This window comes from Collimonas antrihumi (genome assembly GCF_018304965.1).
In the GTDB taxonomy this organism is placed as follows: Bacteria; Pseudomonadota; Gammaproteobacteria; order Burkholderiales; family Burkholderiaceae_D; genus Collimonas; species Collimonas antrihumi.
In genome coordinates this window covers 56256-113926 of record NZ_JAGQED010000010.1, presented here as the reverse complement: position 1 = coordinate 113926, position 57671 = coordinate 56256, and the positions used below count along the sequence as shown (strand labels likewise).

54 protein-coding genes, 1 tRNA gene and 1 pseudogene (2 of these 56 cut by a window edge) are annotated in these 57671 nt (G+C 56.4%); 16 read left to right on the top strand and 40 right to left on the bottom strand.

Going from position 1 to position 57671, the window contains the following annotated elements:
* From pal to KHU29_RS11315, 3 genes are all read left to right on the top strand, one after another.
* Positions 1–246, top strand: partial view of a peptidoglycan-associated lipoprotein Pal gene (gene pal, locus KHU29_RS11325; RefSeq protein ID WP_211452903.1) — the final stretch only. It extends 270 nt beyond the left edge of the window; the window shows 246 of its 516 coding nt (coding positions 271–516); its start codon lies beyond the left edge, outside the window; the stop codon is at positions 244–246.
* Between the two features lie 2 nt (positions 247–248).
* Positions 249–995: a tol-pal system protein YbgF gene (gene ybgF, locus KHU29_RS11320; protein ID WP_425514470.1), complete on the top strand. Its 747-nt coding sequence runs from the start codon at positions 249–251 to the stop codon at positions 993–995.
* Positions 996–1085: 90 nt separating this feature from the next.
* A tRNA-Lys gene (locus KHU29_RS11315) sits at positions 1086–1161 on the top strand.
* 178 nt (positions 1162–1339) lie between these two features.
* Here KHU29_RS11315 and KHU29_RS22525 read toward each other — a convergent pair.
* The gene (locus KHU29_RS22525) at positions 1340–1666 is read right to left on the bottom strand and encodes a type II toxin-antitoxin system RelE/ParE family toxin (protein WP_211452901.1); all 327 of its coding nucleotides are present in this window, start codon (positions 1664–1666) and stop codon (positions 1340–1342) included.
* Positions 1623–1868, bottom strand: a complete 246-nt coding sequence (locus KHU29_RS11305; protein ID WP_211452900.1) for a type II toxin-antitoxin system ParD family antitoxin — start codon at positions 1866–1868, stop codon at positions 1623–1625. The genes KHU29_RS22525 and KHU29_RS11305 overlap by 44 nt, the downstream gene beginning before the upstream one ends.
* 427 nt (positions 1869–2295) lie before the next feature.
* Between KHU29_RS11305 and KHU29_RS11300 the strand changes: the two genes are divergently transcribed.
* On the top strand, positions 2296–2997 hold the full coding sequence (locus tag KHU29_RS11300) for a pirin family protein (protein WP_211452899.1): 702 nt from the start codon (positions 2296–2298) through the stop codon (positions 2995–2997).
* A 77-nt stretch (positions 2998–3074) separates the two neighbouring features.
* Here KHU29_RS11300 and KHU29_RS11295 read toward each other — a convergent pair whose 3' ends face one another.
* From KHU29_RS11295 to KHU29_RS11280, 4 genes and pseudogenes are all read right to left on the bottom strand, one after another.
* Positions 3075–3998: a LysR substrate-binding domain-containing protein gene (locus tag KHU29_RS11295; RefSeq protein WP_211452898.1), complete on the bottom strand. Its 924-nt coding sequence runs from the start codon at positions 3996–3998 to the stop codon at positions 3075–3077.
* A 71-nt stretch (positions 3999–4069) separates the two neighbouring features.
* On the bottom strand, positions 4070–4993 hold the full coding sequence (locus KHU29_RS11290; protein WP_211452897.1) for a DedA family protein/thiosulfate sulfurtransferase GlpE: 924 nt from the start codon (positions 4991–4993) through the stop codon (positions 4070–4072).
* A 208-nt stretch (positions 4994–5201) separates the two neighbouring features.
* Positions 5202–5420: pseudogene (locus KHU29_RS22190) on the bottom strand (DUF1275 family protein); the annotation flags it as partial.
* A 234-nt stretch (positions 5421–5654) separates the two neighbouring features.
* Entirely contained in the window at positions 5655–7109 is a 1455-nt protein-coding gene (locus tag KHU29_RS11280; RefSeq protein ID WP_211452896.1) for a GGDEF domain-containing protein, read from the bottom strand.
* Between the two features lie 180 nt (positions 7110–7289).
* Here KHU29_RS11280 and KHU29_RS11275 point away from each other — a divergent pair, with 180 nt between their 5' ends.
* Positions 7290–8270, top strand: a complete 981-nt coding sequence (locus KHU29_RS11275) for an NAD(P)H-quinone oxidoreductase (protein ID WP_211452895.1) — start codon at positions 7290–7292, stop codon at positions 8268–8270.
* Positions 8271–8331: 61 nt separating this feature from the next.
* On the opposite strand, the gene KHU29_RS11270 is transcribed toward KHU29_RS11275, so the two are convergent.
* The 5 genes from KHU29_RS11270 to KHU29_RS11250 all read right to left on the bottom strand — a co-directional run bounded on the left by KHU29_RS11270 (position 8332) and on the right by KHU29_RS11250 (position 12840).
* Positions 8332–9627, bottom strand: a complete 1296-nt coding sequence (locus tag KHU29_RS11270; RefSeq protein WP_211452894.1) for a c-type cytochrome — start codon at positions 9625–9627, stop codon at positions 8332–8334.
* A gap of 16 nt (positions 9628–9643) precedes the next feature.
* Positions 9644–10393 (bottom strand): c-type cytochrome, encoded by a 750-nt coding sequence (locus tag KHU29_RS11265; RefSeq protein WP_211452893.1) that lies wholly within the window; start codon positions 10391–10393, stop codon positions 9644–9646.
* Between the two features lie 190 nt (positions 10394–10583).
* Positions 10584–10787 (bottom strand): hypothetical protein, encoded by a 204-nt coding sequence (locus KHU29_RS11260; RefSeq protein ID WP_211452892.1) that lies wholly within the window; start codon positions 10785–10787, stop codon positions 10584–10586.
* A 167-nt stretch (positions 10788–10954) separates the two neighbouring features.
* A complete protein-coding gene (locus KHU29_RS11255; protein ID WP_211452891.1) occupies positions 10955–11383 on the bottom strand; it encodes a glycine zipper domain-containing protein in 429 nt (142 codons plus the stop codon).
* Between the two features lie 158 nt (positions 11384–11541).
* Positions 11542–12840, bottom strand: coding sequence for an NAD(P)/FAD-dependent oxidoreductase (locus KHU29_RS11250; RefSeq protein ID WP_211452890.1), 1299 nt, complete (start codon positions 12838–12840; stop codon positions 11542–11544).
* A gap of 366 nt (positions 12841–13206) precedes the next feature.
* Between KHU29_RS11250 and KHU29_RS11245 the strand changes: the two genes are divergently transcribed.
* Positions 13207–13656 (top strand): universal stress protein, encoded by a 450-nt coding sequence (locus tag KHU29_RS11245; RefSeq protein WP_092416952.1) that lies wholly within the window; start codon positions 13207–13209, stop codon positions 13654–13656.
* A gap of 39 nt (positions 13657–13695) precedes the next feature.
* Here KHU29_RS11245 and KHU29_RS11240 read toward each other — a convergent pair whose 3' ends face one another.
* From KHU29_RS11240 to KHU29_RS11220, 5 genes are all read right to left on the bottom strand, one after another.
* On the bottom strand, positions 13696–15807 hold the full coding sequence (locus KHU29_RS11240; protein ID WP_246541852.1) for a PAS domain-containing sensor histidine kinase: 2112 nt from the start codon (positions 15805–15807) through the stop codon (positions 13696–13698).
* A 25-nt stretch (positions 15808–15832) separates the two neighbouring features.
* Positions 15833–16261 (bottom strand): response regulator, encoded by a 429-nt coding sequence (locus tag KHU29_RS11235; RefSeq protein ID WP_211452889.1) that lies wholly within the window; start codon positions 16259–16261, stop codon positions 15833–15835.
* A gap of 28 nt (positions 16262–16289) precedes the next feature.
* Complete coding sequence (locus tag KHU29_RS11230) at positions 16290–16922, bottom strand: response regulator (protein WP_211452888.1); 633 nt, start codon at positions 16920–16922, stop codon at positions 16290–16292.
* A gap of 120 nt (positions 16923–17042) precedes the next feature.
* Positions 17043–17603, bottom strand: a complete 561-nt coding sequence (locus KHU29_RS11225) for a hypothetical protein (RefSeq protein WP_211452887.1) — start codon at positions 17601–17603, stop codon at positions 17043–17045.
* Between the two features lie 58 nt (positions 17604–17661).
* Positions 17662–17874, bottom strand: a complete 213-nt coding sequence (locus KHU29_RS11220; protein WP_211452886.1) for a CsbD family protein — start codon at positions 17872–17874, stop codon at positions 17662–17664.
* A gap of 264 nt (positions 17875–18138) precedes the next feature.
* On the opposite strand from KHU29_RS11220, the gene KHU29_RS11215 reads away from it, so the two are divergent.
* On the top strand, positions 18139–19752 hold the full coding sequence (locus KHU29_RS11215; RefSeq protein WP_211452885.1) for an FMN-binding glutamate synthase family protein: 1614 nt from the start codon (positions 18139–18141) through the stop codon (positions 19750–19752).
* A gap of 66 nt (positions 19753–19818) precedes the next feature.
* On the opposite strand, the gene maiA is transcribed toward KHU29_RS11215, so the two are convergent.
* The 18 genes from maiA to uraH all read right to left on the bottom strand — a co-directional run bounded on the left by maiA (position 19819) and on the right by uraH (position 40079).
* On the bottom strand, positions 19819–20481 hold the full coding sequence (gene maiA, locus KHU29_RS11210; RefSeq protein WP_211452884.1) for a maleylacetoacetate isomerase: 663 nt from the start codon (positions 20479–20481) through the stop codon (positions 19819–19821).
* Positions 20482–20521: 40 nt separating this feature from the next.
* Complete coding sequence (locus tag KHU29_RS11205; RefSeq protein ID WP_211452883.1) at positions 20522–21217, bottom strand: fumarylacetoacetate hydrolase family protein; 696 nt, start codon at positions 21215–21217, stop codon at positions 20522–20524.
* An 89-nt stretch (positions 21218–21306) separates the two neighbouring features.
* Entirely contained in the window at positions 21307–22500 is a 1194-nt protein-coding gene (locus KHU29_RS11200; RefSeq protein WP_211452882.1) for a pyridoxal phosphate-dependent aminotransferase, read from the bottom strand.
* Positions 22501–22625: 125 nt separating this feature from the next.
* Entirely contained in the window at positions 22626–23096 is a 471-nt protein-coding gene (nusB, locus tag KHU29_RS11195; protein WP_092416960.1) for a transcription antitermination factor NusB, read from the bottom strand.
* Between the two features lie 79 nt (positions 23097–23175).
* On the bottom strand, positions 23176–23661 hold the full coding sequence (gene ribH, locus KHU29_RS11190; protein ID WP_211452881.1) for a 6,7-dimethyl-8-ribityllumazine synthase: 486 nt from the start codon (positions 23659–23661) through the stop codon (positions 23176–23178).
* A 119-nt stretch (positions 23662–23780) separates the two neighbouring features.
* The gene (gene ribBA, locus KHU29_RS11185) at positions 23781–24893 is read right to left on the bottom strand and encodes a bifunctional 3,4-dihydroxy-2-butanone-4-phosphate synthase/GTP cyclohydrolase II (RefSeq protein WP_211452880.1); all 1113 of its coding nucleotides are present in this window, start codon (positions 24891–24893) and stop codon (positions 23781–23783) included.
* Between the two features lie 240 nt (positions 24894–25133).
* A complete protein-coding gene (gene dusA, locus KHU29_RS11180; protein ID WP_211452879.1) occupies positions 25134–26144 on the bottom strand; it encodes a tRNA dihydrouridine(20/20a) synthase DusA in 1011 nt (336 codons plus the stop codon).
* A gap of 88 nt (positions 26145–26232) precedes the next feature.
* Positions 26233–26622 carry a type II toxin-antitoxin system death-on-curing family toxin gene (locus KHU29_RS11175; protein ID WP_211452878.1) on the bottom strand — a complete coding sequence of 130 codons (390 nt, stop codon included), beginning with the start codon at positions 26620–26622 and terminating at the stop codon, positions 26233–26235.
* Positions 26619–26846, bottom strand: coding sequence for an AbrB/MazE/SpoVT family DNA-binding domain-containing protein (locus tag KHU29_RS11170; RefSeq protein ID WP_092436247.1), 228 nt, complete (start codon positions 26844–26846; stop codon positions 26619–26621). Before KHU29_RS11170 ends, KHU29_RS11175 begins: the two co-directional genes overlap by 4 nt.
* Before the next feature lie 177 nt (positions 26847–27023).
* Positions 27024–28859, bottom strand: coding sequence for a translational GTPase TypA (gene typA, locus KHU29_RS11165; protein ID WP_211452877.1), 1836 nt, complete (start codon positions 28857–28859; stop codon positions 27024–27026).
* 262 nt (positions 28860–29121) lie between these two features.
* Positions 29122–30075, bottom strand: a complete 954-nt coding sequence (gene truB / locus KHU29_RS11160) for a tRNA pseudouridine(55) synthase TruB (RefSeq protein WP_211452876.1) — start codon at positions 30073–30075, stop codon at positions 29122–29124.
* Positions 30076–30171: 96 nt separating this feature from the next.
* A complete protein-coding gene (gene rbfA / locus KHU29_RS11155; RefSeq protein WP_211452875.1) occupies positions 30172–30561 on the bottom strand; it encodes a 30S ribosome-binding factor RbfA in 390 nt (129 codons plus the stop codon).
* Positions 30562–30783: 222 nt separating this feature from the next.
* Positions 30784–33639 carry a translation initiation factor IF-2 gene (gene infB, locus KHU29_RS11150; protein WP_211452874.1) on the bottom strand — a complete coding sequence of 952 codons (2856 nt, stop codon included), beginning with the start codon at positions 33637–33639 and terminating at the stop codon, positions 30784–30786.
* A gap of 58 nt (positions 33640–33697) precedes the next feature.
* Entirely contained in the window at positions 33698–35257 is a 1560-nt protein-coding gene (nusA, locus tag KHU29_RS11145; RefSeq protein WP_211452873.1) for a transcription termination factor NusA, read from the bottom strand.
* Positions 35254–35739, bottom strand: a complete 486-nt coding sequence (rimP, locus tag KHU29_RS11140; RefSeq protein ID WP_211452872.1) for a ribosome maturation factor RimP — start codon at positions 35737–35739, stop codon at positions 35254–35256. Before rimP ends, nusA begins: the two co-directional genes overlap by 4 nt.
* Positions 35740–36152: 413 nt before the next feature.
* Positions 36153–38228, bottom strand: a complete 2076-nt coding sequence (gene rluB, locus KHU29_RS11135) for a 23S rRNA pseudouridine(2605) synthase RluB (RefSeq protein ID WP_211452871.1) — start codon at positions 38226–38228, stop codon at positions 36153–36155.
* Entirely contained in the window at positions 38215–39231 is a 1017-nt protein-coding gene (gene scpB / locus KHU29_RS11130; RefSeq protein ID WP_211452870.1) for an SMC-Scp complex subunit ScpB, read from the bottom strand. Before scpB ends, rluB begins: the two co-directional genes overlap by 14 nt.
* A 494-nt stretch (positions 39232–39725) precedes the next feature.
* Positions 39726–40079: a hydroxyisourate hydrolase gene (gene uraH, locus KHU29_RS11125; RefSeq protein ID WP_211452869.1), complete on the bottom strand. Its 354-nt coding sequence runs from the start codon at positions 40077–40079 to the stop codon at positions 39726–39728.
* A gap of 145 nt (positions 40080–40224) precedes the next feature.
* Between uraH and puuE the strand changes: the two genes are divergently transcribed.
* The 4 genes from puuE to KHU29_RS11105 all read left to right on the top strand — a co-directional run bounded on the left by puuE (position 40225) and on the right by KHU29_RS11105 (position 43251).
* Positions 40225–41184, top strand: coding sequence for an allantoinase PuuE (puuE, locus tag KHU29_RS11120; protein ID WP_211452868.1), 960 nt, complete (start codon positions 40225–40227; stop codon positions 41182–41184).
* A gap of 173 nt (positions 41185–41357) precedes the next feature.
* Positions 41358–42158, top strand: a complete 801-nt coding sequence (locus tag KHU29_RS11115) for an outer envelope protein (protein WP_246541855.1) — start codon at positions 41358–41360, stop codon at positions 42156–42158.
* Between the two features lie 108 nt (positions 42159–42266).
* Positions 42267–43028 (top strand): class II aldolase/adducin family protein, encoded by a 762-nt coding sequence (locus tag KHU29_RS11110; protein WP_211452867.1) that lies wholly within the window; start codon positions 42267–42269, stop codon positions 43026–43028.
* A gap of 40 nt (positions 43029–43068) precedes the next feature.
* Complete coding sequence (locus KHU29_RS11105; protein ID WP_092416972.1) at positions 43069–43251, top strand: 4-oxalocrotonate tautomerase; 183 nt, start codon at positions 43069–43071, stop codon at positions 43249–43251.
* 176 nt (positions 43252–43427) lie between these two features.
* Here KHU29_RS11105 and KHU29_RS11100 read toward each other — a convergent pair whose 3' ends face one another.
* Entirely contained in the window at positions 43428–45056 is a 1629-nt protein-coding gene (locus KHU29_RS11100; RefSeq protein WP_211452866.1) for an HAL/PAL/TAL family ammonia-lyase, read from the bottom strand.
* A 100-nt stretch (positions 45057–45156) separates the two neighbouring features.
* Positions 45157–46431 carry a urate hydroxylase PuuD gene (locus tag KHU29_RS11095; RefSeq protein WP_211452865.1) on the bottom strand — a complete coding sequence of 425 codons (1275 nt, stop codon included), beginning with the start codon at positions 46429–46431 and terminating at the stop codon, positions 45157–45159.
* Positions 46432–46764: 333 nt separating this feature from the next.
* On the opposite strand from KHU29_RS11095, the gene KHU29_RS11090 reads away from it, so the two are divergent.
* From KHU29_RS11090 to KHU29_RS11075, 4 genes are all read left to right on the top strand, one after another.
* Positions 46765–47703 carry a LysR substrate-binding domain-containing protein gene (locus tag KHU29_RS11090; RefSeq protein ID WP_211452864.1) on the top strand — a complete coding sequence of 313 codons (939 nt, stop codon included), beginning with the start codon at positions 46765–46767 and terminating at the stop codon, positions 47701–47703.
* Positions 47704–47962: 259 nt separating this feature from the next.
* The gene (locus tag KHU29_RS11085; protein WP_211452934.1) at positions 47963–49357 is read left to right on the top strand and encodes a nucleobase:cation symporter-2 family protein; all 1395 of its coding nucleotides are present in this window, start codon (positions 47963–47965) and stop codon (positions 49355–49357) included.
* A gap of 126 nt (positions 49358–49483) precedes the next feature.
* On the top strand, positions 49484–51244 hold the full coding sequence (locus KHU29_RS11080; protein ID WP_211452863.1) for an allantoate amidohydrolase: 1761 nt from the start codon (positions 49484–49486) through the stop codon (positions 51242–51244).
* Between the two features lie 36 nt (positions 51245–51280).
* Positions 51281–52642, top strand: coding sequence for an 8-oxoguanine deaminase (locus tag KHU29_RS11075; protein WP_211452862.1), 1362 nt, complete (start codon positions 51281–51283; stop codon positions 52640–52642).
* Between the two features lie 136 nt (positions 52643–52778).
* On the opposite strand, the gene KHU29_RS11070 is transcribed toward KHU29_RS11075, so the two are convergent.
* Positions 52779–53693, bottom strand: coding sequence for a lipase secretion chaperone (locus KHU29_RS11070; protein ID WP_211452861.1), 915 nt, complete (start codon positions 53691–53693; stop codon positions 52779–52781).
* Positions 53694–53695: 2 nt separating this feature from the next.
* Entirely contained in the window at positions 53696–54628 is a 933-nt protein-coding gene (locus KHU29_RS11065) for an esterase/lipase family protein (protein WP_211452860.1), read from the bottom strand.
* 429 nt (positions 54629–55057) lie between these two features.
* Between KHU29_RS11065 and KHU29_RS11060 the strand changes: the two genes are divergently transcribed.
* On the top strand, positions 55058–55765 hold the full coding sequence (locus KHU29_RS11060; RefSeq protein ID WP_246541850.1) for a TetR/AcrR family transcriptional regulator: 708 nt from the start codon (positions 55058–55060) through the stop codon (positions 55763–55765).
* Positions 55766–55858: 93 nt separating this feature from the next.
* Here the strand turns inward: KHU29_RS11060 and pyk are convergent, their stop codons facing one another.
* The gene (gene pyk, locus KHU29_RS11055; protein ID WP_211452859.1) at positions 55859–57280 is read right to left on the bottom strand and encodes a pyruvate kinase; all 1422 of its coding nucleotides are present in this window, start codon (positions 57278–57280) and stop codon (positions 55859–55861) included.
* A 186-nt stretch (positions 57281–57466) separates the two neighbouring features.
* Positions 57467–57671: the end of a glycerate kinase type-2 family protein gene (locus tag KHU29_RS11050; RefSeq protein WP_211452858.1), read on the bottom strand. 1082 nt of this gene lie beyond the right edge of the window; only the last 205 of its 1287 coding nucleotides appear in the window; its start codon lies beyond the right edge, outside the window; it ends in the stop codon at positions 57467–57469.

The following is a 57671-nucleotide window of genomic DNA, read 5'->3' as shown; positions in this document are numbered from 1 at the left end:
TACCTGAACAGCCACAAGAATCGCAAGATCATCATCCAAGGCAATACCGATGATCGCGGCGGCCGTGAATACAATCTGGCGCTGGGACAAAAACGTGCCGAGGCGGTTCGCAAGGCATTGGTATTGTTAGGCGTTTCGGATACCCAGGTCGAAGCAGTCTCGCTGGGTAAAGAAAAGCCTAAGGCTCTCGGCAGCGACGAAGCGTCCTACGCTGAAAACCGCCGTTCCGACATCGTTTATCAATAATGATGCGGACGTTCTTCAAAGCCACGATAACTGCGGCCATGCTGGCCGCGGTTTTTTCCGCTCCGACCGCCCACGCCGGGCTGTTTGACGACGATGAAGCACGTCGGGCGATATTGGATATACGCGCCAAGATTGACGCGGTCAATGCACGGGTCGACGGCAAGGCGGACAAAACCAGTTCGCTCAGTTTGTCGGAACAGAATGACCGCCTGAATCAGGAACTGGCCAAGCTGCGCGGACAAATCGAAGTGCTGACCAATGAGCTGGCCAACACGCAACAGCGACAGAAAGATTTCTATGTCGATCTGGATACCCGCTTGCGCAAGCTGGAGCCGCAAAAAGTTAGTGTCGATGGACAGGAAGTCAGCGTTGGCGCCAACGACCAGAAGGCCTACGACGCAGCACTGGCGACCTTCAAAGCCGGCGACTATAAAACTGCAGTAACCGCATTTTCCAATTTTGTACGCTCCAGCCCGGATTCGGGTTTAGTGCCATCAGCCCAATACTGGCTGGGGAACTCGTATTACGCTCTGCGTGATTACAAAAATGCGATTGCGGCACAGCAGGTGGTTGTCAGCAAGTATGCCGACAATCCCAAAGCTGCCGATGCCCTGTTGAATATCTCCAGCAGCTATACCGAGCTGAAGAACAAACCTCAGGCCAAGCGTGCGTTGGAACAACTGCTGTCGCAGTATCCAAACACGCCGGCAGCACAAACGGCAAAAGAACGCCTGACAACACTTAAGTAAGCCGCAAAATTTAATTTTGCAAATTGTGTAAATAAAAGTGCATATGGGTTTGACAGCTCATATGCACATTACATATAATAGCGGTCTTTCGGGTCGTTAGCTCAGCTGGTAGAGCAGCGGACTTTTAATCCGTTGGTCGCAGGTTCGAATCCCGCACGGCCTACCACGAATAAGCAGTAGTGCGTACTACTACTCGTAGTAATACACAGGTAGTAATACACAGCAGGAAAATAAAAGGGTTATGAGAAATCATAACCCTTTTTTCTTTTGCCGAATCCTTAGGCTATCAACGATAGTTGACCGGGTATTGATAAGGTGAAGATCGCCAAACCGGCGAAACGCAATCACACGTGACGTGATGCATCCATGCGGTCGTGCAAGATACGAATGATTGCAATACCGTAGGTTGTAATGCGAAAGTAAATCATGTGTCGCTCAACACTTCGGCGACGATAGCCTGGTCGGACGTGGTCACATGCCATGGCTGTCCTTGGTGACTGCGCCAGTTCTGCAAAGACAGCTGTCAAGATGTCGGTGTAGCGATTGGCCTGCATTATCCCCCACTGCCCGAAGGTGTGAGTCCATATCCTTTCAAGGTCGCGTTCGGCCGCAGGAGTAAGGCGATACTCAGCCACGCGCGGCCAGCATTCGCTGCTTGAAGGCAGCGACATCGAATGGGCTTGGCTCTCCACTAGCCTCACCTTCAATCAGCGCAGCGCGGATCGCTTCAACGTCGGCGCTACGCTCCTGTTCACGCCGGATGAGATCGCGGATATATTCGCTGTCGTTGGTGTAGTGCCCGGCTTCAATCTGCGCTTTAATCCAACCGTCTTGCTTCTCGGTCAAAGTAATGGTCTTGCGCACAGTTCCCATAGTGCAATCTCCAAAGTAAGCATGAGTATGTGAAATAAATCATACTATTGGTGCAGTATCGTGCAAAACGGTATGGATTGCCAGTGCAGAATGTGAGCGACCTGATCAAGCCATGAGCGATTCCGGCACCAGCCGACTCATCTCTTGCAAATAATTTCCTTTTCATCGCCTATCTTCGAATTTTATGTTCCCCTACCCGTTTTAAAACCTTAGAACGCTCTCAAAAAGTCAATTCAGCTCCCGGCAATATCGAAAACACGGGGCGTGCCGCAATCATCGATAAATTCGAACATATATCCATATTTTTTCCGTTTTTCTTTTGAATTCGCAACGCGCATACTTCCCCCTGTCGACCCACCCCTGCATCCATCGCAACCATTCTTCACTGTGAAAGTGGCGTTGCCTGCAGTAACTGACGGAGAAAATCATGCTTCAAATTCGTAAAAGCGAAGAACGCGGTATTGCCGATCACGGCTGGTTGAATTCGCACCATACATTTTCGTTCAGCCATTATTTCGATCCGCAGCACACCGGCTTCGGCCCGCTACTGGTGATCAATGAAGACCGGGTACAAGCCGGCCAGGGTTTTGGCACGCACGGCCACAGCGACATGGAAATCATTTCCTATGTACTGGATGGCGCGCTGGAACACAAGGACAGCATGGGTACCGGTTCGGTCTTGCATTACGGCGATGTGCAAAGAATGAGCGCGGGCACTGGCGTGCGTCACAGCGAGTTCAATCACTCGGCGACAGCGCCTGTGCATTTCCTGCAGATCTGGATTCAGCCGAATGTCAAAGGCATTCCGCCGAGCTATGAAGAAAAGCATTTCACCGTCGCGCAAAAACAAGGACAGCTGCGCTTGATCGCATCAGCCGATGGCCGCGACAACTCGGTGTTGATACATCAGGATGCGTCGATCTATGCCGCCATCCTGAACGGTGACCAGCCGCTGCAACACACGCTGGCTAAGGGACGCAACGCTTATGTGCATGTGATACACGGCCGCATCAGCGTCAACGGCACCGAGCTTAAGGGCGGTGACGCGGTGAAGGTGACTGCGGAGAATCTGATCACGCTGGCGAATGCCGACGCCGCAGAAGTGTTGCTGTTCGATCTGCCGTATTGATTTCGCATTCTGATTTACAGAAATGATTCAGGCCGTGATTCAGGCAGAACCGCTGCACGCTGTCCGGCCTGTTTTTTTTAGAGCGCCCCCGGCACATGCCGGATCAAACGTGCCATTGCATCGCTGTCGCGCATTCTGTCGATCCACCAGCTCAAGGCGGCGCCATCGTCGCCGGTGCGCCACGCCAGCGAAAACGTTTCATCCGGCTTCGGTTCTTCCACTTCTTTCACGATCAAGGCGCCTGAAGCGATCGCTGCCCGTGCACATGGCTCCGGCAAAAAACCGAAACCTACGCCGGCCAGTTGCAACTCATATTTGCTGCGCATGTCGGGCACCGTCAGCGTGTCCTGACCAAACAACAGACCCACCGTGCGCGAGGCCATCTTGCGCGCCGAGTCGGCCACGCTGATGGCGCGATGCGGATGCAACTCCGCCTTGCCCAGTACACGTTTTACCTTGGCCAGCGGATGTGTAGGAGCCACCACAAACACGAAAGAGATCGTCCCCATCTGCTCGGCGATATAACCGCCGCCTGCCGGTCCCTGCCCCGGCGCCGCTATCAACAAATCGACGCGGCGTTCCAGCAAGGCTTCCCAGGTACCGGTCAGAGATTCCCTGGCAACGCGCAAACGGGTTTTATCGGCAATCCCGCAGAAATTGGCGATATCGGTTTCCAGCGCCGCCACCGAAAACAAAGAATCAATGCATATCGTCAGTTCGGTCTCCCAACCTGAAGCCACGCGGCGCACACGATGCTCCAGGTCTTCCGCCGCTTTCAGCAGATAGCGCCCCTCCTTGAGCAATTCTGCGCCGGCGCGCGTCAGCGAGACTTTCGGTCCCTGGCGCTCGTACACTTGCACGCCCAGATCCTGCTCCAGTTTCGACACGGTATAGGAAATGGTCGAAGGCACCCGATGCAATTCGCTGCCGGCGGCGGAGAACGAGCCGCGGCGGTCGATGGCGTCGAGAATCAACAGCGCATCGAGACTGATTCTGAACATGGAACTCCCGATAGAGAGAAAAGACTAGAAATCGACTAAGCAATCAGCTAAGCAATCGACTAAGCAATCGGCTAAGAATCGATGGCGTAACCGGCCGCGATCCAGGCATCTATACCGCCTGATAGCGGCCGTACTTTCTTGTAGCCCCTCTGCATCAGCTGCTTGGCAACCAGAGCGGCCGAGGCTTCGTTAGGGCAAGCGCAGTAAACAATTATTTCCTGGTCCACCGGCGCATCGAAGACGAAGCTGTTGATTTCCTGATGCGAGATGGTGAGCGCGCCGGGAATCCGTCCGGCCTGCTGCGAAGCCGGCGAGCGCACATCGACAATCGCCGGCGTGATTCCTTCCTTGAACAGCTGATCCAGTTCTTCCACCGAGATGCGCGCCATGCGCAGAGACATACGGAAGCGCCGGCGCTGCCACCATTTGCTGGCGACAAAGATGGCAAATCCGGCAGCGATCAGCATCATGCCGTATTGGCCTAGCTGGGTCAGCACATTCAACAGATCGTCGATGGTGGTGCTGAACAGCGAACCGAGGAATATCGCCAGGCCGGCCCACAATGCCGCGCCTAAGCTGTCGTAGATGATGAACGTAGTGCGGCTGGTGCCGATGGTGCCGGCCAGTGCGCTGGCAATGGAAGCGAAACCGGGGATAAATTTGGCCACCAGCAGTGAGCGCGCGCCCCAGCGCGAATAGATCGATTCGGTTTGACGCACACAGGAATCCGGCGACAGCGAAATCCGGCACAGCGTAGACAGCACCCTCCTGCCATAACGGCGGCCCGCCAGATACCAGAGAAAATCGGCGATCAACGCCGCCGCTACTGCGGTGAGCAATAATACCGGCGCCGAGTAGCCGCCGTGGTGCATCAAGGCGCCAGTAATCACCAGGGTCGGATACGCCGGTACGGGCGCCCCCAGTTGTTCCGCCAGCACATTGAAAAATACGATGACCAGTCCATATTGCTCAATCAAATGAAACAAATAGGTCATCTCTTTCGTCGCCTCATCACCATGTCAAGGATTGCCAGATTGGCAATATCAAAATACCGCAGTAAATTCCTTGACTATTATAAAGTTGATGGCGATCCGGCTTCGGTCTTTTCTGAAAGATATTCTGTGGTGGCCAGCCAGGCCAGCATCACAGCCGGCAACAACAGGGCGAAAAACAGCAGGTACTTGTAGGCGAACGCGCCGCCTATCGCGCCGGCGCCACTGCGAGTATGAAAGCCGGGAACGCCAGCAACTTGATCAGTATGCCGTGCGAATGATTGGCCAGCTCGCTGCCGATCAGCACGAAATTGCCGGTAACGTGCGCGGTGAACAAGCCGAACAAGGCGATAAAACCGACGGTATCGACATAACCGGCCAGGAAACTCAATACGATCGACTGCTGTGTCATGCGATTGTTCGGCTGCATCATGTCCTCATCTCAAACCCGTTTCTTCAAACCCGTCAGATCAAACCTGGCCCGCTACCACGTAGCCGAGCGTCATCGCCACCACCAGCAAGGCGCCGACCACGAACATTTGTAGATAAATGATCGAATTAATCGATCATTGATTTTTCGATATTTTTCAACCGGAAGAACGTAGAGAAAGGGCAAAGAAATACAGGGGACAGCGCCGACGGACATGTCCGCCGCAAACAAGCCTCAGACCAATTCATCCAGAAGCGAATGGCCATATACGGTAAAGCGGCTTTTACCCTGGCGCTTGGCCTGATACATGGCTTCGTCAGCCTGGCGTAATGCAGCATCCCATTCCAGGCTCTCAGCCTGGCACAGGGCGATGCCGATGCTGCAGCCGATACCGTCGCCGATGGCGGCGACGCGACTGACTACGCGGCTGGCAACTGCGGTAGCGGTAGCTTTGATGACGGCAGGCGGAGCCACCAGACACACCACGAATTCATCGCCACCGACCCGGCCGGCGATATCGCTGTCCCTGAGGACGGACCTGAGGGCGGCGGCGACTTCAACCAGCACGGTATCGCCGCGGTCATGCCCGAGATTGTCATTGATCTGCTTGAAACCGTCCAGATCGATGAACAATAGCGCTACCGCCTGCTGATTGAGCAAGTCGCGGCTACGCAGAGTTTCCGCCAACTCGAGAAACAGCGAACGGCTAGGAAGACCGGTCAGATCGTCCAGCCGCACCTGATCCATCTTGACTTCCAGCATGGCGTTATTGAGCGCCAGCAGGCGAGCGTCTTGCACCGTTCTCAGATAAACGTGGTTCATTTCACGCAAATAGATCAGCAGCAGCGCCGTCGCCGAAATCAGCGCATTACAGCGGCCCACGTACCAGCCGACCGAAAACTGGCTGCCGCCCGCCATGGTGATGCTGGTGTCGCATAACAGCGCAACCAGGGCTACCCCCAGCCACACTTGCAAGACTGTCTTGAAACGCGTGAGCTGCCACAATACCAATAAGGTAAAGGCGGTAATGAACTGAAGAAAGGGGCCGACGCCGCTGGTGATCATGCGATGAAAATTGCCATTGTTTTCGAGTTGCGGCAATTGCTCGTGAAATACGATAACCGGGACCAGGCTTGTCACCAGCGCCACCACCACTACCGCCATCAGCAATTGCGCCATGCGCTCGGGATGGCGAATCGCCAGAACGGGACTCCAGCGGAGGCTCGCGGCGTAAAGCAAAATGCCCAGCACCATTCCCGCATGCCAGAAAGCCCACAGCCAGATCGTCGTCTGCGTTCCGCCCAGGACCGCCCTTTGCGGCAGGAACATATCGGGCAAAGCCAGGAATTGCACGATAAGGATCCCGGCGCAATAGAAACAGCCGCCACCGATGTACAGCAAATCGAGTGTCCTGGTAGCCCGATAGTGAGCAAAAATCAGATAGGTAATGATGACGTAGGCAACCACGGTCGCCGTCTGGTACGAAGGGAGAAAGGCAGGCACCGGCGGCCCCATGATCGGCGCTAGCGGAAATAACAGCAGCGTTGCCAGGACAATTCCGATGCAGGCCCACAGTGCACGCTGTCGCTGGTGGCTGGTCGCCAGGCGTGTCGCCGGCGAAGCACTTGTGTGGTGCCAGGCTGGCTTGGAGATGGCTGTGTCACCTGCATTGATTGCGCGGTTGGTCATTGCCTGTTCTTTATAAAGCTCCTGGATGTCTTAATTTCCAAAAAGAAACTTTCCTTACAGCCACTAAATAATAGCTTGAATGTCTACATCGGGCTAATACAAAAAAGCTATCAATATCGTTTTCAAAAGAGAATTGCGAGTTGCAATACAATGATCGTTTCCCATCCCTGAGACCTTGCCATGCGCGCTATCGAAATCACCCATCCCGGCGGCCCGGATGTATTGCAAATCTGCGAACGCCCTCTCCCGTCTTTCAAACCAGGCGAAGTATTGATCAAGGTGCAGGCTGCCGGCATCAACCGGCCCGACGTGTTCCAACGTACCGGTAATTATTCGCCACCGCCAGGCGCGTCTGATTTGCCGGGTCTGGAAGTCGCCGGTGAAATTGTCGATGGCGATTTCAGCGGCAGCACGTTCAAGAAGGGCGATCTGGTATGCGCTCTGGTTCAGGGTGGCGGTTATGCTGAATACTGTTGCGCGCCGACCGCGCAGTGCCTGCCGCTGCCCGATGGCTGGAGCGCCGTGGAAGCGGCATCGCTGCCGGAAACTTTTTTCACTGTCTGGAGCAATGTGTTCGATCGGGCTAAGCTGGCGAGCGGCGAAACCTTGCTGGTCCAGGGCGGCAGTTCCGGCATCGGCGCGGCGGCGATCCAGATCGCCACGGCACTCGGCCATCGGGTATTCGCTACCGCCGGCTCGGATGAAAAATGCCGTGCCTGCGAAGAGCTGGGCGCCGAGCGCGCGATCAATTACCGGACTGAAGACTTCGCCGCTGTCATCAAGGAAGCAACCGACGGCAAAGGCGTCGATGTCATCCTGGATATGGTGGCGGGCGACTATGTGCCGCGCGAAATAAAGTGCCTGGCCGACGACGGCCGCCTGGTATTCATCGCTACCCTCGGCGGCAGCAGCGCCAATATCGATTTCCGCCATATCTTCATGCGGCGCCTGACGATTACCGGCTCGACTTTACGGCCACGGCCGATCGCCTTCAAGGCCGCCATTGCAGCCCAATTGCGCGAGCGCGTCTGGCCGTTGCTGGCTGCAAGGAAAATCAAACCGGTGATTTTCAAGACATTTCCACTTGAGCAGGCAGCGCAGGCGCATGCACTGATGGAGAGCAGTTCGCATATCGGCAAGATCATGCTGACCGTCGGATAACACCACGCAGGGTGGGCACGTTGTGCTCACCCTACTACGGCCGTGCATCGTTTTTTTATAGTTAATCCAACGGTACCGAGCGATAGCGGCTAACTTCCGATGCACTCACAATCGGCGCCTTGTTACCCCAGCTGTTGCGGATATACGAGACCACCGCAGCCACTTCGCTATCGGTCAGCGTCGGACCGTATGGCGGCATGCCGTAAGGGCGCGGATTGGCAGCCGTACTCGGTGCAAAGCCGCCGTTCAACACCACCCTGATCGCATTTACCGGCGCCGACATGGTGATCGCGTGATTGCTTGCCAGCGGCGGATAAGCCGGCCATACACCTTTGCCGGAAGCCTGGTGGCAATCCGCGCAATGGTTCTTGTAGATCTTCTGGCCCAGATCCAGCGCGCTTGCCACCTGATCAGGACTGGCGCGCTCTTTTTCTGCCGGCGCTTCCTTCTGGCGCGGCAACGATTTCAGGTAAACCGCCATCGCGCGGACATCCGCATCGCTCAGATGCTGCAAGCTGGCGCCCACCACCTCGGCCATCGGCCCCAACACTGTGCCGCGTGGTGAGATGCCGTCTTTCAGCAATGCACTGATGTGCTGGATATCCCAGTCGCCAAGACCGATTTCTTCATCCGATGTCAGCGACGGCGCGTACCAGTTCACCACAGGAATAAAGCCCCCTCCCAGCTCCGCTTTCAGATCGCTGCCGCCGAGTGCATTGCGGGTGGTGTGGCAAGCGCTGCAATGACCCAGCCCCTGCACCAGGTAAGCGCCACGATTCCACTCGACCGATTGCTGAGTCTCGGCTTTATACACGCCAGGCCGGAAATACAGGGCGCGCCAGCCATAGAGCAGGAACCGGTTGTTATAGGGAAAACGCAAACCGTGTTCCAGATTCTTTTGCTGTACCGGCGGCACGCTCTGCAAATAGGCAAACATCGCATCGGCATCGGCACGCGTGACCTTGGTGTAGTTCGTGTACGGGAAAGCCGGGTACAGCAAGCTGCCGTCTTTCGATTTACCGTTATGCAGCGCGCGCCAGAAATCATCGGCCGACCAGGTGCCGATGCCGGTTTCCTTGTCCGGCGTGACATTCGGCGAATAGACGGCGCCGAACGGCGTCTGTATCGCGCGTCCTCCCGCCAGTTCCTTGCCGCCGCGCGCTGTATGGCACGCCATGCAATCCCCGGTACGCACCAGATAGGCGCCGTGCGCGATCTGTTCGGCCGTTGCCGGCGCAGTGGAAGCCGCCGGCGGCTGCTCGCTCCGATCGTCGACGTTGAGCATTGCCACTACCCCGGCTACCACCGCGATCAGCAACACAAGAGCGCCGGCTGCCCACATGAATATCCGTTTCATTCTTGGCTCCGCTTCATCAGTTGGGGACACTGCCGCAAACAAGCGGCAATTTGACCGAGGTTGGAGCAACTGCGACGGCGTCGGCAGGGACCGGTTGCGCAGCCAGCCATGCCGACACAGCGCCGATATCTTCTGCGCTCAAGCGCTGCACAACCTGCGCCATGCAATCGGGCGCCTTGGCGTGCCGTGCGCCGTTTTTCCATGCGCCGATCTGCCCGACCAGGTAATCACGCGGCAGGCCGAGCAAACCCGGGGTCGCCGGCATGACGCCGGTCATGGCGCTGCCATGGCAGGCGATACAGGCTGGAATTTTCTTGCCGGGATCACCCTTGTTGACCAGGATTTCACCGCGCTCGCGGGTTGCGCTCGACTGATCGAACGGTTGCGGCGCCGGGTAAGGCGGATGCTGGTCCGCAAAATACCGGGCGATTTCCTGCAGATAGGCGTCTGACAGGTGATCGACCAGATAGGTCATCATCGGATACCGACGGCGTCCTTCGCGAAAATTATGCAGCTGATTGTAGAGGTAGCCAGCCGGTTTGCCGGCAATGCGCGGGTAATAGCCATCGTTGGTAGCACGCCCTTGCTCGCCATGGCAGGCGGTACATGCAGTGAGGCGCTGCTTGATAGTATCGGGAACCGTGCCGGCGTCGACCTCTGCCGCATGGGCAACCGTCGCCAGCAATGTCGCGGCCAGGAAAAACAGGAACTTCGAACTAAGATGGCCCGCACGGCCGGTGGCCGGTCTTACCGAAAGAATCGACATGATTTCCTGCCTTGTTGTTATGTTGCTGCGCTTTTGCTGCATTCGTTGCTGCATTCGTTGCTGCATTTTCAGGGAGGGCATCCAGGTTACGATTATAAACTAGCAAGTACGGTTAATGCCCTCCCGCAACAGCTGTTCGGGCTGGACAAATTGTCCCAGGCCACAGGCGCGGCTGGACAACCGGGGAATCTTATTTTGGCGGCTTTTGCGGCGGCACCAGAGGTTGGTCGATCGTGGTTCCCGGTTCATTCACGTATATCTGCTCTTCGACGATATCCAGCTGCTGGCTGCCGTCCAGCGCGTGCCCGGTCCATCGCTCGGCCGGACTCAAGGGTTGTATCTTCTTTTTCTTGTCGGTATTGCTGTCCGTCGAAACATCTTTAGCTTTACCCATCGCAGTCTCCTTGGTTGCCAGGCTTGTTTTATATTTTCAATATAGAACGTTCACCGTCTGGCGCATAGCAAAGAATCCATGGCAACGAAAAAACGCCGATCCGGATTCTCATCCGGGCCGGCGTTTCAATGATAGTTAATTTACTGGTGGATCAGCTTACTGGAGAATTAGCGCTCGTAGTAATCGCCTCGATACGGCTGGCGATAATATTCGCTGCTTTCCACATAAACCGGAGCTGGACGGTAATAAGCTGGACGGTAATACTCAGGCTGCGGCTGGTAGTACACCGGGGCCGGGCGATAGTAGACCGGCGCTGGCCGGTAATATACCGGTGCAGGCTGCGCATAGTAATCTTGTCCGCCGTCATAGTAACCGCGATCATCCTGGCGATAGCCGCCGGAAGTCGCGCCCACTGCAGCACCAAGCACGCCGCCGACGATCGCGCCGTTACGGCCACCCACCGCGCCGCCGATGACAGCGCCGGCTACCGCGCCGATGGCAGTATTGGCGCCATCGTCGTAAGCCATGGCAGAGGTTGAAATTGCAGCGGTTGTGCTGGCCAGCAGCGCAACGCAAATCCATTTTTTGTACAGCATGGTTGACTCCTTTAAGGGTCGTATAGTCACAGCCGGGCAAAAAATTGCGGGATCACGGCTGTTGATTTGAACTATAGACCAGCTTCCGGAAAAACCATGCAAGCGATACACACTTTTACATTTGCACAACATACTTACATGTATCGATGCCAGCCCTGTCAATGCAGCTTGACTGACGGCTTGGCGTGCTTCATCAGGCTGCTGGCGGCAGCCGTAACGCCGGTACGAACCGGTCCCAGCAAGGCATTCAAATGCATCAGGTGCAAGCTGGCGTACATCATGCGGGCAAAGAACCCGTCGACAAACCAGCCGAGCTTGGTCAGCGAGCCCATCAAGGTGCCAACCGACGTATTCCTGCCGAACGACACCAGCGAACCGTGGTCCGTATAGACATAGGGGGCATCCATTGCCGGCTGGCCCTTGTTGGCGCGGACGAACATCTCCAGCAGGTAATCCGCCTGCTGATGCGCCGCCTGCGCGCGCGGCGGCACCATTTTTCCATCGGGGCCGATGCATGCCGCGCAATCGCCCAGCGCATAGATATTGTCGCTGCCGGCGACCTTCAGGAAACCGTCGACTTCCAGCTGGCCTGATTTTGTCACCGGCAATCCCAAGGTGTTGAGGAAATCGGGCGCCTTGATGCCGGCCGACCACACGCACAGGTCGGAGACATAGTTGTTGCCGTTGGCGTCAGTGACAAAATTCTCTGCGATGCTGGCGACACGGCAATCGGTAACCACCCTCACCTCACGCTCCTGCAGGAGCTTGGTAGCGGCTTTCGAGACCCGCTCAGTCAGCGGCGCCAGCAGCCGCGGCGCGCCTTCCAGTATGGTGATTCGTACGTCGCGGTTCGGATTCAGATGCGGAAAATCGTAATCGGTGTACACGCTGCTGGCATCGCGCAGCTCTGCCGCCAGCTCAACGCCGGTAGCGCCGCCGCCGACAATCACGATGTCGACTCCGGCATCCGGATTCTTTTCTTTCTTCAAATCCGCTGCCGACAGCATTTTCAACAGGCGCAGCCGGAATTGTTCGGCGTCTTCGGTGGTGTTCAGCGAAATCGTATTTTCCTCGGCGCCGCTGATGCCGAAATAATTGGAGACGCTGCCGACCGCGATCACCAGTTTGCTGAACGCGATTTGCCGTGACGGGATCAGTTCGTCCGCCGATTCGTCGAGCACCGCATCCACCGTGATCGTATTGTTGCCACGGTCGAGAGCGCTCATGGCGCCGTAGACAAAACGAAATTTGTTGTCGTGAGCCAACATTTGGTAAGACAGACCTTCCTGATGAATATCGCGCGTACCCGCTGCGACTTCGTGCAAGGACGGCTTCCAGATGTGATACAGCGCCCGGTCGACCAGCGTGACGTGGCCGCTCCCCAATTTGCGGCCGAGCTTGCAAGCCAGCTCCAGGCCACCGGCGCCACCGCCTACAATCACGATTTCATCTGACATCCATCTATCCTTCAAATTTTATTGACCAATATTGACTAATCGGGCTTGGAAACGCAGGGTTTCCGCAGATACAAAACCAGCTAAGCGCCTGGCAAGTCTACTTTTATAGTGCCGCTTAGCGCAATAGTGCCGTAGTTTCAGCGATTTTTGATCAGGCGACGCCAATTTGCAGTATTCGAGCAAGGCTGCAGGCGCGGGAAAACAGCCTGGACTGCATGCCGCGAAACGCGTCTTCACCATGCAAAATCCTTAGGGAAAACCCGCCTTGCAAATACCGGAATGGCCGCTGGTTCACGGCCTCAGTCTGCGCTATGATGAAAGCGGAGGCCATTGCAAACATAAAAAAAATAATCTTCAGGAGGGTATATGTATCGGAAAATTCTCGTCGCCTACAATGGCACGCCCGAAAGCCGTTCTGCCTTATATTCGTGCATCCAGCTGGCGCCGGCTCCCGAAGTCGAGATCCATTTGCTGGGAGTGATCAATCTTGCCACCTATCTGATGGCAGGTGAATTCGTCGCCGAATCTGCCATCCGGGCTGAAAAAACCTTGCTGGAACAAGAACTGATCAAAGGCCACAAATTGCTCAGCGACGCCGGGCTCAAGCCCATCGATCACTTTGAAAGCGGCGAACCTGTCAACGTGATCAGCGATCTGGTCGGCAAACTTGGGATTGACCTGGTGATTGTCGGCCATTCACGCAAGAGGCCATTGGCGACGCGCTGGTGGCGTGGTTCGGTCGATACCTTGCTGGTTGAGAAAGTGCCTTGCAGCGTGCTGGTGGCAACCGACCCCTGCGTGCCTTGGCCCGCTTGAACCCTGCGCCAACAAGGCAGCCTGCGCAATGCCGGCTGCCTATGTGCCGGGTTGATCTGCCGGTGCCGATGCCGGTGTTTGCCCCAGCACCGGCAGTTCGATCACTACCGTGGTGCCCTTGCCCTCTGCGGCGTTAAAGCGGACATTCCCGCCCAGGTAAGTCGCTCTCTCATGCAAGCCACGCAAACCATGGGTGGCAGTGTTTTCAAATCTTTCCTGCGACATGCCGACGCCATTGTCGCGCACCGTCAGCGCCAGCCTGTCCTCGTCAATATCGAGAATCACGTCAACCTGGCTAGCCTGAGCGTGCTTGGAGACATTGTTCAAAATTTCCTGCAGCATGCGATATACAGCGATGTCGACATTATGGTCGATCGCAATGTCTTCGTCGGGCAGGCTGGACTTGCAAACGATCCCGGTGCGCTGGCCGAAATCTTCCAGCTGTTCCAGGATTGCCGCTTTCAATCCAAACAGATCAAGCATGTTAGGCCGCAATTCCGTTTGAATCCGGCGTGTGGTCGCCACCAGCGAACTAAGCAGTGTTTGCATCTGGGTCTGGCGATTCTGCCATTGTTCGTTATCCGGCAAGACTTTGTAGACTCCTGCCAGATGCATGCTCAGCGCAGTCAGTGCCGCGCCCATATTGTCGTGCAGCTCGCGCGCAATCGCCCGCTTCTCTTCTTCTCGTATGGTTTCCATATGGTTGGCCAGCTCGCGCAGTAATGCGGTGCGCTGCGCGATGGTGCGCTCCAGCTCCGACTCGCGCTGCCTGAGCGAATCCTCGGCACGCTTGCGTTCACTGATATCGGTGGCGATGCCGACCACGCCCATGACCCGCCCTTGCTGATCGAACCATGGCGCCTTGGTGGTCTGGAAAGTCACCATGTCGTTTGGCGTTTGCACCGTTTGCTCCAACGTCTCCGACACCTTGCCGTTCATGATGCGGGCATCGTCCTGGTCGATCCGCTCGGCATCTTCCTGCCGCTGAAACAGTTCAGTGCTGCGGCGGTATCTGGCGTCTTGCCATTCCAGCCCGAGCCGGCGCAAATAGGCCGGATTAGCGAACATCAGGCGCCCTTGGCGATCTTTCACGAAGATCGGATCGTTGGTATTGTCGCTGACTGCGATCAGCAACGCGGTAGCTTCCGCCAGCTCCGCCGCGCTTTGCACACGTGCGCCGTACTCACGATCGACCTGGCCGGCGGCGCGCCAGAAAATGAACAACACCAGCACGCTGTCGATCAGGGTTAGTAAGGGCGGCACCGAGGTGCGGTCATAGAAACCCTGGCGCGCGCCCCAATCTGCCAGCCAATGCAGGGCAACCAGCAAGATCAGCATCTGCGGCACGGAACGGCGCAACATCTGCCCGCCCGGCGCATGTCGGGTAATGATCGCCATCAGGCGCTGACGCGGACGCGACATCAGCAACGCCATGCCGAACAGGAAAAACGCGACTGCCGCCAGCCAGGGAATGCTGGTCGCATAAACCATCTTGGTCATTGCGGCGACGTTATACAGATAGCCCAGCAACGGGATGGCACTTAAGAAAATGAGGGAAATTGCGAGATATTCAGCCACGTGACGGTCATGCCGGGTGCGATGATCCAGCAGGAGCAGAGCCAGCCCGCAGAAAACAAACCCGATCGCGGCCATCGGATGCAAGCCATCCGGATAGCGCTGGCCCGGATGCGGCGCCAGCGCGGTAAGGAGAACATCGAGCCAGCCGGCGCTGCCCAGCACCTCATGCAACAGTGCTGCGATGGCGAGCATCAAGAGTAAAACGGCCAGTATCTGCGCGAGGAATTTAATCGCTTTTTTGGGCCCGACTACCAGGCACTGCAGTAACAGGCTGCATGTCGCCAGCAGAAAACCGGCAGCAGTGTTAGTGCCCCAGAAGGGCAACTGCAAAGTAGGAAACTGCAACGAAACCGGCAGCGGAAATGACAGCGAATTTGGCAAGGTCACCGGGAAAACAGCGGCAATCAGCACCAACGCAGAAATCAACATCAACAACACGCTCACGGCTACTGCGGCGATGGTAGCGCGCGACACATAGGTTTGAGTCGCAGCCAGGCTCTCCAGCGCGCGCGCCTTCAGCAGATCCTGATAATGCGGATTGCCGAGTTTCGCCTGATCACCATCTTCTATCAAATCGCCTCCAGGTAAATCGTGTCGATCAATGATCAGGCAGTCCCGTTCCCAAGGCTGTGAGCAAATCGCGCAGCTTGGTAAACTCTGAACTCTTATCGAAGAAAAAACGCACGCCGTACTTCTCTCCGGCGCGTCGAAAAGCATTGCTGACATTATTGCTGAAAATGATTTTCAGCGAATTGAGCGGCTTGTGCGACTCCGCCAAGGTCCGCAACAGGTTCATGCCATTGCCCTGCCTGAGTTCAATATCCAGAATCAAGACATCAAAAGACTCCGCATCGATCTTTTTCAATGCCTCGGCTTCCTCGTCAGCAAACCCGGCAAGTATCACGCCGGGAATTTCCTTCAAGGTATCAATCATCAAATCCCGTACAGCCACCGAATCTTCCACCAGGAAAATCCGCAAAGGCGCAACGCTGGCACTGGTTGCATCAGGGGTTGTTGTATGGCTCATATTGGGTGACGACTGGCTCTCAACATATCTAATCGATCAGATTATTCTTGATCGCGTAATAAATGATATCGGCATTGCTCGTCATGCTCATCTTTTGCAGCACACGGGTACGATAAGTGCTGATGGTCTTTACGCTCAGGCAAAGCTCCTTGGCAATCTGGGTTACGCCTTCGCCCTGGCTCAGCTTGTAAAAAATTTCGTACTCGCGCGCAGACAAGGATTCATGCAACGCTCCGTTTTCAGTACTGGCAGGATCGGCAGTCAATAGCTCTGCAACCGCATAACTGATGTATTTGTGACCTTGCAATATAGTCTCGATAGCCTTCACCAGTTCTGTCGCCAGCGCCTCTTTTTGCACATAGCCGTCGGCTCCGCTGCGCAGCACCTGCACCGCGTAGCGACTCTCCGGATGCATGCTCAGCATGAGTACCGGCAGCGCCGGTTTCTCGCGCTTGATCTGCTTCAGAACTTCCACTCCACTCTTGTCCGGCATCGCGATATCAAGCAACACGATGTCATATTCATTGGAGCGGATCAGCCTGATCGCTTCCTGCGCATTAGCCGCTTCACCGGCGATCTCCATTTCCGGGATGTCGGCTATGAAGAACTGGACGCCGGCGCGTACTACCGCATGATCGTCAACCACCAAAATTTTCGTCATTTGCCCAACCGTCGCAATCAAATAGATTATCCGGCGCTGCGATGGCCTGGCCCAGGCCAATCTTCAGCGTGTGACATCCAGTGTGCGACTGACTGCCTTCAATGTAAACATATGCAGTAATTATTTATTAAGCTCAATTTTGGCGGCGTTGACACACTCGTCTTTCGCGGCGCCAGCCAGCGCATCGCACTGGGCAAGCGCCACCTTGTATCGGGCTTCGGCACGTTCTTCCCTGGAACTGGCGCGTGCCTTGGAGACGTCTCGCTGCGTGTTGGCGTTGGCTGTGGCATCGGTTTGCGCAGCTTTTGCTTGCGTGATGCAGACATCCTTGCCGTTACCCGCCAGGCCATTGCATTTTTCCCTTGCTACCGCGTAGTCGGCATCTGCTTCGGATTTACGCGCACTAGCCAATGCTTCAGGCGTACCCTTATACTCAGCCATGGCGTCCTGCTTGCTGTGTTCACGCGTAGCCTTGGCTTGCTTGAGGCAGACATCCTTGGCATTGCCGCTGAAGTCGTCGCATTTCGTCTTGTCAGCTTTGTAGCTGGCGTCTGCGGCATCTTCTGCCGCCTTATAGGTGGCTTTAGCATTGTCTGCCGCCAGCGCCAGCGATGCGCCGCTAAAGCCGGCGACACCGATCAACATGGCGGCGATCGTTCTTTGGGCTTTTTTGATAATCATTCAATATCCTTTGTTCGATACAGAAACGTTATGGCGCAATCGCGTCGCGCCACAGGATTCAGAATCGATGGTTTTTGTGGCGCTCTTCAAACGTACGGATCTGTTTTTCAGCATCGTCCTTGCTGATACCGTAGGATTCTTGAATTCTACCTATCAGCTGATCGCGCTTGCCTGCGATCTGATCCAGCTGGTCGTCAGTCAGCTTGCCCCATTGTTCCTTCACATTGCCCTTGAATTGCTTCCAGTTTCCTTGGATAGTGTCCCAGTTCATTGCGCACTCCTTGATGGTTGTCGGATAAATGCCTGGCCTGCCTTCGTCAACAACAACGTGGCGGCCAGTGAAGCCATACTAACCAGGCATGGCTATATGGTGCTATAGGACAGGAACGGATAGGTTTGTAGGACAAGCGGAAGCGCCAGTCGTACGGAGCGCGCCTTCCATGTGTAAAATTGTCAGCTTGCTACTGTCAAATGCGGTTTTCCACACAGAATCGCCATCGCATCCGCAATCACCCGTCTTACAAGGAAGGAAATCATGAGAGCCAGTCGTTATCTAAGTTTTTGGGCAGTGCTATTGCTGACTTTGCTGCTGGCCGTCGGCGCCGCGGCTGGCAAAATGGGATGGTGGTGGGCGGTGATCCCCGGCTTGCTGACCGTACTGGGTATCTGGGACATGAACCAGCGCAGCCACGCGATCCTGCGCAACTACCCGCTGATGGGGCATTTCCGTTTTCTGTTTGAAATGATCCGTCCCGAGATGCGGCAGTATTTTTTCGAGAGCGACAATGACGGCGCGCCGTTCACCCGCAAGGAACGCAGCCTGGTGTACCAACGCGCCAAAGGCGATGTCGACAGCCGGCCATTCGGCACCGAGCTCGATGTCAAGCTGCGCGGCTACGAGTGGGTCGGCCATTCGCTGGCGCCGACCGTCCTCGCCAGCCACGACTTCCGCGTGACGGTCGGCGCCGAACGCGCGCAGCCGTATTCGATGTCTGTCTTCAATGTTTCTGCGATGAGCTTCGGCGCGCTGTCGGCCAACGCGATTCGAGCACTCAATCACGGCGCCAGGAAAGGCGGCTTCGCGCACGATACCGGCGAAGGCTCGATCTCTCCTTATCATCGCGAATTCGGCGGCGACCTGTTGTGGCAAATCGCCTCCGGCTACTTCGGCTGCCGCAACGGCGACGGCAGTTTCAACGAAGAAAAATTCGTTGAGCAAGCCACTTCGCCGCAAGTCAAGATGATCACCGTCAAACTTTCGCAAGGCGCCAAACCGGGCCACGGCGGCGTACTGCCTGCCGCCAAGATCACGCCGGAAATATCGGCAACGCGCGGCGTGCCGATGGGTGTCGATTGCATCTCGCCGGCCACCCATTCGTCGTTCTCAAGTCCTGTCGGCTTGCTGGAATTCATCCAGAAACTACGTACGCTGTCGGGCGACAAACCGGTCGGGTTCAAACTTTGCGTCGGCCATCCCTGGGAATTTTTCGGGATTGTAAAGGCCATGCTGCAAACCGGCATCCTGCCTGACTTCATTGTGGTGGATGGCTCGGAAGGTGGCACCGGCGCCGCGCCGCTGGAGTTTGTCGATCACGTCGGCATGCCTTTGCAGGAAGGCTTGCTGCTGGTGCATAACACCTTGCTCGGCGCCGGACTGCGCGACCGCATCAAGATCGGCGCCAGCGGTAAAGTGATTACCGCATTCGACCTCGCTCGCACACTGGCGATTGGCGCCGACTGGTGCAATTCGGCGCGCGGCTTCATGTTTTCGCTGGGCTGCATCCAGTCGCAAAGCTGTCATACCGACCGTTGTCCAACCGGCGTCGCCACTCAGGATATCGGCCGCCAAAAGGCATTGGTGGTGCCTGACAAGGCCGAGCGTGTATATCGCTTTCATGAAAGCACCCTGCACGCGTTGCAGGAACTGGTGCAAGCTGCCGGTTTGCCGCACGCCTCTGCGCTACGGGCGCATCACATCGTGCGCCGCACTTCGGACCATGAAGTGAAACTGATGTCTGATTTGCTGCCTTATCTGCAAGTGGGGGATTTGCTGAACCAGAAATACCGCTTTCCGGTATTTGAGAAATACTGGCCGATCTCGCGCGCAGAAAGTTTTCATCCTGCCGCGCCGATCAAAACGGGCGCCTGATAAAGCAAAAAAACAAAAGCCAGGGCTCTCGCGACCCCTGGCTTTTTTCTATGCACCGGCTTGGTTTCAGGCCTCGGCATCCGGTTGATTTTGCGGCGCTGCCTTGACAAAGGCATCCAGCTCCTGGCAGTTCTGGTAAATGCCCATCAAGGTCGGCATCGCAGACAAATCGCATTTCAGGCGCTGCGCATTGAAAATCTGCGGCACCAGGCAGCAATCGGCCAGCGTCGGCGTATCGCCGAAACAAAACTTGCCTGGCCGGCTGTCCCTGGCCAACGTTACCTCCAGCGCCGCCAAACCGCTTTCGCACCAATGACGATACCAGGCATTCTTGGCATTCTCATCTACCTTCAGTTCGTGCACCAGATAACGCAACACGCGCAGATTATTTACCGGATGGATGTCGCAGGCAATCGACAGGCCGATGCTGCGTACAAAAGCGCGATCCAGCGCTGTCGATGGCAGCAAGGCAGGCGCAGGCTGGACTTCTTCCAGATACTCCAGAATCGCCAATGACTGCGTCAGCGCAACCTGGCCACCGGCGGCATCGTCGTCGACCAAGGTCGGCACCAGGCCATCGCTATTCAATGTCCGGTACATCTGGCTCAATTGCTCGCCGCCGTGCTTCAGCAAGTGGACCGGCACGATATCGTAGGGCATGCCTTTCAGGTTCAAGGCAATCCGTACCCGATAGGAAGCGGAACTTCGGAAATAGCTATACAGTTTCATCAGTGTTTCTCGAATCTCGACTTAGGTGTCAACTCAGACATCAAACCAGGCGTACCTGCAAATCGCCAACGCCCGCTATCGATCCTTCCAGCAGATCGCCTTTGCCCACTGCAGCAACACCAGCCGGGGTGCCGGTAAAAATCAGATCGCCGGCCTGCAATTCAAAATAGGCGGACAACTGTTCTATGGTCTCGGCGATGTTCCAGATCATCTGGCTGATATCGCCTTGCTGGCGCAATGTGCCATTCACATTCAAATGGATATCACCTTGATCGATCACGCCGCTGGCGCCGGCAGGATGCAGATGAGAAATCGGGGCGGAATAATCGAAACCCTTGCCGGTACACCATGGCCGGCCGAGTTTCTTGGCCTCGCCCTGCAAATCGCGGCGGGTCATGTCGAGCCCGACGGCATAACCCCAGATATGCTGGATGGCTTCCGCTGCAGGAATATTCTTGCCGCCGGTAGACAGCGCCACCACCAACTCGATCTCATGATGCAGATCCTGTGTCATGGACGGGTAAGGCATCTCGCCTATGGTGCCGTGCGCAACCGGCAGCACAGCATCGGCCGGCTTCATGAAGAAAAACGGCGCTTCACGGCCACTGCTGCCCATTTCCTTGGCATGCTCGGCGTAATTACGCCCGACGCAATAAATCCGATGTACCGGAAACAATTGATCGCTGCCTGCGACGGGGACCGCCGCTACTGGCTTAGGGGGGAAAACGAATTGCATGGAAGCTCCTTTTTCAATACCGCCGAAAATACTGCCGGGAATACTGCTGAAACCCGGGCAGCTAACCTAACAATAGAACAATGGAATAGTTAAGCACCATTCTTGCCAAGAAACTGTCCAAGGCGACGCACCGCTTCTTGCAAGTTTTCCATCGACGTTGCATACGACAGGCGAATATAGTGCTGCGCCGTGTACGGGCCGAAATCCAGGCCCGAAACCATGCTGACGCCGACCTGATTCAACACATCCTTGACCAGCGTATCAGCGTCGCCGCCCTCCTTGACGCCGTTGAGTAGCGCGCTGCAATCGGCATACACATAGAATGCGCCGTCCGGCATCACTGGCACTTTGAAACCCAGTTCGACCAAGGCCGGCACCAGATAATCGCGGCGCCGCTTGAATTCGCTCTTGCGCGCCTCGTACAGTGCCAGCGAGTCAGGCTCAAAACAGGCCAGCGCTGCATGTTGCGCGATCGCCGAAGGGCAGATGAACAAATTCTGCGCAAGTTTTTCAATCGGCGCCACCAATGTTTCCGGCACCACCATCCAGCCCAGACGCCAGCCGGTCATATTGAAATATTTGGAGAAACTGTTGATGACGATAATGTCGTCAGCCAGCGACAGCGCCGAAAACGGCTCGCCGTCGTAAGTCAGGCCTTGATAAATTTCATCGACAATGGAAAAACCGCCTTTGCCGCGCACGGTGGCAAGGATCTTGGCCAGTTCACTGTGCAGGATCGAGGTGCCGGTGGGGTTGGACGGCGACGCCAGCAGCACGCCACGCGTATGTTCGCTCCAGTGCTGGCGCACCATCTCATCGGATAGCTGAAAACGCTGGTCCGGGCCGCTGGCAATCATTTTCGCCTGGCCGTCGAACGCAGCGACGAAGTGACGATTGCATGGGTAGGATGGATCCGGCATCAGCACTTCGCTGCCCTTTTCCACCAATGCAGCGCAAGCCAGCAGCAAAGCAGCCGAGGCGCCAGCGGTGACGATAATCCGTTCAGGGGCAATATCCAGGTCGAATGCCTGGCGATAATGGGCTGAGATCGCCGCCCGCAGCGCCGGCAAACCGGTAGCCGAAGTGTATTGCATCTTGCCGTCGGCCATGGCCCTGGCGGCAGCTTCAATCACCAGCGGCGCTGCAGTGAAATCGGGCTCGCCGATACCCATGTGGATGATATGGCGGCCTTGCTGTTCCAGTGCCGCGGCCATTTTTGCCAACTCCATCACATGAAACGGCGCGATGTTGTCGAGACGTGAAGCCAGATGCGAGAATGTCATGAACACTTTTCCGAATGGCGAGGCGTTACCGGTTGCCCGAATCGTGCCTCACCTGAAACACGGGAGCGGCATCGATGCACGAGGTAACCGCACCGTCCGCTGCCCCGTCTACATTGATTGTCAACTCAGGATTTCTTGCCGGCGCCGATTTCGGTCGCCCGTGCCTTGGCGGCAAATTTGTCCAGCACGCCATTCACGTATTTGTGGCCATCGATACCACCGAACGATTTGGTCAGTTCCACCGCTTCGTTGATGACGACACGGTAAGGAATCTCAACGTGATTCTGCAACTCGAAAGCGCCGATCAGCAGGGCCGCGTGTTCCACCGGCGACAACTCGCTGATCTTGCGATCGATCAATGGCTCCAGGCCGGCGCGCAGTGTCGTCACATCCTTGATCGCACCGTACAGCAGCGAGTTGAAATGCTCGGCATCGGCCTTGTCGAAGCCGTGCGCCTGGCGGATGTTTTCGCTGATGGCAGTCACGTCTTCGTTGTTCAACAGCCATTGATACAGGCCCTGCAACGCGAATTCGCGCGCGCGGTGACGTGGCGTGCGGCTCTTGCTCGGATTGGCGTGCAAAGTTTTATTAGTCATAGTTTTTCCAGCTCGTAATTCGTTCAAACACAACAATGCGCGGCAAGGCATCAGAGATGCCTTGGCTGCCGCAAAAATCTTATTCTTCGCTAGTGGCTTCCGCCAGTTCTTCCAGCGCGATAGACAGATTGGCCATCTCCACCGCTACCCGCGCGGCATCGGTGCCCTTCTCTTCCATCCGGGCTTCGGCTTGCTCGTCGTTCTCGGTGGTCAATACGGCATTCGCAATCGGAATACCGGAATCCAGCCCGACGCGCGTGATACCTGCGCCGGACTCATTCGAGACCAGCTCGAAGTGGTAAGTCTCGCCGCGAATCACGGCGCCGATCGCAATCAGCGCGTCAAACTGCATGGTCTCTGCCAACTTCTGCAACGCCAGCGGGATTTCCAGCGCGCCCGGCACGGTGACATGCAGGATGTCTTCATCCGCCACGCCCAGATGCTTCAGCTCTGCCAAGCAGGCCGAGATCAACCCGTGGCATACATCTTCATTGAAGCGGGCTTGCACGATACCGATGCGCAAATCTGCACCATCCAGATTGGTTTCGTAAATTCCGACTGTCATGGCTTTCCTCTTATGCGCACTGGGCGCTTTCTACTAATTGGTTTACAAAATAATTTACTGCATGCTGCTGCCGCTGCTAATGCAAGTACAAACGTACAAACGCAAAGACAACCGCCCCATCAAGCATTCGGCTTGTTCTGGTACCCGGTAACTTCAAGGTCATAACCCGTCATCGACGGCATCTTGCGCGGGCTGGCCAGCAATTTCATTTTGCCGACGCCGAGGTCTTTCAGAATCTGCGCGCCGATGCCATAGGTCCGTAAATCGACCCGCGGCGGTGGCGGTTTGACACCGCTGCAAGCCGCCTCCAACGCCGCAAACTTGGCGAATATCTGGTCTGCCGACTCTTCGCAATTGAGCAACACCACCACGCCGCAAGGCGAAGCCGCAATCGCCGCCAAGGCCGACGCCATATTCCAGGAATGGTTGGTGGCCTGGGTTTCCAGCAAATCCAGGATCGAGACCGGCTGATGCACCCGCACCAGCGTTTCCACGTCCGGCGAAGGTTCACCATGCAGCAAGGCCAGATGGGCGCCGCCACTCGGTGTATCGCGATAGGCGATGGTCTTGAACGTGCCCTGCGCAGTGTGCGTGGTGCGTTCTGCGAGCCGTTCGACGATGCTCTCGTGCTGGCCGCGATAGTGGATCAGATCGGCAATGGTGCCGACCTTCAAGCCGTGTTCCTTGGAAAATTCCAGCAAGTCAGGCAGGCGCGCCATGGTGCCGTCTTCCTTGAGGATTTCGCAAATCACGGCAGCCGGCGTCAAGCCTGCCATTTCAGTCAAATCGCAACCGGCTTCGGTATGGCCGGCGCGCATCAACACGCCGCCCTTGCGCGCCTTGATCGGGAAAATATGGCCCGGCTGCACGATGTCGCCAGCCTTGGCATTTGCTGCCACCGCAACCTGGATGGTGCGGGCGCGGTCAGCTGCGGAGATTCCTGTCGTGACGCCTTCGGCGGCTTCGATCGAGACCGTGAAATTGGTGCCGTAGGCGGTGCCGTTACGGCTGGTCATCATGCTCAGGTTGAGCTGGTCGCAGCGTTCTTCGGTCAAGGTCAGGCATACCAGGCCGCGGGCATACTTGACCATGAAGTTGATCGCCTCGGGCGTCACAAAATCGGCGGCGAGCACCAGGTCGCCTTCGTTTTCACGATCTTCTTCATCTACCAAAATTACCATGCGCCCGGCACGGAGCTCGGCAATGATTTCTTCTGTTGTTGCAATTGACATGTTTCGCCTTGAAGATAACCGGTCCGGAAGCCACCTTAGGGCTACCTGCGACCGGCTTTGCAATGAATACGTTAAAAAATTGAATTGTGGCTAGCGAGATGCGGCGTCGCTACCCATATATGATTAATATTAGCCAGAGGCGACTATTTTAAAGGATTTAGCAGACTGAAAATGTTTTACGGACACCAGTTTGCGGTAGTTTCGCCTCGGTCAGGCAATACAGCAACGATGCCGGTCGAATCAAGCCGCCAATGGTTGCATGTTTGCCAACGCATTAACCAACAACAAAGGATCGCCCAGCGCCAGCTTTTTCGAATCCGACAGCGCCTGCCGGAACGATTTGGCGCCCGGCACACCGGCCATCAAACCCAGCATGTGACGGGTAATGCTATTGAGGCGCAGGCCTTTGCCATCGTGACCATGCAGGGCCAGTTGCTGACGGATATAAGGCAACATGGCGTCGATCACTTCGGCGCGGGTCTTCGGCGTGGCGTCGGCGTCGCCAAAATAACGGGAGTCGAAATCGGCCATCAGGTAGGGATTGTGATACGCCTCGCGCCCCAGCATCACGCCGTCGACATATTGCAGGTGGAAATCGATTTCGTCGGTGGTCTTGATGGCGCCGTTGATGATGATTTCCAACTCCGGAAAATCATTCGCCAGCCGGTAGGCATACTCATATTTCAGCGGCGGGATTTCACGGTTCTCCTTAGGGCTCAGCCCTTTCAGGATCGCGTTGCGCGCGTGCACGATGAATGTCTGGCAGCCGGCCTCAGCCACTGTGCCGACAAAATCGCGGACAAACTCATAGGATTCAGTCTTGTCGATCCCGATCCGATGCTTGACGGTAACGTCAATCGACACCGCATCGCGCATCGCCTTGACACAATCAGCAACCAGCGTCGACTCCGCCATCAGGCAAGCGCCAAAAGCACCCTTCTGCACTCGCTCCGACGGGCAACCGCAATTCAGGTTGATCTCATCGTAACCCCACTCCTGGCCCAGCTTTGCGCTTTTGGCCAGGTCGGCCGGCTCGCTGCCGCCAAGTTGCAGCGCGACCGGATGCTCTACATCGTTGAAATCCAGATGACGCGGCACATCCCCGTGCAACAAAGCGCCGGTTGTCACCATTTCGGTGTAAAGCCAGGTGTGGCGGGTGATTTGACGGTGGAATACGCGGCAATGGCGATCGGTCCAGTCCATCATGGGTGCCACGGACAAGCGCCGTTTACTGTAATTCGCTGATTTCATTAGGTTTTATGCTGATTTCACACGCATATCGCGATGCAATTCATGCGTTATTTTGCTTGATTTCCGGATATTTTGCCGTTGACGCGGGCTAACCGATGATCCGTTGGCGGAACCACTCTGCCAACTCCTGCTCTGTAAGCGAGCCACCAGCGACTGCTTCCATGGTACGAATCGCATCAATGGTTGAAAATTGCAGGTTGAAGCCATTGTCGGCAAGGAAAACACGTGCAATAACCCAAGCCGTACGTTTGTTCCCATCACTAGAACCGTGATTCCTTGCCAGGCTGTAAGCATAGGCGGCGGCGAGATCCGCTGCATCCGGTTTTGGGTTGCCGTAGCCATCCAACTGCTCTGGCCTAGCCAATGCAGATTCTATGTAATTTAAATCACGTATCCCATCCAATCCGCCATGCGTCGCTAATTGACTTTCGTGGACCGCATAAGCCAGATCACGACCAATCCAACGCCATAAAGTCATTTAGCCAACGCGCGTAAAACTTCGCGGTCATCGTGCATGATCTGCTCAGCCAATGCCATTTGCCGCTGAAAGTCAGGATTATAGGGGGTGATCCTGTATGCGCCGTCAGGAGCCTCAGTCAAATAGAGCGTATCGCCCTTCTGAACATTCAGCCTGGCTTTCGCCTCCTTATTCAGGATGAAACCTTCTGACGAACCGACGGTGGTTACTTTAAATGTAAGCATGCAAGACTCCTCATATATAACAAACATTATATATCAAGATAAAACCACTCCCAAGCTCCTCGTCAAGTTGTTAGCGCCCCTCCAAAATAAAAAACCCATCGATCCATGAGTTCTTTCCAACTCACTAATCGACGGGTTTTCTGTGTCCGGAACAACTAGTCCGGACCGTAAAACTGCTTACGCGTCGCGCGAAGCCTTTTTACGCTCGTGTTCCTTCAGGTAACGCTTACGCAGGCGAATGCTCTTCGGTGTAACTTCAACCAGTTCGTCGTCGTCGATGAATTCCACAGCATATTCCAGCGACATTTCGATTGGCGGCACCAGGCGCACCGCTTCGTCGGTACCCGACGAACGGACGTTGGTCAATTGCTTGCCCTTGATCGGGTTGACGACCAGATCGTTGTCACGCGAGTGAATACCGATGATCATGCCTTCGTAGACCGGGTCATTGTGGCTGACGAACATACGGCCGCGATCTTGCAGTTTCCAGATAGCGTAGGCAACAGCTGCGCCGTCGTCCTGCGAAATCAGCACGCCGTTGCGACGGCCGCCGAGTTCACCCTTGGAGACGTCGACCGGTGCGTATTCATCGAACACGTGGCTCATCAGGCCGGTGCCACGGGTCAGGGTCATGAATTCGCCCTGGAAGCCGATCAGGCCGCGTGCTGGAATGCGGTACTCGAGACGCACACGTCCCTTGCCGTCCGGTTCCATGTTTTGCAGGTCGCCGCGGCGACGGCCGAGTTCTTCCATGACGCCGCCCTGGTTGGTTTCTTCGACGTCGACAGTCAGGTTTTCGTACGGCTCTTGACGCACGCCATCAACCATCTTGAACACTACGCGTGGACGCGAAACGGCCAGCTCGTAGCCTTCGCGACGCATGTTTTCGATCAGGATGGTCAGGTGCAATTCACCACGGCCCGACACTTCGTATGTCGAGTCGTCGCCTTCAGCCTGTACCACGCGCAATGCCATGTTGGCTTTCAGCTCGCGGTCCAGACGGTCCTTGATCTGACGAGTGGTGACGAACTTGCCTTCGCGGCCAGCCAGCGGCGAGTTGTTGACCATGAAGTTCATGGTCAGTGTCGGTTCATCGACCTTCAACATCGGCAGGCCTTCCGGTGTGTCCGGTGCGCAGATGGTGGAGCCGATGCTGATTTCTTCAATACCGTTGATCAGCACGATGTCGCCGGCCAGCGCTTCGTCTGTCAGAACGCGGTCGAGGCCACGGAAAGTCAGTACCTGGTTGATACGGGCCTTGGTCGGCTTGTCGTCCGGGCCGTTCATCCAGACCACGTCTTGCAAGGCTTTGATCTTGCCGCGCAGAATACGGCCAACGCCGATCTTGCCGACGTAGGACGAGTATTCCAGCGAAGTGATTTGCAGTTGCAGCGGGCCGTTAGGATCATCTTCACGCGCTGGAACGTGCTTCAGGATAGCGTCGAACAAAGGTTCCATGTTGCCGTCGCGGACGGTGTCTTCCAGACCTGCGTAGCCTTTGAAACCCGATGCGTAAATGATCGGGAAATCCAGTTGCTCATCGGTTGCACCGAGCTTGTCGAACAATTCGAAAGTCGCGTTCACAGCCTTTTGCGGATCTGCATTTTCGCGGTCGATCTTGTTGACGACAACGATAGGCTTCAAGCCCAGCGCCAATGCCTTACGTGTCACGAAACGCGTTTGCGGCATCGGGCCTTCTTGCGCATCGACCAACAGCAAAACGCTGTCAACCATCGACAATACGCGCTCTACCTCGCCACCGAAGTCGGCATGGCCTGGGGTATCAACGATGTTGATGTGCGTGCCTTTGTATTCGACTGCGCAGTTCTTCGACAGAATCGTGATGCCACGTTCTTTTTCGATATCGTTCGAATCCATCACGCGTGCATCGACGTGCTGGTTGTCACGGAAGGTGCCGGATTGACGCAGCAATTGGTCAACCAGTGTGGTCTTGCCGTGGTCAACGTGGGCAATGATGGCAATGTTGCGGATGGCGCGAGGTGTGTTTGACATGGTCAGTTTGGAGATTGGAGAACTTAGTAAGTGCGCAGGTAACGATTGCGCAGAATATTTATTGCTTGAATTGCGAGAATATTTATCACTACATATGCGGCCAAAAATGCTCGCTAAGACACTGCACTGAAGCGCGGCAGATGTAGCGGAATTTGGGAGGCCGCGTATTATAGCATGACGCGCTGCACTACTTTATGAAAAGCCGTGTAGTTTCAAAGAGTTGCTGTCTCAATAGCAGCACAAATATTATCTAAAAGATATTTTATGCGGCCTGCGCGGTGGCAATCAGACGTTCGGGAGCCAGAACGCCGTACTCATGCAATTGCGCGGTACCAAGCAGTTGCTGAGCGGATATAACATCGGCAGGCTGCAGATAAACCCGCACCCGTCCGGCCTCTGCCGGCAACGCCACGCCTTCCTTCGTCAGAGTCAGGCGCTGGCCCTGCAAAAACCGCTTTGCCAGTGGTTCGGATAACAACACTTCAGGAAACGTGAGGAGCAAGCTGTCGACCGGCGCCAGCAAGGCGCTGCGTTCGGCCGGTTCGGTGGCAGTCAATTGTTCCAGCGTGACGCAGCCGTCCAGCGTCAGATGGCCCACCTGGATCCGCCGCAGCTCTTGCAAATGCGCGCCGCAACCCAGCGCCGCACCGATGTCCTCACCCAGTACGCGGATGTAGGTGCCTTTGCTGCAGGCTACCCGCAAACGCAGGAAAGGCGCCTCATAGGCCAGGAATTCCAGTGTGTGAATGGTCACATCGCGCGCTTCGCGCTCCAGCGTGATGCCGGCACGGGCGTATTCATACAGCGGCTTGCCGTCGCGCTTGAGCGCCGAGTACATCGGCGGCACTTGCTTGATCGGGCCACGGAACTGCGCCAGCACTGCATCGATCTGTTCGCGGCTGACATTGACGTCCTTGCGCTCCAGGACTTCGCCTTCGGTATCGCCGGTGGCAGTACTCACTCCCAGATGGATCAAGGTTTCGTAAGTCTTGTCGGCATCCAGCAAATCCTGGGCAAACTTGGTGGCTTCGCCAAAGCACAGTGGCAGCACGCCGGTGGCAAACGGATCGAGCGTGCCTGTGTGGCCGGCCTTTTGCGCGTTCAACAAGCCTTTTGCCTTGATCAGTGCGTCATTGCTGGAAAAACCGACAGGTTTATCCAACAGCAAAACACCATTGAGCGGGACACGGATTCTTTTGGGTGGGCGTGATGCCATGGTAGCAAATGCGGATAAGGTGAAAAGAAGCGGAAACGGCTTGCCGTGCCAGGCCGCATCAAATTTGTGACTGTGACCGATGGGCAAACTTATCGTTTATTCCTGGCCGTCGTCTTTAGAACGTGTCGCGTTGGCCAGATCGATCAAACGCGACATCTCGACGCCACGGGCGGTCGAATTGTCATGAATGAAATGCAGGGCAGGCAACGTGTGGATAGACAAACGGCGGCCAAGCTGATTGCGCAAGAAACCGGCAGCCTGAGCCAGGCCCTTGACGGTATTCGCAATGGCTTCGAGGTCGTCGTTCAGCATTGTGAAAAACACCTTGGCATGGGCGTAGTCCGGCGTCACTTGCACTTCGGTAATCGTAATCATGCCGACCCGCGGGTCTTTCAACTCGAATACGATGATCTCGGACAAGTCCTTCTGGATCTGGTCTGCAACCCGCAGACCGCGGCCAGGGATGGATTTACTATGTTTAGCCATACTTTTTTCCGTCATCCCCGCGCACGCGGGGATCCAATTTGCTGCCTAAAATGGATTCCCGCGTACGCGGGAATGACGGGGCCGCCGAGGCGGGGCCGCCGAGGCGGGGTCGCCGAGACGCGGCGGGAATCCATTTCAGGCAAGGTCATAAAACGAAAATCGGGCTGTTAGGCCCGATTTTCCTGCCCTACGCACTTTACCAGCTGCGTGTGCTTTACCTATTTACAGAGTACGTGCAATTTCTTCGACTTCAAAGATTTCGAGGTGATCGCCTTCTTTGATATCGTTGAAGTTCTTCAGGGTCAGACCGCATTCAAAGCCGGAACGGACTTCCTTGACGTCATCCTTGAAGCGTTTCAGCGAATCCAGCTCGCCAGTCCACAACACGACGTTGTCGCGCAGCAGGCGGACCGAAGCGCCACGCTTGACCAAGCCTTCGAGCACGTAGCAACCGGCAATCGCACCGACTTTACTGACCAGCAGGACCTGGCGAATCTCGACCAGACCCAGGTTCTGTTCGCGCTTCTCTGGCGACAACATGCCAGACATCGCTGCCTTGATCTCATCCACAGCATCGTAAATGATGTTGTAGTAACGGATGTCGACGCCGTTGGCTTCCGCCAGCTTGCGTGCCTGTGCATCGGCGCGGGCGTTGAAGCCGATAATCACGGCTTTCGAAGCGACTGCCAGGTTGACGTCCGACTCGCTGATGCCACCGACGCCGGCGTGCACCACTTGTACCCGGACTTCGCTGGTCGACAGCTTTTGCAACGATTGCACCAAAGCTTCTTGCGAACCTTGCACATCGGTCTTGATGATCATCGGCAGGTTCTTGACTTCGCCTTCGGCCATCTGGTCGAACATGTTTTCCAGCTTCGCGGCTTGCTGCTTGGCCAGCTTGACGTCACGGTACTTACCTTGACGGAACTGACCAATTTCGCGCGCCTTGCGCTCGTCTGCCATGACCATGACTTCTTCGCCGGCTACCGGCACTTCTGTCAGACCCTGGATTTCGACCGGAATCGATGGACCGGCTTCGGAAATCGCCTTGCCGTTTTCATCCAGCATCGCGCGGACCCGGCCATAAGCCGAACCAGCCAACACCACATCGCCGCGTTTCAGCGTACCGGATTGCACCAGGATCGTTGCCACCGGACCACGACCCTTGTCGAGTCGGGCTTCCACTACCAGGCCGCGGGCCGGTGCTGCTTCCGCTGCTTTCAACTCCAGCACTTCAGCTTGCAGCAGGACTTGCTCCAGCAAGTTATCAATGCCTTCGCCAGTCTTGGCCGATACCGGCACGAATGGCGATTCGCCACCGTATTCTTCCGGCACCACTTGTTCGGCGATCAACTCTTGCTTGACGCGATCCAGGTTACCGCCCGGTTTGTCGATCTTGTTGATTGCCACCACCAGCGGTACGCCGGCAGCTTTCGCATGGGCAATCGCTTCCTTGGTTTGCGGCATCACGCCATCGTCGGCTGCGACTACCAGAATCACGATATCGGTCGCCTTGGCGCCACGGGCACGCATAGCGGTAAACGCTTCGTGGCCCGGGGTGTCGAGGAAGGTGATCATGCCGCGCGGTGTTTTCACGTGATATGCACCGATGTGCTGGGTAATCCCGCCAGCTTCGCCGGAGGCTACCTTGGCGCGGCGGATGTAATCCAGCAGCGAGGTTTTACCATGGTCAACGTGACCCATGACAGTCACCACCGGAGCACGCGGCAGCAATTCGGCGTCGGTATGTTCTTCACCGTCGACCAGCAATGCTTCCGGATCGTCCAGTTTCGCAGCGTGTGCGGTGTGGCCCATTTCTTCGACCAGAATCATCGAAGTTTCCTGGTCCAGGACCTGGTTGATGGTGACCATCTGGCCCAGTTTCATCAAATGCTTGATGACTTCCGAAGCCTTGACCGACATCTTGTGCGCCAGTTCGGCGACGGTAATGGTTTCAGGAACATAAATGTCCTTGATGACCGCTTCTGTCGGCGCCTGGAAATTACTTTCGTGATCGTCGTTATGCGAACCACGGCGGCCCTTCGGACCACCGCGCCAGCCATCACGGCCACCGCCGGTATTGCCGCGGGTCTTGATGCCGAGGCCGCGCTTCTTGGCCGCATCGTCTTGCCAGGTTGAAGAGACGTTGGCGGACTTGATCGATTTCTTGTCGACCACCACTTTTTTGTCGTCCTTCTTCTCGCCCGGCTTTTTATCCGCCGGCTTGTGCAGGGTGCCTTCGGCTGTCTTGGCCGGTGCTGCTACAGGTGCTACCGGCTCAGGTGCCTTGATAACCCTGCGCGGCGCATTCATCATCGCCTTGATCTGCGCAACTTCATCTTGCACGGCCTTGCGAGCACGTTCGGTAGCTGCAGATTTCTCAGCGGCTTCCTTGGCAGCTTGCGCAACCTTTTGCTTGGCTTCTTCGTTAGCCAGGCGTTTCTTTTCTTCAGCGGCAGGATCTTCTTGCTTGGCCACGGTAGTGCCCGCGGCATCACCGGCAACCGGAGCCTGCGCAGCAGCAGCTTTTTTAGCTTCGGTTTCAGCTTTCCTGGCATCGTTTTCAGCTTTTTGCGCAGCCTTGGCTTGCGCTTCTTTCTCCGCTTCCAACTTGGCCAGACGCTCTTGCTTCTCGATCAATTCTGCTTCCTGGCGAGCGATCAATTCAGCTTGACGACGCGCTTCCTCGATCCGACGTGCCTGTTCGGCTTCGTCGATGACCGGTGCGGCAGGCGCAACGGGCGCTGCCGCTACCGCCGTTTCTCCAACAGGTTCGTCGCGCTTGACGAAAGTACGCTTCTTGCGCACCTCAACCTGGATCGTGCGCGACTTGCCGGTGGCGTCAGCCTGCTTGATCTCGGTGGTTTCCTTGCGGGTCAGCGTGATTTTCTTCTTTTCGCTATCAGGAACCGCACCGTGCGAACGGCGCAGATGTTCCAGCAGGCGATCCTTGTCTTCTTTCGACAAGGCGTCGTCAGTCGAATTTTTCTGGACGCCAGCCGATTGAAGTTGTGTCAGCAGCAGATCCGCTGGCATCTTCAGTTCGGTGGCAAATTGGGCTACATTGTTACTCGCCATTCAGTCCTCTTTTTCTATGTGGCGCGGCAGACGATACGGAACCTCTCGGATCACTTGATCACTTGGCTTCCGCTATATTCCATGCCTTGGCCTGCAGGGCTTTGGCATGATCATCGTACTTGGCATCGATGAGTTTCATCTCATCGTCGGTCACATCTTTAAACTCTTCTTCAATCAAATGACGCGCACGGTCGGCTGATAAAGCCAGAATCGCGCCAAATTCGTCATAAGCCAAACCGGCGAACGCAGCCAATGTCTTGACTCCCGCCAAACCCAGCTTGCCGGCTGTAACCCGGTCCATGCCTTCGAAATTGACCAGGGCATCTTCCATGCCTTCCAGTCCTTCTTCGGAGGCAATCGCCTCTGTCACCAGCGCATCGCGAGCCCGGTTACGCAACTCGTTGACGGTATCTTCGTCAAACGAATCGATTTCCAGCATTTCGGTAATCGGCACGTAGGCGATTTCTTCCAGGCTGGCAAAACCTTCTTCCACCAGGATGTCGGCGACTTCTTGGTCGACATCCAGTTTTTCCATGAACAGGGTACGGATCGCAGCAGTTTCAACCGCCGATTTATCCGCCGACTCTTCCGCTGTCATGATGTTGATTTGCCAGCCGGTCAGTTCTGCCGCCAGACGCACGTTCTGACCGCCGCGACCAATCGCGATTGCCAGGTTTTCTTCATCGACGACGACATCCATTGCATGCTTCTCTTCATCAACCATGATGGAAGAAACATTGGCAGGAGCCAGTGCGCCGATGACGAATTGCGCCGGATCTTCCGACCACAACACGATGTCGACACGTTCGCCGCCCAGTTCGCCAGTCACGGCCTGCACGCGTGAACCACGCATGCCGACGCAGGTGCCGATAGGATCGATGCGCTTGTCTGCGGTAAACACAGCGATCTTGGCGCGGACGCCAGGGTCGCGTGCTGCCGACTTGATTTCCAGCGAACCTTGTTCGATTTCCGGCACTTCCAGTTCGAACAGCTTCATGATGAATTCCGGCGCGGTACGCGACAAAATCACTTGCGGGCCGCGTGCATTGCGGTCGATACGCAGGATGAAGGCACGGACACGGTCGCCGATACGCAGGTTTTCCTTAGGAATCGTCTGATCACGCGGCAAACGCGCTTCGATCTTGCCCGACTCTACGATGGCATCGCCCCGTTCCATCCGTTTGATGGTGCCGGTAACCAGCGAATCGCCGCGCTCCAGGAAGTCGGCCAGGATCTGTTCGCGCTCAGCGTCGCGGATCCGTTGCAATACGACTTGCTTGGTGTCTTGCGCAAAGCGGCGGCCGAATTCAACCGATTCGATCGGTTCTTCAATGTGGTCGTCGACTTCGACGTCGTCAATCTGTTCCTTGGCTTCGAACAGAAGGATTTCCTGGTCCGGCAATTGCAGACCCGCCTCATCCGGCACAACGTGCCAGCGGCGGAAGGATTCGAATTCACCAGTTTCACGATCGATCGTGACGCGAATATCGACGTCGCCCTCGTAGCGTTTCTTGGTTGCCTGTCCAAGCGCGTGTTCAAGTGCACCGAACACAACATCCCGATCGACGTTTTTTTCATGCGCGAGCGCATCGACCAACAATAAAATTTCGCGACTCATGCTTTGCGACTCCTAAAATCCACTTGCGGCACCAAGTGTGCCTTGTCTACGTCAGCGAGCGTGAAATCCAACACCGCCGACCCATCTTTTGTTTCAAATTCCATTTTCAAATTCTCGCCATCCGGTTCACCCAGGACACCTTGAAATGACTTCCGATGTGCAGCGCCTGGCATCGGAATGCGCAATTTCACAATTGCTTCCTTGCCGGCAAAACGCACATAGTCTGCCAGTTTCTTCAGCGGCCGGTCCAGGCCTGGCGACGATACTTCCAGCCGCTCGTACACAACATTTTCTACCGTCAGTACGTGCAACAGTTGATGCGTCACTTTTTCGCAATCTTCTACCGTAATCTGGCCTTGCCCGGCATTTTCAGGTGTGAAGTCGATGTATACGCGCAACAAACCACGCGCGGCCTTTTCGAATTCGACCAGCTCGTAGCCCATGCCAACCACGGTTGTTTCAATTAGCTCCAGCAACTGCAAAGCAACTCCCTATAAATTGGGCTTCAGACCCAGTGCTTCAGACCCGGTAACTACAGGCCTGAACTGTACACATACCCGCACAGACAACTTAAATGCAGCTAAAACGAAAAGCAAAAAAAAAATGGGCATCTGCCCATCCTTCTTATCGTTTGTCATTCGAGCAGTTTCACGAGATCGGCTGCGAATTAATAATAAATTCAAAATTTGAATTTATTTTCAATTTAATTCTGTCAATGACTTCTGTTAACTTGTAAATTATAAACGATTGAGCTATGTACCGCAATGCAGGAAGTTTGCATTTATTGACAATCGCCCGTCAACAGACGGTTAATTGAACATTATTGCAACACTTCCCGCCATTTCTTTGCAGCCGTCCAAAGTAGCCAATGCTGCTTTGGACGACAAATCACCAATCAGCCGCGTGGACGACGGCGCGGGCCACCTTGGGCACCGTAATGTCCACCACCTGTTTGTCCGCCAGCCGCCTTGTTGGGACGTGCAGGACGCGCAAAACCATTACCGCCGCCATTACGCCGTTGTTGTCCAGCATCAGGGAAACCCAATGCGGTCTGCAAAGGATCCGGCTGCCGGCTGCGCGGCTGGCCACCGCCGCCACCCTGCGGACGTCCCTGACCGCCACCGGGGCCGCGGCCTTGGTTGCCACGCGGTTGACCGCCAAAATTACCACGCGGCTGGCCACCAAAACCCTGGTCGCGGTAAACGCCCGGGCCTTGCGGGGCGCTATCTGCGCGATTACCGTTAGGCTGGCGATCCTTGTTGAAATCGGGACGGCCCTTGCCGCCGCCGGCATTCTGACCGACAGCAGGCTTGTCCAGTCCGTGCGCAGTCATCATGTCGCGTACTGCATTTTCATCCAGCTCTTCCCAACGGCCACGCTTGAGGCCGCGTGGCAGCGTCATGGCGCCGTAACGGGTACGAATCAGGCGCGACACGGTCAGGCCGATGGCTTCAAACATGCGGCGCACTTCGCGGTTACGGCCTTCGCCGATCACCACGCGATACCATTTGTTGATGCCTTCGCCGCCGCCGTCGGCAATTTTCGTGAATTGCGCAACACCGTCTTCCAGTTCAACACCGGCCAGCAATTTCTGACGCATGCCCTGCTCCAGCTCGCCCAAGGTACGCACCGCGTATTCGCGGTCGATACCGTAGCGTGGATGCATCAGGCGGTTTGCCAGGTCACCCGAGGTTGTAAACAACAGCAAACCTTCGGTGTTGAAATCCAGACGTCCCACAGCCAGCCATTTGGCGGCCTTCATATTAGGTAAACGGTCGAATACCGATGGGCGGCCATCCGGGTCGTTGTGGCTGACGATTTCGCCAGCCGGCTTGTGATACACCAGCACCCGCGGCGGCTTCTTGCTCACTTTGCGTTGCAGCAACTTGCCGTTGATGCGGATTTGATCGGTTGGCAAGATACGCTGACCGATATGCGCCGGCTCGCTGTTGACCGAAACCCGGCCAGCGATAATCAGCTCTTCCATATCGCGCCGCGAACCCAGGCCGACTTCTGCCAATACCTTGTGCAGCTTAGGCGCATCATCTTCGGCGGTCAGGTCACGCCGGACATTCTTTTGCGCAGCCTGGCGACGGTCGTTCGCGTCCTCGGTGGTCACCAGCGTATCGAAGGACTCGGAGGTAACAAACGAGAAAACTTCATCGGCGTCGCCGCCACGGGCTCCCGGTTTGCCATTGCGCTGGCCGGGTTGTCCTGGCTTGCCATTCTGCCCTTGCGGCTTCTTGCCCTTTTGCTGGCGATCGCGTGAATTGCGGTCCCCGCTACGATCCCCGCTACGTTCAGCATTACGCTCGCCGCCACGGCCGTTGTTACGGTCGCCGCGCGGCTGGCGCGGTTCGCCTGCAGGCGCATCGGCATTTTGCGACAGCGCCGGCTGGCCTTCGGCGACAGCCACATTGCCGGCCTCGACCACGGCATCCGCAGCAGCCGCCGACTCTTGCGCACGCTGGGCGGCGCGGTTGCTACGCAAAGCGCGCGGACCACGTACGCCACGCTTGGCCGGCCGCTCGCGCGGCGTTGTTTCTGTATTCGCTGTACTCATTACGTTCACGAACGGCGCCGCATCGACAGCCGCTGGCACCGCCTGTGCAACCACCTCGACGCTGACGACCGGTTCGACTGCTACTGCCGGTGCCTTCTTGCGCGGCGCCGCTTTCGGCTTGGCGGGTGCAACAGCTTCCGCTGCAGCCACGTGCGCCACTTCCGATGCAGCGCCACTCTCGTCGGTTGCCGCAGCTACTTTTTTGCGCGGCGCGCGCGGAGCGCGTTTGACCGGTTCTGCAACATCCGCAGAAGAGGTCTCCGCGACGGCTGCAACAACCGGGGCAGTAGCTGGAGCATCAGCCGCGACCGTCGCAGCTTTGCGCGCTCTTGGCTTTTTAGCCGGCTTCGGTTCTGTGGTGGCTGTCGGGTCGACGACCGGTGCATCATTGGAACTAGGTGGGTTCATTATTCAGGTGTTGGTTATGCCGACCTGGCGTAGCTTCATCATCCGATTGGGACGCGTGGTCGTTGGTGTGGGTTTCATTCGATGCAACTGGCGCTACTTGCGGATGAGCAACTACTTCCCCGTCCGCTTCCATCGCATTTTCCTTCGTGATTTCAGATGCATGCTTAATTGCATCTTCTGCAACCGGCTGTGTTTTTGCCGTTGTTTCTGCTGCGTCTAATGGTTCTGTTGCTTCTATTATTGTTTCTGTTATTTCTACTGCCTCTACCGTCGATTCGGCTTCAACCGCGACGGAATCTTGTCCATCCTGGCTGAGCGGTTCGGAATGCGGTTCAGCTGCTACTTCATTTGTTTCCAGCGCCGCCGCCGCATCCAGCACTGCCCGGGCTTCGATACTTGCCTCAAGATCGGCTTCCAACGCCTGCAACTCAAGCAAACTGCCTTCCTGCATGTCATTTCTTGCAACTTGCTGCAAAGGCGGCAACTGATCCAGCGAAGTCAGGCCAAGGTCATCGAGAAATTGCTTGGTGGTGGCAAACAATGCCGGGCGTCCTGGCACGTCGCGATGCCCGATGGCCTCGATCCAGCCGCGCTCTTCAAGCATTTTTACGGTTTGCGAATTGACTGTTACGCCACGAATTTCCTCGATGTCGCCACGCGTGACTGGTTGACGATAAGCAATAATTGCCAGGGTCTCCATCGTCGCGCGCGAGTATCTCGGCGGTTTTTCCGGATTCAGGCGCTCCAGGTAAATCTTCATCTCCGGGCGACTCTGGAAGCGCCAACCGGTTGACAGGGCAACTACCTCAATACCCTTGTCAGCCCAATCGCTGCGCAATTCCTCCAGCATGGACCTGATCGTATCTGCATTGATTTCGCCGTCATCGTCACTGCCATCTACATCACCTGGCGCATACAGCTTTTTCAAGTCGTTAAGCGACAGCGGCTCGTGAGCACAGAGCAATGCAGTTTCGAGGACTTTCTTAGCCTCAATAATATTCATGTACGACGTAGTTTATTTAAATTTTATTAAAAAATTCGCAGAGCTTATGTTCAACCGAAGGCGCTTGCTGCCCTGGTTAAAGAAAAAGCTGTTGATACTGCTGTCCAGCGCCCGTTAGAGGAGGATTAATGAGGGCGGGGACAATAAGACTTGAAAAAGACGGATAACACTGCGCCGCTCGTTCTTTAAATTTTGATCCGACCGTCCCGCAATTACCGGAGCCGATCCTGCTGCCAATCAAAAAATGTTAGTACACAGTTTAGCACAAAGCGGATGGGAAGACGCATTGATCTTGCTGACGTGGTTATTTGGCGATAGCCGGCAAGGGGGATTTGCCGATTCGCTATCGCCAATCTCAACCGCCATCGGGGCGTTGGCGAATAGCGTCCGACGGTATTGCATTATTTGCTACTTGCTTCTTACTTATTCTTGCTTGTTCTTGCCTGTTCTTGCCTGTTCTTGCTTGTCACTTATTCTTGTCTATTCTTATTTGCTCAGCTGCCACGATAAGTCGAATAGGACCAGGGCGACACCACCAGCGGCACGTGATAATTTTGATCGGCATGGGCGATCCCGAAAGCCAGCGTGACGCGATCAACAAAACGTGGACTTGGCAGATCGATTCCCTGCGAAGCGAAATAGTCGCCAGCCGCAAATACCAGTTCATATTGCCCCGCCTGCATCTCTTCTCCCTGCAGCAGGGGCACGTCAACCCGGCCATCCTGGTTGGTCACGGCGTTCTTCAACAGGCTGCGGCCGGCGGAAGTAACTGCATACAGTGCAATTTTGACACCGACGCCCGGCTTGCCCTGGGTAATATCCAGAACGTGCGTACTTAACTTTCCCATGACTATTCCTTATATCAATTAGTTGAAAACGAGTATCGAACAAATGATATACCGCGGGATCAGGGTCAATATACTATCCGGCATATATTAATCATGGCGGCAGCGCACATAATCCTGAAGACCAAATAACATTCCAGGCCAAGAAATGACAATCAATACCGACTCCAACTATCCGCGCGACATGACCGGTTACGGCCGCACCCCGCCGCACCCGCAATGGCCGAACCGGGCTCGGATCGCTCTGCAATTCGTCCTCAACTATGAGGAAGGCAGCGAAAACTGCGTGCTGGACGGCGACGCCGGCTCGGAAACCTTCCTGTCCGAAATCATCGGCGCCCAGAGTTTTCCGGCGCGTCACATGAGCATGGAATCCATCTACGAATACGGTTCACGCGCCGGTGTCTGGCGTTTGCTGCGCATGTTTGAAGAGCGCCGGCTGCCCTTGACCGTGTTCGGTGTTGCGCGCGCGCTACAACGCAACCCGGAAGCGACTGCCGCATTTCAAGAACTCGGCCATGAAATCGCCTGCCACGGCTTGCGCTGGATCAGCTACCAGAATATCGACGAAGCCACCGAACGCGCGCATATCGCCGAAGCCGTCGCCGTGATCAAGCAGCTGACCGGCAGCGCCCCGCTCGGCTGGTATACCGGCCGCGACTCGCCCAATACCCGCCGCCTGGTGCTGGAACATGGCGGCTTCAGCTACGATGCCGACCACTACGGCGACGACCTGCCCTTCTGGGAGCAGGTCAAAATCAGCGGCGCCAATGGCGAAACCGTGGTCAAGCCGCAACTGATCGTCCCTTACACCCTGGATACCAACGACATGCGCTTCGCCGCCATGCAAGGCTTCAATTCAGGCACCCAGTTCTTCGATTACCTGAAAGACGCCTTCGATGTGCTGTACCGCGAAGGCGATCCGCATGGCTTGAACCAGCCGAAGATGCTGTCGATCGGGCTACATTGCCGCCTGGTCGGCCGTCCGGGGCGTGCCGCAGCGCTGGCACGATTCTTGGATTATGTACAGAGCCACGGCCAGGTCTGGGTTACGCGTCGGATCGATATCGCAGATCACTGGCGCGCCACACACCCGTTCTCGGCATAAAACGATTTATTTACCGTCGTGGCGGTTCCACGGATTCACCACCCATCATATAAAAAAGATGGAATTACTAATAGAACGGAGAAGACACCATGCATCAAACCCGCCAGCCAACCGGCAATTTATCCGCGGCTGCAACAACAAATCGCATGCGTAGCAAAGTTATTGTCACGCGCATGTCGGGCTGCCTGCTCGCGCTGTCGGCTTTGGCCAGCATGCACCCGGCAAATGCCGCCGAGTGGAGCGACACCTCCATCGGTTATCGCTACGGCACCAAGTTCGCCGAGCCGTACAACAATCAGGACATCACCAAAAACATCATCAATTTCACGCATGCCGACGGTTACAAGTACGGCAGCAACTACCTGAACGTCGACCTGCTCATGTCTGACCATAAAGACGACAATGCGCAGGAAGCATATATCGTCTACCGCCACACGCTCGATATCGGCAAGATCTCGGGAAAGGATTTTAAATTCGGTCCGGTCCGCGGTATCGGCTTCACCGGCGGTTTCGACTGGAATACCAAGAACGACAATAGCTATGCATCGAAAAAACGCATGCTGGTAGTGGGCCCGACGCTGATGTTGGATGTGCCCGGCTTCCTCAACGTCAGTCTGTTTGCGCTATTCGAAAGCAACCAGCCTATAGGCGTCACCAGCCGCTACCGCTACGACACGCATCCAATGTTGAGCACGAGCTGGGGCATCCCGATTGGATCTTCCGCTTTTTCATTCGAGGGTTATGCGAACTGGATCGGCGCCAAGGGTAAAAACGAATTCGGCGGCCCTACCTCCCCTGAAGTCAATATCGACGCACAGGTCATGTACGACCTCGGCACGCAGCTGGGCATGGGTAAAAACACCTTCAAGGTGGGCCTGGAATATCAATACTGGAGAAACAAGTTCGGTAATCCGCATAATGTCCCTGGCTCCCTGGCAAAAACGCCGATGATCCGCGCCGAATATCACTTCTAAGCAGCAGCAAATGCTACGATGCAGGGGAAGCGTCGCCGAAACAACCAAAGCGACCACAACAACCCTGCATCATCCGACATTTGCAACCGCAGCTTTTACGTAGACATCATGAGCTCATCCTCTGGCGGCCGCCCGGCCGCCATCAGCCAGGTTGAATGGCAGGTACGCAAGGATCTGGCGGCCTGCTATCGCCTCTGTGCATTGAAGCACTGGGACGACCTGATATACACCCATATTTCAGCTTCGGTACCCGATGAACCCGGGCATTACCTGTTGAATCCGTTTGGCTATCGTTTCGACGAAGTGTGCGCATCCAACCTGGTCAAGATCGATGCCCAAGGCCGCATTGTCGGCGACTCGCCATATCAGGTAAACGTCAGCGGCTTTGCGATCCATGGCGCAGTCCATACGGCCAGGGCTGACGCTGTTTGCGTAATGCACTTGCACAATACGCATGCGGTGGCGATCGGCATCCAGGCCGATGGCTTGCTGCCGATTTCGCAACACGCCTTGCGCTTTTATGAACAGATTGCGTATCACGATTATGAGGGACTGGCGCTCTCGGCCAGCGAGCAAAACCGCATGGTCGAAAAGCTCGGGAAACTGCCCGCCATGCTGTTGCGCAATCACGGCAGCCTGGTATGCGGGCGCACTATCGCAGAAGCCTACGTGTTGATGGATACCTTGGACAAGGCTTGCGAAATACAACTCCAGCTTAGCTCGGGCAGCGGCCGGCTAACCTTGCCGTCGCAGGCGATCTGCCGCAAGACCCGCGACCAGTTGCTGGGCGACGGCAGTCCCGAAGGTGTGCTGGAATGGCCGGCCTTGCTACGCAAACTGGATGCTATCGATCCGAGCTACCAACAATAATTTCGACTCCTGATTTCTTGATTTTCCAGAAAGGATTTGTATGCCGACTTTTAACGTACAACTGTTTGAAGGCCGCAGCGCCGAGCAAAAGCGCGCCTTCGTCAAAGCCATCACTGAAGCCACCTGCAAGACGCTCGAATGCGGCCCGGAATCGGTGGATATCATCATTCAGGAAGTCAAACGCGAACACTGGGCGACCGCCGGAAAACTGTGGTCGGATTGAGTTTGTAGCAGGGTGGGCACGAATGCCCGCGCGGAACTCACTTCACGCACATACCTGTTTCCGTGCCACGAGGGCCTGTACTCCGGTTATCACGGTCACGCGTGGGCATTCATGCCCACCCTACGAAAAAATGAGCCACGTTGTCGTGGCTCATTTTTCATTTCAAGGCGATTAAATCAGGCAAACTGACCGATCTGCTTAACCACCGCATTACGCACCGAACCGCTGACCACGAACGATTGGGCCACAACGATATCGTTGTGGAACCAGCGATCGCCTTCCAGGCAGGCCGGAATCTGGCGGCGGATTTCCTGATACGCCGCTTGCGTTCCCTTGCCCAGCACGAAGCCTGGCAACAGATCTTCCGTCATCGTCAACGCCTGCGCCGCCAGCAGCATTTCAACGCCGATGATGTATTGCGTATTGGCCACCACCGTCGCCGCCTTGCGCGCACACCAGGTCGAATTCGAAACGTGGTCTTCGCTGTTGCCTTTGGCTGGAATGCTGTCGACACTGCCCGGCATGCACAGGGTGCGGTTTTCCATCACCAGCGAGCTCAGCGAACATTGCACCACCGGATAACCGGTGTTGACGCCGCGCACACCGCTCATCAGATTGCGTGGCAAGCCCCACGACAAGGTCGGATCGATCAGGCGCGCGACACGGCGCTCGCAGATGCTGCCCAGGTCGGTAATCGCCATCGCCAGCAGATCCATCGCTTGCGCCAGGTATTGGCCGTGGAAGTTACCGCCGGAGATGATTTCAAAGCCGCCGCCTTCTTTATCGAAGATCAGCGGGTTATCGGTAGCCGAGTTGATTTCCTTGTCGACGATATTGTCGATATAGTCGAGCGCATCGAATACCGGGCCGTAGACTTGCGGCGCGCAACGCAGCGAATACACATCCTGGATGCGCGAGCTGTAAGGGATATCGGTGCGACGGGTTTCTTCCGGAAACTGCACGGCGCGTGCTTCATGCGTGGTGCGGGTCGAACCAGACAGCAGGTTGCGGATGATGGCGGCAGTCTTGATCTGGCCGGCATGCGGACGGGCTTGCTGGATGCGGTGGTCGAAAGCCGCCATTTCAGCGCGCATCGCCTCCAACGTCAAACCCAGCGACAAACAGGCATCGCTCAACAGATTGCGTGAATCATGCGCAACCAGCACGGCCACCGCCAGCGAAGCAGTGCAACCGTTGATCAGGGCCGAGGCATCCTTGGCTTTCAAGTCGAACTTGACCGGGCCAACGCCAGCCTTGGTGATCGCTTGCGGGGCGCTCATGCGCTGGCCTTGGTACATCACTTCCGCTTCATCGAAACCGGCAATCGCCGCCGCCAGGTAAGACAACGGCGCCAGATCGCCGGACGCGCCGACCGATCCTTTTTGCGGCATGATCGGATGGATGCCGGCATTCAGGAAAGCCAGCAGGCGGTCTACCACTTCCACCCGAGGCGCCGAATAATTGCTGGCGAACGCATTCGCGCGCAACAGCATGGTGGCGCGGCTGACTTCTTCCGAGAACGGTTCGCCGATGCCGGCACAGTGGGCCTTGATCAGCTGGGTCTGGAACAACTCGATATTTTCAACCTTGATGCGGGTGTCTTTCAACAAGCCGACGCCGGTGTTAAAGCTGTACATCATCGGCGCTTCATCGTGCATCCAGGTCGATTCGATGTAGTCGCGGCTTTCTTTCAGCGCGGCGCGTGAAGAATCGGCCAGGGTCACTGGCAGGTGCGGTGCGCGGGCGACGTCGACTACTTGCTGCGCGGTCAGGTTGAAGCCATCTATGGTGATAGTTTGGGACATGAGTACTCCAGATTTTTCTTAAATGAGGTCAAGCGCAGAAGCCGATTGAGCGTGGTAAAACTGCTCAATCAGCTTCCGGCTTTCAGGGTCGCCGATGGATTTATTTGGCGCCGGAGGTATACCAGGTGCCGATCAGGGCACGCTCTTCGTCGGTGATATGCGTCAGGTTAGCCAACGGCATCGCCTTCAATTGCACCGCTTGCTGATAGACCTTGTCGGCATGCTGACGGATCTGGTCCGGCGTTTGCAACATCACACCGGCCGGTGCGGTAGCAAATCCCGGCTGGGTTGGCTGTGCCGAGTGGCAGGTAGCGCAACGCTGGCCGATGATTTCCTGGATATGCGCCATATCGGCGCTCGGGGCTGCTGCTGCAGCAGCGGTTGCAACTGCTGCCGTGGCGCCCGCTGGTACGGCAGCGTCTGCCTTGGCAACTGGCGCCACCGGCTGGATCGGCTTCGGTGCAATCGCAATCGCCACTGCCAACAGCAATGCCACGCCGGCAATCGGATAACCGAGCGAAACACGGCCGGCATGACGCAGGTTGAAGAAGTGACGGATCAACGCGCCGGCAGCAATAATCGCCGCCAGGATCAGCCAGCTATATGGATGATTGTAAGTCATGCCGTAGTGGTTGCTGATCATGATGAACAGCACTGGCAGCGTGAAATAGTTGTTGTGCACACTGCGTTGCTTGGCTTTCTTGCCGTAGATCGGATCGGGCGATTTACCGACGCGCATCGCTTCCACCAGCTTGCGTTGCCCCGGAATGATCACCATCAGCACGTTACCCACCATCATGGTGCCGATCATGGCGCCGACATGGATATACGCAGCGCGGCCGCTCAGCAAATGCGTCAGCACAAAGGCTGCGGCAACGATGAACAGATACATGACGATACCGAGCAAGCCTTCACGCTTGCCCAGCGGCGAACGGCACAGCACGTCGTAGACGGTCCAGCCCACCACCAGCGTGCCGAGGCCGACGCCGATTGCTTGCCAGGTATTCAGATCGGCCACATCCTTGTTGATCATCATGGCCGAAGCATTGAAGTAATAGACGATGAACAACATGGCAAAACCGGACAGCCAGGTGGCGTACGCTTCCCATTTGAACCAATGCAAGTCGTCCGGCAATTCAGCCGGGGCAACCAGGTATTTTTGCGGATTGTAGAAGCCGCCGCCGTGGACTGCCCACAACTCTCCGGACACGCCCTTCTTGGCCAGATCGGATCCTGCCTTCGGCGGCCGGATCGAATTGTCCAGCCAGACGAAATAGAAAGATGCGCCGATCCAGGCGATACCCGTAATCAGGTGCAGCCAGCGAACCAGCAAATTGAGCCATTCGACTCCATACGAAACTAATAATGCATCCATGTCTTCCCCACGATTATCACTCGTTTGCCACTGCGGGCTCTGCAAACGAAAGAGGTACACCCTCCAACACGGCCGCGAACTTTTTATAAACACTTATAAAGTTTGTTTTATATCAGCTCCGCTACGACCAACATGATCGGATAAGCAAGATACTTGCCCACCTTTCATTTTCCTCTTCTTGCGCTCAGAAGTTAAAAGCGCGCCAGATTCACGCAAGATAAACGTATTGGGAATCTAAAACATGGATTTTCAGATATATTTGACATACTCATATCCATATAACAAAATGAACTGCATCATACCCATAAATATAGTAATTGCTGGAGACAAAACATGGCCAAGCTGCCGGACCACCTGGATATCCACCTGATACGCATACTGTATCTCTTGTTATGCGAGAAGAATGTATCGCGTGTAGCCCTCAAGCTCAACCAGCCGCAGCCGTCGATTTCGGCCTCGCTGCGCAAGCTGCGCGAGCTCACCGGCGATCCCTTGCTGGTGCGCGGCGCGCGTGGCATGGTGCCAACCCAGCACGGTGAAAGCCTGCTGAAACCGGCCAAACGGATCCTTGAAGAAACCGAACGGCTGTTTGTCCAGAAAACCGCGTTCGTGCCCCAGGCGGAAGCACGCACCTTCCATATCGCCGCACCAGATTACATGAATACGCCGTTCTTCCTGGAAGTCGTGGCGCGCTTGCGCCGCGAATCGCCGAAGAGCCGCATCGTGATCCACGCATTGGGGCCGGAAACCGATTATGTCCGGCTGCTGTCGGATGGCGACCTCGATCTGGTCATCGCCAATTGGGACGAACCGCCGCCGCATCTGCATTTATCCAAACTGTTCGACGATCCTATCGTCTGCCTGATGCGCGCCGACAGCGCCTATGCCAAACGCACCGGACCGGACCAGATGACGGTCGAAGACTATCTCTCGCTGCCGCATGTAGCGCCATGGCAGGTGCTGCCCGGTTATCACGGCATCATCGATTCCTTTCTCGACAGCCAGAACCTGAACCGCAACGTGGTGGTCGAATCAGCCTACTTCGGCATGCTGCCCTATATGGTGGCGCAAACCGACCTGGTGCTCACCACCGGCCGCCAGTTTGCCCGTTTTTATGAAAAAACCCTGTCGCTGAAAAGCTTCACCCTGCCGATCAAGTTTCCGCCGATGCGTTTTTATCAACTGTGGCATGAGCGGGTGCATCAGGCAACTGAGCACAAATGGTTGCGCGAACAAATCGGGATTGCTGCAAAGGCAATGCTTGCCCAGTAAGCAGATAGGCAGATAGATAAGACAGTGTTTCCCTATAGGAAGCAAAGTAAGTCATATATCCAAATACATAAATCAACTATCAGTCAGCAAATATATCGTGAGGGCCTGAGCCAAGTAGTATCGGACAGCACAGGCCCTGTGTTTACCGCGGGTGACTTGTGAGGCTGTAGCGCATCAACCGGATCGGCAGGAGTTTAAAAAAGCCGGATTGATGTCGCCGCACGCACTAAAATCATAATTAGCACCTAGGAGACACATGATGACCAGCAGCACAGATCCTGTAGATGAAAGACTTCCCGTAGGTAAACTCGCTGCACTCGGCTTGCAGCACGTGCTGGTGATGTACGCCGGCGCGATTGCCGTGCCGCTGATCATTGGCGGCGCGCTCAACCTGGCAAAAGGCGACATTGCATTCCTGATCAGCGCCGACCTGTTTTGCTGCGGCCTGGTGACCTTGATCCAAAGCCTCGGCTTCTGGAAATTCGGTATCAAGATGCCGGTAATGATGGGCGTCACCTTTGCCGCCGTCGGCCCGATGGTGGCGATGGCCGGCAACCCGCACCTCACTATCGTCCACATCTACGGCGCAGTGATTGTCGCCGGTATATTCTGTGTCTTTGCAGCTCCTTTCATGAGCCGCCTGATGCGCTTCTTCCCGCCGGTCGTGACCGGCACGGTGATCAGCGTTATCGGCATTTCCCTGATGGGCGTCGGCATCAACTGGGCAGCGGGCGGTCAACCAGTGATCGGCACCTTGGTCGACGGTGTCTTCAAAAAAATCCCCAACCCTGACTACGGCTCGCCGACCAGCCTCGGCATTGCCTTGATAGTGCTGGTATCGATCCTGTTGATCACCAAATACGTCAAAGGCTTTATCGCCAACATCTCGGTGCTGAGCGGCATGATCATTGGTTTCGCGATTGCCATGGCGATGGGAAAAATCAGTTTTTACGGCCTCGGCGACGCCGAATGGTTCGCTTTCATCCGCCCTTTCCACTACGGCTGGCCAAAGTTCGACCTCGGCTCGATTATCAGCATGTGCCTGGTCATGATCGTGACCATGATCGAATCGACCGGGATGTTCATCGCCCTCGGTGAAATCGTCGGCAAGAAAGTCGATGACAAAACCCTGGCGCGCGGTTTGCGTGTCGACGGCCTGGGCAGCGTGATCGGCGGCATGTTCAATACCTTCCCGTACACCTCGTTCTCGCAGAATGTCGGCCTGGTCGGCGTCACCGGCGTGCGCAGCCGTTATGTCTGCGCCGCCGCCGGCGTGATCCTGATGCTGTTCGGCCTGTTCCCGAAAATGGCGCACGTGGCTGCCTCGATTCCGCAATTCGTGCTCGGCGGCGCCGGTATCGTCATGTTCGGCATGGTGGCGGCGACCGGCATCAAGATCTTGTCGAGCGTCGATTTCCAGCGCAACCGCAATAATCTGTTCATCGTCGCCGTCAGTTTCGGCGCCGGCATGATTCCTATCGTGGCGCCGACCTTTTTCGACAAGATGCCGGTGTTCCTGTCGACCATCCTGCACAGCGGCATCTTGCTGGCTTCCACCATGGCGGTCCTGTTGAATCTGTTCTTCAATGGCAAGGGCACCAACGAAGACAGCCGTTCGCATGCGTTGGCTGCGGCACAGAGCTCTGATCACTAAAACTGTTTTTGAAGTAAATTGAAGTAGATGTGAATTTATTCACGATGCCGACCCGTAATAGTAATAGAAATGAAATTGAAGCGATTTAACCAAGGATGAAGCGGGTCGGACCCGCCAACGATACAAATGACAACATTAGAACAACTGAATAACAGCGATGTAACCGCCTTCGTTTCAACGCTGCATGGCATCTACGAGCATTCGCCGTGGATCCCTGAACGCGCCGCAGCGCAACGGCCGTTTGCCAACATCACTGCCCTCAAGCAGGCCATGCAGGCCGTCGTCAGCAAAGCCACCCGGGAAGAGCAACTGGGCCTGATCCGTGCCCACCCGGAGTTGGCCGGCAAGGCAGCCATATCCGGCGAGCTGACCGTGGAATCGACAGGTGAGCAAGCCAAGGCAGGCCTCAACAATTGCAGCCCTGAAGAATTCGCCACACTGCAAAAACTGAACGCCGACTACAACAGGAAATTCGGTTTCCCATTCATCCTCGCAGTCAAAGGCGCCGATGGCCAGGGCCTGTCGCGCCAAGCCATCATCGCCACTTTCAGCCGCCGCCTGAAAAACCAGTTCGACGACGAATTGGGTGAAGCGTTGCGCCAGATCGGCCGGATTGCCGAAATGCGCACCAACGACCTGCTCGGCTACGTGCCGGAACTCGGCAAAACCATCATGCAATGGGCTGAACAGATCGGCGCCTGGAGCGATGACGAAACAGGCCTCACCTGCGCCTACATGACTGATGCACACCGGCGCACCGCGGCACAGATTGCCGGCTGGATGCGCGAAGCCGGCATGCAAGCCGAGATCGACGCCGTCGGCAACGTGGTCGGCCGCTACCTGTCTGGCAATCCGGCAGCCAAGACGTTGATGACCGGCTCCCATTACGACACCGTGCGCAACGGCGGCAAATACGATGGCCGCGAAGGCATCTTGCTGCCGATCGCCATCGTCAAGCACTTGCATGAGCGCGGCGAAAAATTGCCGTTCCATTTTGAAATCGTCGCCTTCTCGGAAGAAGAAGGCGTGCGCTTCAAAAGCACGTTCCTCGGCAGCAATGCAATCATCGGCCAGTTCAACCTGGAACTGCTGAACAATCTCGACCGCGACGGCATCAGCATGCGCGATGCGTTGCTGAAAGCCGGGCACGATCCTGCAGCGATTCCTGTCATCGCGCGCAAACCGGCAGATTTGCTGGGCTACGTCGAAGTGCATATCGAACAAGGCCCGGTCCTGCTGCATCGCGACCTGCCGGTCGGCATCGTCACTTCGATTGCCGGCAGCTGCCGCTATATGGTGCAACTGAAAGGCGTCGCCAGCCACTCCGGCACCACGCCGATGCCGATGCGCAAGGACGCCGCCACCGCCGCCGCTGAAATCCTGCTGTATGTGGAACAACGCTGCGCGCAAGACCAGCACGCATCGCTGGTTGGCACCGTCGGCCAGTTGCAAGTACCAAACGGTTCGACCAACGTGATCCCCGGCGCTTGCGTGTTCTCGCTGGATATCCGTGCCGCCGACGACACCATCCGCGATGCCGCGGTAGCCGACGTGCTGCAACACATCGAAAAGGTGTGCGAACGCCGCTGCGTCGAAGCCAATGTCGAAAGAATGGTGTCCGCCCCGGCCGCACCTTGCGCTTCGTGGCTGATGGACCAGTTGTCCGCCGCCACCGAACGGGCCGGCGTGCAGCCGTTCAAACTCGCTTCCGGCGCGGGTCATGACGCCATGACCATCGCTAAAATAACTGATGTCGCCATGCTGTTTACGCGTTGCGGCAACGGTGGCATCAGCCACAATCCATTGGAAACAATGACTGCGGACGATGCCGAAGTATCGGCGCAAATCTTGCTGGATTTCCTACGCCGCTTTACACCGAAACCTTAAGCCAGGGCTTGAACCAGCGTCTTTGGATTTAACGTAATGTCTAAAACCTTATTGATAAAAAATGCGCGCGTTGTAGTCACCATGGACCACGCGCGCCGTGAAATTGCCGGCGGTGCGGTGTTCATCCGCGACAACGTGATTGAACAGGTCGGCAACAGCGCCGACCTGCCGCAAACCGCCGACGAAGTCATCGACGCCAGTAATCATGTCGTCATCCCGGGCCTGGTGAACACCCATCACCATATGTACCAAAGCCTGACACGTGTGATTCCGGCTGCGCAAAACGGCGAGCTGTTCAACTGGCTGACCAACCTGTACCCGATCTGGGCCAACCTGACGCCAGAGATGATCCAGGTCTCGACCTTGACGGCGATGGCCGAACTGATCATGTCCGGTTGCACCACCAGCAGCGATCACCTGTACATCTATCCGAACGGCTGCAAGCTGGACGATAGTATCGAAGCGGCGCAGCAGATCGGCATGCGCTTCCACGCTGCGCGCGGCTCGATGAGCGTCGGCCAGTCGAAAGGCGGCTTACCGCCGGATCGCGTGGTGGAAGATGAAAAAGCCATCCTGCAAGATACGCAACGCCTGATTGAAACTTACCACGACAGCAGCCGCCACGCGATGCAACGCATTGTGGTGGCGCCCTGCTCGCCGTTTTCGGTTTCGCGCGACTTGATGCGCGAATCCGCCAATCTGGCGCGTCATCATGGCGTTTCTCTGCATACGCATCTGGCGGAAAACGCCAACGACATCGCCTACAGCCGTGAGAAATTCAACATGACGCCGGCGCAATACGCGGAAGATTGCGGCTGGGTCGGCTACGATGTCTGGCATGCCCACTGCGTCCAGCTCGACGACGAAGGCATCTACATGTTCGCCCGCACCGGCACCGGCATCGCCCACTGCCCTTGTTCCAACATGCGGCTAGCCTCCGGCATCGCACCGATCCGCAAGATGGTCGATGCCGGCGTTCCGGTCGGTATCGGTGTCGACGGTTCGGCCTCCAACGACGGCGCTCACATGCTGGGCGAAGTACGGCAAGCGATGCTGTTGCAGCGGGTCGGGTTCGGCCCCGACGCCATGACCGCGAGGCAGGCGCTGGAGCTGGCGACGCTGGGTGGCGCCAAGGTGCTCAATCGCGACGATATCGGCGCGCTGGCACCGGGCATGTCGGCCGATCTGGTCTTGTTCGACATGAACCAGGTCAAGTTCGCCGGCGGCTGGCACGATCCGGTAGCGGCGTTGGTATTCTGCACGCCGTCGGATGTTGCCTACAGCATCATCAACGGCCGCGTAGTGGTACGCAATGGTCAGTTCACCACGGTCGATCTCGGCAACGTGCTGGAGCGCCACAATAAACTGGCGTTGTCACTGGCTGAAGCTGCGCGCTGATACGCAGGTCCGGCAATACAAAGAATGGCCGCTCGCCGCAAGCAAGCGGCCATTTTTTTATCCATGACAGTTTGGCAGGCGCCGATCGGGCTGCTGGCCAATTTCATTAACAAATCGGACATGACTGCTGCTTTCCTTACTTTTCGTAGCCAGGCAACCGCTTTTGCTCGTTGGTGTCAAACATCCTGTTTCTCAATTCTGCAATGGCGCCCGCATCGCCGAGCTTACCGCGCTCGGCGAGATACGCGCCAATCCGGCTTTTCCAGGCCGCTTCATCCTGATCCACTGCCGCCATCCGCGCTGCGGCTTCCGGTGACAAGGCAGCCGCGCGCATACGATAGACGTCGTCTTCGCTTGCCCCCTGCTTTCGCATCTTAGCTGCAGTATCCTCCAGCTTGACGATTTTCAGGGGCGCTTCCCGTGATTCTCGCAATGCGGCCGGCATGGCCGCGTCCAGTGCGGCTAGCTTTTCCTGCTTTTGCGGCGCGCTCAGCGATTTTTCCTGGGCGATTTCCATTCTCGCCAGTGTATCCGCGTCTTCGGTATCGACAAAGCCGAACATTCCCTTGCTTTCGGCCGGACTGAAAAACCGGGCGCGCACCTCCTGCATTTTCTGCATGCGGCCACGGATCGCCGCCAAGCCGTTGCCGGCCAGTTGCGGATCTTTGTCCAACCCGACCAGGGCGGTTTTATAATCGATATAATTTCCCAACAGACGCTTGGCTTCAGTAGCAGCAACCGGCTTCAGACGTCGATCGAGTTCTTGTTCGATCTCCTTGCGGATGGCATCCAGCGGCTTTTCACCCACCGCGCTCAGATAGTAATCAAACAGGCTGACCAACTGGGCGTCAGCGACCAATACATCGCCGGTAGTGACTTGAAGGTCGCCGTCGGGATGGGTTCCCTGCAATGAACGTACGAATGGGAAAAGATCCGGTTGCGCAGCAATTTTCGGGACTGGCGGTTCCTCATGCGTCATCAGCACCGGAACCAAAATGGCGGCGGCCAAAGCCGCCGCCCCGACCCAGATAAATGGATGTCGGATTCCCATATTTACAACCCCAGGCCTTTCAGGCGATTGGCTTGCTGGCGGTAAACCGTCTTCGGATTGGTTTCAAAAATATTCACCAGACCGAGAAGCTGATTGACTTCGTCCAGATGATTCATGCCGTAATTGTCCCGGATCACCCGGCCTAGATGGCTGCTGCAGCTACCTACCAAACCATCGTTTGTAGCCCCGCCATAGGCGAGTGAAAGCAAACCCATGCTGGCGTCGCTCGGATCGAACAGATTGGTCAAAGGCTGGCCGCCGCTCCATGAGAAATAGTACACGCCGCCGACCTGGTAATCACCTTCACCGCAAGCTGTCGCGGGAACCCCTTCAGGATGCGCCAGATTGAATTTGGCCATGCCGGCCGTGGTGAGCGAATCCAAGGCAGCTATCGAATTCTGCGGAGCGCCGGGGCTACCCGACAATACCTCGATCAGCGTCGTAAAGCTGTTGACGATGGTTCCCAGCACAGCTTGGCTGAGCGAACCCGGGGTCACCGCGCCGCGCAAGACGTCAGCCACCGCCGCGCCCTTGTTCGGGCCGGCGACGCTGGTCACCGAAGCCACCAGCTGCGGAGCAACCGAGGCCACGTAGCGGATAGTCGGCCCGCCATGGCTATGGCCGACCAGGTTGACTTTGGAGGCGCCGGTAGCGGCCAGGACTTGCTTGACATATGTCAGCAACTGCTCACCGCGTACTTCCGTGCTGTTGGCAGCCGATACTTCCGCCACATAGACTTGCGCACCGTCAGCGCGCAGCGCCTCGGGAATGCCATAGAAATATTCGACCGGACCGATCTTGTCGAAGCCGAACAAACCATGCACCAATATGATGGGATATCTGGTTTGGGTATAACCGGTTGCCCATGCCGGGGCCGGCAGGATGGCAATAGCAACCAGAGCGGCGCCAAGCCATTGCAGGAATTGCTTTTTCATTTTTTTATCTCCGAAAATTTTATAAACTCGTTACGGTGAAACCACGTTTTGGATTACCTGATGAATTCCTCCTTTCAATTGTCAGCATCCTCGGTTCCTGCCACTTCAACGAAGCACCGCTCTGCGACGGCGTCCCATCTCTTACAAAAAACAATGGCGATTAGTGACGATCAATGGCAATTACGCATCGCCAACCATTGCAAATCCGATGAACATTAACATAGGCAAGCCTATCTAAACATAGGGATCCCTATTTTTTTGCCGGCTTGTGGTTTTTTTGAGATTGGCATTTTTTACAACAAATAACCGTGCCGGCTGGTGACATCCGCCTGTCAGGAATAGTTGGGGGGGTGCGATTGAAACTGTGTGGAAAATGGCCTCCGGGACGACCGGTTATTGCAGTTCTGCCGGCAATTCTTCGAACATGGCATGAACTATAATGAAACACCATCGTTAAGGAAGGAAACTGGCGTGTCGTCCGACGAAACAAAACCCGCACCATCCGCAAATCCCGCAAACCCGGTAAACCCGGTAAACCCCGCAAATCCTGATTCGCCGCGCCGCGTGAAAGCAAAAAAGATCCTGTCCCCGGACGACTGGATCGATGCCGCAACCGAATTATTGATAAGTAAAAGCATCGATGCCGTGCGCGTTGAATCACTGGCAAGAGAACTGGGCATTACCGTGGGCAGTTTCTACTATCACTTCAAGGATCGGAATGACCTGCTCTCCAAGCTGCTGAAAAGATGGCATGAGAGGACCACGACGCAGGTTATCCGCACCTTCGAAGGACGCACATTTTCTGCGGATAAAGTTCTTGACGAAGTTCTGGCGCTGCCTTTTCACGGCCTCAGCGCGCGACGCGCGGCGATGATCGAATTTGCCATCAGGGCATGGTCGCGGCGCGACGATATGGCGCGGCAGGCTGTACGTGAAGTGGATCAGCAACGGCTGACCTATTACAGCCAGGGGTTTCAAGAAATGGGATTTGGCAAATCGGAGGCTGGCAACCGTGCTTTTACGCTATATAGCTTTCAGCTGGCGCAGTCGTTGCTGTGGGATCTGAGTGACGATAAAGCCAGAAAGAAACAACTGAGCTTCACCAAAGAATTGTTGCAGACTCCGCGCCGGAAATAGTGCTCAAAAAAATACGGATCGTCTCGAAAACGCCATCGCAAAAGAAAGCGGCCACGCATCAAGCGTGGCCGTCAAATTCACAGGCGTTTAGTTTTACTGCGGCCAGACTTCCGCCAGGCGCAGCAAATTGGTGCTACCCGACTGCCCGAACGGCATGCCGGCGGTGATGGCGATCTGATCGCCAGCCTTGGCAAAACCTTCCTTGACGGCGGTCTGGCAAGCGGCGGTTACCATCTCGCTTTCGTTATGTATCTGATCGCTGATGGTCGAATGCACGCCCCATACCAGCGCCAGCCGGCGCGCTGTGGACAACTTCGGCGTAATGCTGAGAATCGGCGCCATCGGCCGTTCACGCGCTGCGCGCAAGCTGGTGTGGCCGGAACTGGTGTAGGTCACCGTCGCCTTGGCGCCGATGATGCGGGTAACATCGCGCAGGGCCGAACAGATAGCGTCACTACGGTTCGGCAACGGCGATTCGTGCTGCGCGTCCAGCATATTCTGGTACAAAGGATCGCGTTCGACTTCGGTGATGATGCGATCCATCATCGCCACTGCAGGCAACGGATAAGCACCGCTGGCCGATTCGGCTGACAGCATCACGGCATCGGCGCCGTCGTAGATGGCGCTGGCGACGTCGGAAGTTTCAGCGCGGGTCGGCACCGGCGAGGTGATCATCGATTCCAGCATCTGGGTTGCGATCACGATCGGCTTGCCGTGTTGACGGCAGACGCGCATGATGCGCTTTTGCACGCCAGGCACCCGTTCCGGCGGCAATTCCACGCCGAGATCGCCGCGTGCCACCATGATGGCGTCGGACACCTGGACGATCGCATCCAACTGTTCCAGCGCTGCCGGCTTTTCCAGCTTCGACAAGATGCTGGCGCGATCGCCGATCAAGGCGCGCGCCTCCAATACATCTTCCGGCCGTTGCACGAAGGACAGCGCAATCCAGTCGACGCCCAGTTCCAGCGCGAATTTCAAATCGCGCTTGTCTTTTTCAGTCAGGGCCGGAATCGGCAACACCGCATCCGGCACGTTTACGCCCTTGCGGTCCGACAGCGAACCGCTGTTGGCCACGCGGGTATGGATAGACTGACCGTCGCAGGCCAGCACTTCCAGCCTTACCTTGCCATCATCCAGCAGCAATGACTGGCCACCGGCGATCACCTCGAATAATTCCGGATGCGGCAGGTAGACACGTTGATTATTGCCAGGCGTGTTGTCGCGGTCCAGCGTGAATTCCTGGCCTGCTTGCAGCGCTATCTTGCCGTCGGCGAAGGTGCCGATGCGCAGCTTCGGTCCTTGCAGGTCGGCCAGGATGGCGATCGGGCGGCCGACGGTTTTCTCGACTGCACGCACGATGTCGTAACGTTCCTGATGATCGGCGTGGCTGCCGTGGCTGAAGTTGAAACGGAAAACGTCGGCACCGGCTTCAAACAACGCCTGGATGGTTTTCTGATCCGCGCTGGCGGGACCGAGCGTGGCGACGATTTTTGCTTTACGTTGGCGGCGCATATTTAGTTCTCTTTAAAAAATCAGGCAGTGGGTCAGACATAGAGTAACTACTCGGACGTCATTCCCGCGCACGCTGGAATCCATTTTTCGTACGTAAATTGGATTCCCCACCTTGGTGCCCGCGTGCGCGAGGATGACAACGTTCTTTTTTTTTCAATTCATTAAGAAACCGGCAAAACAAGTTTCCTAGAGAATCACGATGGCGCGGAAATCGTTGACGTTGGTACGCGTCGGCCCGCTGACGACGAGATCGCCCAGCGCGCTGAAGAAACCGTAACCGTCGTTGTTGTCGAGCATGGCGCGCGGACGCAATCCCAGTTCGGCTGCCTTGCGCATCGAATCCGGCTGGTAGATGGCGCCGGCGTTATCTTCGGAACCATCGATGCCGTCG

What these genes read in the sequence shown, in the direction of transcription:
- ybgF (WP_425514470.1), top strand. Translation starts at nt 249, where the DNA reads ATGCGGACGTTCTTCAAAGCCACGATAACTGCGGCCATGCTGGCCGCG.
- KHU29_RS22525 (WP_211452901.1), bottom strand. Translation starts at nt 1,666, where the DNA reads ATGTCGCTGCCTTCAAGCAGCGAATGCTGGCCGCGCGTGGCTGAGTAT.
- KHU29_RS11305 (WP_211452900.1), bottom strand. Translation starts at nt 1,868, where the DNA reads ATGGGAACTGTGCGCAAGACCATTACTTTGACCGAGAAGCAAGACGGT.
- KHU29_RS11300 (WP_211452899.1), top strand. Translation starts at nt 2,296, where the DNA reads ATGCTTCAAATTCGTAAAAGCGAAGAACGCGGTATTGCCGATCACGGC.
- KHU29_RS11295 (WP_211452898.1), bottom strand. Translation starts at nt 3,998, where the DNA reads ATGTTCAGAATCAGTCTCGATGCGCTGTTGATTCTCGACGCCATCGAC.
- KHU29_RS11290 (WP_211452897.1), bottom strand. Translation starts at nt 4,993, where the DNA reads ATGACCTATTTGTTTCATTTGATTGAGCAATATGGACTGGTCATCGTA.
- KHU29_RS11280 (WP_211452896.1), bottom strand. Translation starts at nt 7,109, where the DNA reads ATGACCAACCGCGCAATCAATGCAGGTGACACAGCCATCTCCAAGCCA.
- KHU29_RS11275 (WP_211452895.1), top strand. Translation starts at nt 7,290, where the DNA reads ATGCGCGCTATCGAAATCACCCATCCCGGCGGCCCGGATGTATTGCAA.
- KHU29_RS11270 (WP_211452894.1), bottom strand. Translation starts at nt 9,627, where the DNA reads ATGAAACGGATATTCATGTGGGCAGCCGGCGCTCTTGTGTTGCTGATC.
- KHU29_RS11265 (WP_211452893.1), bottom strand. Translation starts at nt 10,393, where the DNA reads ATGTCGATTCTTTCGGTAAGACCGGCCACCGGCCGTGCGGGCCATCTT.
- KHU29_RS11260 (WP_211452892.1), bottom strand. Translation starts at nt 10,787, where the DNA reads ATGGGTAAAGCTAAAGATGTTTCGACGGACAGCAATACCGACAAGAAA.
- KHU29_RS11255 (WP_211452891.1), bottom strand. Translation starts at nt 11,383, where the DNA reads ATGCTGTACAAAAAATGGATTTGCGTTGCGCTGCTGGCCAGCACAACC.
- KHU29_RS11250 (WP_211452890.1), bottom strand. Translation starts at nt 12,840, where the DNA reads ATGTCAGATGAAATCGTGATTGTAGGCGGTGGCGCCGGTGGCCTGGAG.
- KHU29_RS11245 (WP_092416952.1), top strand. Translation starts at nt 13,207, where the DNA reads ATGTATCGGAAAATTCTCGTCGCCTACAATGGCACGCCCGAAAGCCGT.
- KHU29_RS11235 (WP_211452889.1), bottom strand. Translation starts at nt 16,261, where the DNA reads ATGAGCCATACAACAACCCCTGATGCAACCAGTGCCAGCGTTGCGCCT.
- KHU29_RS11230 (WP_211452888.1), bottom strand. Translation starts at nt 16,922, where the DNA reads ATGACGAAAATTTTGGTGGTTGACGATCATGCGGTAGTACGCGCCGGC.
- KHU29_RS11225 (WP_211452887.1), bottom strand. Translation starts at nt 17,603, where the DNA reads ATGATTATCAAAAAAGCCCAAAGAACGATCGCCGCCATGTTGATCGGT.
- KHU29_RS11220 (WP_211452886.1), bottom strand. Translation starts at nt 17,874, where the DNA reads ATGAACTGGGACACTATCCAAGGAAACTGGAAGCAATTCAAGGGCAAT.
- KHU29_RS11215 (WP_211452885.1), top strand. Translation starts at nt 18,139, where the DNA reads ATGAGAGCCAGTCGTTATCTAAGTTTTTGGGCAGTGCTATTGCTGACT.
- maiA (WP_211452884.1), bottom strand. Translation starts at nt 20,481, where the DNA reads ATGAAACTGTATAGCTATTTCCGAAGTTCCGCTTCCTATCGGGTACGG.
- KHU29_RS11205 (WP_211452883.1), bottom strand. Translation starts at nt 21,217, where the DNA reads ATGCAATTCGTTTTCCCCCCTAAGCCAGTAGCGGCGGTCCCCGTCGCA.
- KHU29_RS11200 (WP_211452882.1), bottom strand. Translation starts at nt 22,500, where the DNA reads ATGACATTCTCGCATCTGGCTTCACGTCTCGACAACATCGCGCCGTTT.
- nusB (WP_092416960.1), bottom strand. Translation starts at nt 23,096, where the DNA reads ATGACTAATAAAACTTTGCACGCCAATCCGAGCAAGAGCCGCACGCCA.
- ribH (WP_211452881.1), bottom strand. Translation starts at nt 23,661, where the DNA reads ATGACAGTCGGAATTTACGAAACCAATCTGGATGGTGCAGATTTGCGC.
- ribBA (WP_211452880.1), bottom strand. Translation starts at nt 24,893, where the DNA reads ATGTCAATTGCAACAACAGAAGAAATCATTGCCGAGCTCCGTGCCGGG.
- dusA (WP_211452879.1), bottom strand. Translation starts at nt 26,144, where the DNA reads ATGAAATCAGCGAATTACAGTAAACGGCGCTTGTCCGTGGCACCCATG.
- KHU29_RS11175 (WP_211452878.1), bottom strand. Translation starts at nt 26,622, where the DNA reads ATGACTTTATGGCGTTGGATTGGTCGTGATCTGGCTTATGCGGTCCAC.
- KHU29_RS11170 (WP_092436247.1), bottom strand. Translation starts at nt 26,846, where the DNA reads ATGCTTACATTTAAAGTAACCACCGTCGGTTCGTCAGAAGGTTTCATC.
- typA (WP_211452877.1), bottom strand. Translation starts at nt 28,859, where the DNA reads ATGTCAAACACACCTCGCGCCATCCGCAACATTGCCATCATTGCCCAC.
- truB (WP_211452876.1), bottom strand. Translation starts at nt 30,075, where the DNA reads ATGGCATCACGCCCACCCAAAAGAATCCGTGTCCCGCTCAATGGTGTT.
- rbfA (WP_211452875.1), bottom strand. Translation starts at nt 30,561, where the DNA reads ATGGCTAAACATAGTAAATCCATCCCTGGCCGCGGTCTGCGGGTTGCA.
- infB (WP_211452874.1), bottom strand. Translation starts at nt 33,639, where the DNA reads ATGGCGAGTAACAATGTAGCCCAATTTGCCACCGAACTGAAGATGCCA.
- nusA (WP_211452873.1), bottom strand. Translation starts at nt 35,257, where the DNA reads ATGAGTCGCGAAATTTTATTGTTGGTCGATGCGCTCGCGCATGAAAAA.
- rluB (WP_211452871.1), bottom strand. Translation starts at nt 38,228, where the DNA reads ATGAACCCACCTAGTTCCAATGATGCACCGGTCGTCGACCCGACAGCC.
- scpB (WP_211452870.1), bottom strand. Translation starts at nt 39,231, where the DNA reads ATGAATATTATTGAGGCTAAGAAAGTCCTCGAAACTGCATTGCTCTGT.
- uraH (WP_211452869.1), bottom strand. Translation starts at nt 40,079, where the DNA reads ATGGGAAAGTTAAGTACGCACGTTCTGGATATTACCCAGGGCAAGCCG.
- puuE (WP_211452868.1), top strand. Translation starts at nt 40,225, where the DNA reads ATGACAATCAATACCGACTCCAACTATCCGCGCGACATGACCGGTTAC.
- KHU29_RS11115 (WP_246541855.1), top strand. Translation starts at nt 41,358, where the DNA reads ATGTCGGGCTGCCTGCTCGCGCTGTCGGCTTTGGCCAGCATGCACCCG.
- KHU29_RS11110 (WP_211452867.1), top strand. Translation starts at nt 42,267, where the DNA reads ATGAGCTCATCCTCTGGCGGCCGCCCGGCCGCCATCAGCCAGGTTGAA.
- KHU29_RS11105 (WP_092416972.1), top strand. Translation starts at nt 43,069, where the DNA reads ATGCCGACTTTTAACGTACAACTGTTTGAAGGCCGCAGCGCCGAGCAA.
- KHU29_RS11100 (WP_211452866.1), bottom strand. Translation starts at nt 45,056, where the DNA reads ATGTCCCAAACTATCACCATAGATGGCTTCAACCTGACCGCGCAGCAA.
- KHU29_RS11095 (WP_211452865.1), bottom strand. Translation starts at nt 46,431, where the DNA reads ATGGATGCATTATTAGTTTCGTATGGAGTCGAATGGCTCAATTTGCTG.
- KHU29_RS11090 (WP_211452864.1), top strand. Translation starts at nt 46,765, where the DNA reads ATGGCCAAGCTGCCGGACCACCTGGATATCCACCTGATACGCATACTG.
- KHU29_RS11085 (WP_211452934.1), top strand. Translation starts at nt 47,963, where the DNA reads ATGACCAGCAGCACAGATCCTGTAGATGAAAGACTTCCCGTAGGTAAA.
- KHU29_RS11080 (WP_211452863.1), top strand. Translation starts at nt 49,484, where the DNA reads ATGACAACATTAGAACAACTGAATAACAGCGATGTAACCGCCTTCGTT.
- KHU29_RS11075 (WP_211452862.1), top strand. Translation starts at nt 51,281, where the DNA reads ATGTCTAAAACCTTATTGATAAAAAATGCGCGCGTTGTAGTCACCATG.
- KHU29_RS11070 (WP_211452861.1), bottom strand. Translation starts at nt 53,693, where the DNA reads ATGGGAATCCGACATCCATTTATCTGGGTCGGGGCGGCGGCTTTGGCC.
- KHU29_RS11065 (WP_211452860.1), bottom strand. Translation starts at nt 54,628, where the DNA reads ATGAAAAAGCAATTCCTGCAATGGCTTGGCGCCGCTCTGGTTGCTATT.
- KHU29_RS11060 (WP_246541850.1), top strand. Translation starts at nt 55,058, where the DNA reads ATGAACTATAATGAAACACCATCGTTAAGGAAGGAAACTGGCGTGTCG.
- pyk (WP_211452859.1), bottom strand. Translation starts at nt 57,280, where the DNA reads ATGCGCCGCCAACGTAAAGCAAAAATCGTCGCCACGCTCGGTCCCGCC.